This window comes from Prevotella sp. LCP21S3_D2 (assembly GCF_052118345.1).
In the GTDB taxonomy this organism is placed as follows: Bacteria; Bacteroidota; Bacteroidia; order Bacteroidales; family Bacteroidaceae; genus Prevotella.
The window spans coordinates 172,365-229,170 of the sequence record NZ_JBQKHJ010000003.1 but is presented as its reverse complement, the minus strand read 5'-3'; the positions used below and the strand labels follow the sequence as shown (position 1 = coordinate 229,170).

52 protein-coding genes and 1 pseudogene (1 of these 53 running past the window's edge) are annotated in these 56,806 nt (G+C 45.8%); 13 read left to right on the top strand and 40 right to left on the bottom strand.

Annotation, left to right across the window (positions count from 1 at the left end):
- Positions 1-141 precede the first annotated feature (141 nt).
- Positions 142-813: pseudogene (locus ACTQ16_RS04330) on the top strand (3-hydroxyacyl-CoA dehydrogenase NAD-binding domain-containing protein); the annotation flags it as partial.
- A 757-nt stretch (positions 814-1,570) separates the two neighbouring features.
- Here the strand turns inward: ACTQ16_RS04330 and ACTQ16_RS04325 are convergent.
- The 17 genes from ACTQ16_RS04325 to ACTQ16_RS04245 all read right to left on the bottom strand — a co-directional run bounded on the left by ACTQ16_RS04325 (position 1,571) and on the right by ACTQ16_RS04245 (position 15,803).
- Positions 1,571-2,401: an AAA family ATPase gene (locus tag ACTQ16_RS04325; protein ID WP_441936264.1), complete on the bottom strand. Its 831-nt coding sequence runs from the start codon at positions 2,399-2,401 to the stop codon at positions 1,571-1,573.
- Between the two features lie 74 nt (positions 2,402-2,475).
- Complete coding sequence (locus ACTQ16_RS04320; RefSeq protein ID WP_441936262.1) at positions 2,476-2,691, bottom strand: AAA family ATPase; 216 nt, start codon at positions 2,689-2,691, stop codon at positions 2,476-2,478.
- Positions 2,675-3,487, bottom strand: coding sequence for a glycosyltransferase family 2 protein (locus ACTQ16_RS04315; protein ID WP_441936260.1), 813 nt, complete (start codon positions 3,485-3,487; stop codon positions 2,675-2,677). Before ACTQ16_RS04315 ends, ACTQ16_RS04320 begins: the two co-directional genes overlap by 17 nt.
- Entirely contained in the window at positions 3,477-4,781 is a 1,305-nt protein-coding gene (locus tag ACTQ16_RS04310; RefSeq protein WP_441936258.1) for a lipopolysaccharide biosynthesis protein, read from the bottom strand. The genes ACTQ16_RS04315 and ACTQ16_RS04310 overlap by 11 nt, the downstream gene beginning before the upstream one ends.
- Positions 4,774-6,003: an O-antigen polymerase gene (locus tag ACTQ16_RS04305; protein ID WP_441936256.1), complete on the bottom strand. Its 1,230-nt coding sequence runs from the start codon at positions 6,001-6,003 to the stop codon at positions 4,774-4,776. The genes ACTQ16_RS04310 and ACTQ16_RS04305 overlap by 8 nt, the downstream gene beginning before the upstream one ends.
- Positions 6,004-6,090: 87 nt before the next feature.
- Positions 6,091-7,416: a UDP binding domain-containing protein gene (locus tag ACTQ16_RS04300; protein WP_441936254.1), complete on the bottom strand. Its 1,326-nt coding sequence runs from the start codon at positions 7,414-7,416 to the stop codon at positions 6,091-6,093.
- A gap of 578 nt (positions 7,417-7,994) precedes the next feature.
- A complete protein-coding gene (locus ACTQ16_RS04295; RefSeq protein ID WP_441936252.1) occupies positions 7,995-8,540 on the bottom strand; it encodes a hypothetical protein in 546 nt (181 codons plus the stop codon).
- A gap of 374 nt (positions 8,541-8,914) precedes the next feature.
- The gene (locus ACTQ16_RS04290) at positions 8,915-9,598 is read right to left on the bottom strand and encodes a hypothetical protein (RefSeq protein ID WP_441936250.1); all 684 of its coding nucleotides are present in this window, start codon (positions 9,596-9,598) and stop codon (positions 8,915-8,917) included.
- Entirely contained in the window at positions 9,595-10,758 is a 1,164-nt protein-coding gene (locus tag ACTQ16_RS04285; RefSeq protein WP_441936248.1) for an AAA family ATPase, read from the bottom strand. Before ACTQ16_RS04285 ends, ACTQ16_RS04290 begins: the two co-directional genes overlap by 4 nt.
- 446 nt (positions 10,759-11,204) lie before the next feature.
- Entirely contained in the window at positions 11,205-11,315 is a 111-nt protein-coding gene (locus ACTQ16_RS04280; protein WP_367383144.1) for a hypothetical protein, read from the bottom strand.
- Positions 11,316-11,321: 6 nt separating this feature from the next.
- A complete protein-coding gene (locus ACTQ16_RS04275) occupies positions 11,322-11,633 on the bottom strand; it encodes a nucleotidyltransferase family protein (protein ID WP_118189928.1) in 312 nt (103 codons plus the stop codon).
- Between the two features lie 310 nt (positions 11,634-11,943).
- Complete coding sequence (locus ACTQ16_RS04270; RefSeq protein WP_441936247.1) at positions 11,944-12,351, bottom strand: hypothetical protein; 408 nt, start codon at positions 12,349-12,351, stop codon at positions 11,944-11,946.
- Between the two features lie 12 nt (positions 12,352-12,363).
- The gene (locus tag ACTQ16_RS04265) at positions 12,364-12,810 is read right to left on the bottom strand and encodes a Panacea domain-containing protein (RefSeq protein WP_441936245.1); all 447 of its coding nucleotides are present in this window, start codon (positions 12,808-12,810) and stop codon (positions 12,364-12,366) included.
- 184 nt (positions 12,811-12,994) lie between these two features.
- On the bottom strand, positions 12,995-13,135 hold the full coding sequence (locus ACTQ16_RS04260) for a hypothetical protein (RefSeq protein ID WP_441936244.1): 141 nt from the start codon (positions 13,133-13,135) through the stop codon (positions 12,995-12,997).
- Between the two features lie 209 nt (positions 13,136-13,344).
- Positions 13,345-13,818 carry a hypothetical protein gene (locus tag ACTQ16_RS04255; protein WP_441936242.1) on the bottom strand — a complete coding sequence of 158 codons (474 nt, stop codon included), beginning with the start codon at positions 13,816-13,818 and terminating at the stop codon, positions 13,345-13,347.
- 4 nt (positions 13,819-13,822) lie between these two features.
- The gene (locus tag ACTQ16_RS04250; RefSeq protein ID WP_441936241.1) at positions 13,823-14,995 is read right to left on the bottom strand and encodes an AAA family ATPase; all 1,173 of its coding nucleotides are present in this window, start codon (positions 14,993-14,995) and stop codon (positions 13,823-13,825) included.
- Between the two features lie 544 nt (positions 14,996-15,539).
- Positions 15,540-15,803 carry a hypothetical protein gene (locus tag ACTQ16_RS04245; protein ID WP_441936240.1) on the bottom strand — a complete coding sequence of 88 codons (264 nt, stop codon included), beginning with the start codon at positions 15,801-15,803 and terminating at the stop codon, positions 15,540-15,542.
- Between the two features lie 245 nt (positions 15,804-16,048).
- On the opposite strand from ACTQ16_RS04245, the gene ACTQ16_RS04240 reads away from it, so the two are divergent.
- The 5 genes from ACTQ16_RS04240 (at position 16,049) to ACTQ16_RS04220 (ending at position 20,070) form a co-directional block, all read left to right on the top strand.
- Positions 16,049-18,349 carry a BT4734/BF3469 family protein gene (locus ACTQ16_RS04240; protein WP_441936239.1) on the top strand — a complete coding sequence of 767 codons (2,301 nt, stop codon included), beginning with the start codon at positions 16,049-16,051 and terminating at the stop codon, positions 18,347-18,349.
- A 28-nt stretch (positions 18,350-18,377) separates the two neighbouring features.
- Positions 18,378-18,662 (top strand): DUF4248 domain-containing protein, encoded by a 285-nt coding sequence (locus tag ACTQ16_RS04235; RefSeq protein WP_295348556.1) that lies wholly within the window; start codon positions 18,378-18,380, stop codon positions 18,660-18,662.
- Positions 18,663-18,823: 161 nt separating this feature from the next.
- Positions 18,824-19,339 (top strand): DNA-binding protein, encoded by a 516-nt coding sequence (locus ACTQ16_RS04230; protein ID WP_441936237.1) that lies wholly within the window; start codon positions 18,824-18,826, stop codon positions 19,337-19,339.
- Between the two features lie 82 nt (positions 19,340-19,421).
- A complete protein-coding gene (locus ACTQ16_RS04225; RefSeq protein WP_295348553.1) occupies positions 19,422-19,934 on the top strand; it encodes an N-acetylmuramoyl-L-alanine amidase in 513 nt (170 codons plus the stop codon).
- 43 nt (positions 19,935-19,977) lie between these two features.
- Entirely contained in the window at positions 19,978-20,070 is a 93-nt protein-coding gene (locus tag ACTQ16_RS04220) for a smalltalk protein (RefSeq protein ID WP_153073356.1), read from the top strand.
- Between the two features lie 37 nt (positions 20,071-20,107).
- Here the strand turns inward: ACTQ16_RS04220 and ACTQ16_RS04215 are convergent, their stop codons facing one another.
- From ACTQ16_RS04215 to ACTQ16_RS04145, 15 genes are all read right to left on the bottom strand, one after another.
- Positions 20,108-20,824: a tyrosine-protein phosphatase gene (locus ACTQ16_RS04215; protein ID WP_441936235.1), complete on the bottom strand. Its 717-nt coding sequence runs from the start codon at positions 20,822-20,824 to the stop codon at positions 20,108-20,110.
- Between the two features lie 34 nt (positions 20,825-20,858).
- Positions 20,859-23,351, bottom strand: coding sequence for a GumC family protein (locus ACTQ16_RS04210; RefSeq protein ID WP_441936234.1), 2,493 nt, complete (start codon positions 23,349-23,351; stop codon positions 20,859-20,861).
- A gap of 181 nt (positions 23,352-23,532) precedes the next feature.
- Positions 23,533-24,330 carry a polysaccharide biosynthesis/export family protein gene (locus ACTQ16_RS04205; RefSeq protein ID WP_441936232.1) on the bottom strand — a complete coding sequence of 266 codons (798 nt, stop codon included), beginning with the start codon at positions 24,328-24,330 and terminating at the stop codon, positions 23,533-23,535.
- Between the two features lie 6 nt (positions 24,331-24,336).
- Positions 24,337-24,996, bottom strand: a complete 660-nt coding sequence (locus tag ACTQ16_RS04200; RefSeq protein WP_441936231.1) for a UpxY family transcription antiterminator — start codon at positions 24,994-24,996, stop codon at positions 24,337-24,339.
- A 399-nt stretch (positions 24,997-25,395) separates the two neighbouring features.
- Positions 25,396-26,370, bottom strand: coding sequence for a F0F1 ATP synthase subunit gamma (locus ACTQ16_RS04195; RefSeq protein WP_441936229.1), 975 nt, complete (start codon positions 26,368-26,370; stop codon positions 25,396-25,398).
- A 6-nt stretch (positions 26,371-26,376) separates the two neighbouring features.
- Positions 26,377-27,963 (bottom strand): F0F1 ATP synthase subunit alpha, encoded by a 1,587-nt coding sequence (atpA, locus tag ACTQ16_RS04190; protein WP_294971670.1) that lies wholly within the window; start codon positions 27,961-27,963, stop codon positions 26,377-26,379.
- 180 nt (positions 27,964-28,143) lie between these two features.
- Positions 28,144-28,680 carry a F0F1 ATP synthase subunit delta gene (locus ACTQ16_RS04185; RefSeq protein ID WP_295348541.1) on the bottom strand — a complete coding sequence of 179 codons (537 nt, stop codon included), beginning with the start codon at positions 28,678-28,680 and terminating at the stop codon, positions 28,144-28,146.
- Between the two features lie 8 nt (positions 28,681-28,688).
- On the bottom strand, positions 28,689-29,189 hold the full coding sequence (gene atpF / locus ACTQ16_RS04180; protein WP_441936227.1) for a F0F1 ATP synthase subunit B: 501 nt from the start codon (positions 29,187-29,189) through the stop codon (positions 28,689-28,691).
- A gap of 142 nt (positions 29,190-29,331) precedes the next feature.
- Positions 29,332-29,571 (bottom strand): ATP synthase F0 subunit C, encoded by a 240-nt coding sequence (atpE, locus tag ACTQ16_RS04175; protein ID WP_006846851.1) that lies wholly within the window; start codon positions 29,569-29,571, stop codon positions 29,332-29,334.
- Between the two features lie 126 nt (positions 29,572-29,697).
- The gene (gene atpB, locus ACTQ16_RS04170) at positions 29,698-30,804 is read right to left on the bottom strand and encodes a F0F1 ATP synthase subunit A (RefSeq protein WP_294971662.1); all 1,107 of its coding nucleotides are present in this window, start codon (positions 30,802-30,804) and stop codon (positions 29,698-29,700) included.
- A 221-nt stretch (positions 30,805-31,025) separates the two neighbouring features.
- Positions 31,026-31,469 carry a hypothetical protein gene (locus ACTQ16_RS04165; RefSeq protein WP_441936225.1) on the bottom strand — a complete coding sequence of 148 codons (444 nt, stop codon included), beginning with the start codon at positions 31,467-31,469 and terminating at the stop codon, positions 31,026-31,028.
- Between the two features lie 75 nt (positions 31,470-31,544).
- Positions 31,545-31,784, bottom strand: coding sequence for an ATP synthase F1 subunit epsilon (gene atpC / locus ACTQ16_RS04160; RefSeq protein ID WP_203038663.1), 240 nt, complete (start codon positions 31,782-31,784; stop codon positions 31,545-31,547).
- An 18-nt stretch (positions 31,785-31,802) separates the two neighbouring features.
- Entirely contained in the window at positions 31,803-33,329 is a 1,527-nt protein-coding gene (gene atpD, locus ACTQ16_RS04155) for a F0F1 ATP synthase subunit beta (protein ID WP_153123500.1), read from the bottom strand.
- 378 nt (positions 33,330-33,707) lie between these two features.
- Positions 33,708-34,685, bottom strand: a complete 978-nt coding sequence (gene pfkA / locus ACTQ16_RS04150) for a 6-phosphofructokinase (protein WP_294971656.1) — start codon at positions 34,683-34,685, stop codon at positions 33,708-33,710.
- Between the two features lie 132 nt (positions 34,686-34,817).
- Positions 34,818-36,248, bottom strand: a complete 1,431-nt coding sequence (locus tag ACTQ16_RS04145) for an SLC13 family permease (protein WP_441936224.1) — start codon at positions 36,246-36,248, stop codon at positions 34,818-34,820.
- A gap of 396 nt (positions 36,249-36,644) precedes the next feature.
- On the opposite strand from ACTQ16_RS04145, the gene rpsA reads away from it, so the two are divergent.
- From rpsA to ACTQ16_RS04120, 5 genes are all read left to right on the top strand, one after another.
- Positions 36,645-38,426: a 30S ribosomal protein S1 gene (rpsA, locus tag ACTQ16_RS04140; protein ID WP_294971651.1), complete on the top strand. Its 1,782-nt coding sequence runs from the start codon at positions 36,645-36,647 to the stop codon at positions 38,424-38,426.
- A 917-nt stretch (positions 38,427-39,343) separates the two neighbouring features.
- Positions 39,344-39,871: an HU family DNA-binding protein gene (locus tag ACTQ16_RS04135; protein ID WP_441936222.1), complete on the top strand. Its 528-nt coding sequence runs from the start codon at positions 39,344-39,346 to the stop codon at positions 39,869-39,871.
- 255 nt (positions 39,872-40,126) lie between these two features.
- Positions 40,127-41,314: a PCMD domain-containing protein gene (locus ACTQ16_RS04130; protein WP_441936221.1), complete on the top strand. Its 1,188-nt coding sequence runs from the start codon at positions 40,127-40,129 to the stop codon at positions 41,312-41,314.
- 8 nt (positions 41,315-41,322) lie between these two features.
- The gene (locus ACTQ16_RS04125) at positions 41,323-42,114 is read left to right on the top strand and encodes a porin family protein (RefSeq protein WP_441936219.1); all 792 of its coding nucleotides are present in this window, start codon (positions 41,323-41,325) and stop codon (positions 42,112-42,114) included.
- A gap of 121 nt (positions 42,115-42,235) precedes the next feature.
- Positions 42,236-42,991 carry a hypothetical protein gene (locus ACTQ16_RS04120; RefSeq protein WP_441936217.1) on the top strand — a complete coding sequence of 252 codons (756 nt, stop codon included), beginning with the start codon at positions 42,236-42,238 and terminating at the stop codon, positions 42,989-42,991.
- Positions 42,992-43,294: 303 nt separating this feature from the next.
- Here the strand turns inward: ACTQ16_RS04120 and rplT are convergent, their stop codons facing one another.
- The 5 genes from rplT to thrS form a co-directional block, all read right to left on the bottom strand.
- Complete coding sequence (rplT, locus tag ACTQ16_RS04115; RefSeq protein WP_089544559.1) at positions 43,295-43,639, bottom strand: 50S ribosomal protein L20; 345 nt, start codon at positions 43,637-43,639, stop codon at positions 43,295-43,297.
- Positions 43,640-43,677: 38 nt separating this feature from the next.
- Positions 43,678-43,875: a 50S ribosomal protein L35 gene (gene rpmI, locus ACTQ16_RS04110; RefSeq protein ID WP_006846865.1), complete on the bottom strand. Its 198-nt coding sequence runs from the start codon at positions 43,873-43,875 to the stop codon at positions 43,678-43,680.
- A gap of 79 nt (positions 43,876-43,954) precedes the next feature.
- The gene (gene infC, locus ACTQ16_RS04105; RefSeq protein ID WP_295348482.1) at positions 43,955-44,635 is read right to left on the bottom strand and encodes a translation initiation factor IF-3; all 681 of its coding nucleotides are present in this window, start codon (positions 44,633-44,635) and stop codon (positions 43,955-43,957) included.
- A gap of 254 nt (positions 44,636-44,889) precedes the next feature.
- Positions 44,890-45,279 (bottom strand): GxxExxY protein, encoded by a 390-nt coding sequence (locus ACTQ16_RS04100; protein WP_153123445.1) that lies wholly within the window; start codon positions 45,277-45,279, stop codon positions 44,890-44,892.
- Positions 45,280-45,465: 186 nt separating this feature from the next.
- The gene (gene thrS, locus ACTQ16_RS04095) at positions 45,466-47,418 is read right to left on the bottom strand and encodes a threonine--tRNA ligase (protein ID WP_441936216.1); all 1,953 of its coding nucleotides are present in this window, start codon (positions 47,416-47,418) and stop codon (positions 45,466-45,468) included.
- A 302-nt stretch (positions 47,419-47,720) separates the two neighbouring features.
- Here thrS and ACTQ16_RS04090 point away from each other — a divergent pair, with 302 nt between their 5' ends.
- Positions 47,721-48,755: a type I asparaginase gene (locus tag ACTQ16_RS04090; protein ID WP_294972246.1), complete on the top strand. Its 1,035-nt coding sequence runs from the start codon at positions 47,721-47,723 to the stop codon at positions 48,753-48,755.
- Positions 48,756-49,465: 710 nt separating this feature from the next.
- Here the strand turns inward: ACTQ16_RS04090 and ACTQ16_RS04085 are convergent.
- Positions 49,466-51,043 carry a DUF4301 family protein gene (locus ACTQ16_RS04085; protein WP_441936214.1) on the bottom strand — a complete coding sequence of 526 codons (1,578 nt, stop codon included), beginning with the start codon at positions 51,041-51,043 and terminating at the stop codon, positions 49,466-49,468.
- A gap of 911 nt (positions 51,044-51,954) precedes the next feature.
- On the opposite strand from ACTQ16_RS04085, the gene ACTQ16_RS04080 reads away from it, so the two are divergent.
- Positions 51,955-54,174 carry a RelA/SpoT family protein gene (locus ACTQ16_RS04080; protein WP_441936212.1) on the top strand — a complete coding sequence of 740 codons (2,220 nt, stop codon included), beginning with the start codon at positions 51,955-51,957 and terminating at the stop codon, positions 54,172-54,174.
- 207 nt (positions 54,175-54,381) lie between these two features.
- On the opposite strand, the gene ACTQ16_RS04075 is transcribed toward ACTQ16_RS04080, so the two are convergent.
- Positions 54,382-56,406 (bottom strand): tetratricopeptide repeat protein, encoded by a 2,025-nt coding sequence (locus ACTQ16_RS04075; protein ID WP_441932419.1) that lies wholly within the window; start codon positions 56,404-56,406, stop codon positions 54,382-54,384.
- On the bottom strand, positions 56,403-56,806 hold the 3' portion of the coding sequence (gene def, locus ACTQ16_RS04070; RefSeq protein ID WP_294970430.1) for a peptide deformylase. Its footprint extends 157 nt past the window's final position; only the last 404 of its 561 coding nucleotides appear in the window; its start codon lies beyond the right edge, outside the window; it ends in the stop codon at positions 56,403-56,405. Before def ends, ACTQ16_RS04075 begins: the two co-directional genes overlap by 4 nt.

Here is a 56,806-nt window from a genome sequence, read left to right as displayed (position 1 = left end):
AGCAAGTGGGTACACCCCGAACCGAACTTTAATTAGCAAGATTTTCAAAGATCTCTCGTGCTTACAGCGTATAGCTGCTTAGCACATTATTGAATTATTAACGAACTATTGAATGAAGAACTATTTAATTTTATATAAATAATGAAAGATTTTCGTAATATAAAAATAGCAGTAGCCGGTACTGGCTACGTCGGTCTGAGTATAGCAACGCTATTGTCCCAGCACCATCATGTAACAGCAGTAGATGTAATCCCAGAGAAGGTGGAGAAACTCAACAATAAGATTTCTCCTATCCAGGACGATTACATCGAAAAGTATTTGGCTGAAAAGCCATTGAACCTCGTGGCAACCCTTGATGGCAAGTCAGCCTATAAGGATGCAGACTTCGTAGTGATTGCAGCACCAACCAACTATGACCCAGTGAAGAACTACTTCGATACAACCCATGTAGAAGAAGTCATCGACCTGGTTCTGGAGGTAAACCCAGATGCAGTGATGGTCATTAAGAGTACCATCCCTGTCGGTTATACCCGTAGCCTCTACTTGAAGTATGCCAAGAAGGGTGTGAAGAAGTTCAATCTTCTCTTCTCTCCAGAGTTCCTTCGTGAGAGCAAGGCACTCTATGATAACCTTTACCCAAGCCGCATCATCGTAGGCTATCCAAAGATTATCGAGCGCCCTGAGTTTGCAGAGGAGAACGAGGCTATCAAGTCAGTAACCGATGTCGAGATGTTGAAGGAAGCAGCCAAGACCTTCGCCGCTTTGCTTCAGGAAGGTGCCATCAAGGAGAACATCGATACCCTCTTCCTGGGATCAATGGCAATAGCCCATCTTCCCTGTTTAGCAAAGAAGCGCTTGGCAAGTGATACATTAAGTTTGAGCCAGTCAATGCTTTTCGACTTTTTTAAGCCGAATGCGTTGCGATAGGTTTGCTCAACATGCGAGCCATACCTCCCCATTTGGGTGAAATTTATCTTTCTTGGTATTACCATGAACAAAATTATCACCTCGATGAGTATTTTCTCGAAACTTTTTGTTAACTTTGCAGCCGAATCTTCAACTGCATCTTTAAAGATATCCATATATTGGTCAAGTCCTGTATTCATATAATTTTGCGTTTGTCGTGATTTGCAAAGTTACTGAAAATCAGCGACTTGACCAACTTTTTATAGTTAAGTTTTCATAAGCATTTCTTAATATAAGTTATTGATTTACAGACGATTAAATATTAATTTAACGCAGTATTGTTTCATACTACCTACTTGTTTAAAGTAGCCAGCCAATCAAAATACAAATCAGGCTCCTCTCCATTACAATATTTTGTTGAAATTTTATCAAGAACAGACTTAGCATTTTCTTCCGAAAAATGATATTTTCTCATCAGTAAATCAGAATGCATCTCATAACGATTCTCACCTATGGAAGATATTGGGAAAATGGAAGGACCAAGATCTAAGCCTAGTAATGCTCTTCAAAAAATGCCCATGATCAAGAATCGCTACTATCTCAACCACATTTTCCTCCTTTTGGGCATCATTAAGATTCAAGAACTCCCTTCCTATATGAACAATCATCTCAACAATTTATTAATTTCACGAATTAGTTCAAAAGATTCACTAAACACTCCAAGAGGCCATTCATCAAACTCACCTTTCTCATCAATATGAATTCTCTGCAAGGTAGAGCCGTCCTCTAATTCTTTTACGAAATAGATGGCAATATCGTCAGGATCAAAATCAACTTCTTTATCTACTATCATTTTTTTGAATCCCAACAACATGTTCTTACTGTGCGATTCAATAACAAAAGTGCTATGATTTTGCTTGGCAGATGTTCCTATAAGTTCAGCCACATGAGCATGAGCTGCTGGATGTAAGTGAAGTTCTGGCTGCTCCATCACATTGATAAAGTATGCCTTTGATGATAGAGCAGAGGTAATAACAGGAAGAACTTGCGCAATACCCTGTCCCACTTCTGCAATATTAACATCAGCTCCTTTTCTTTTCACCCAAAGAGTATAATTGCCTGAGTTATTAGAGCTGTTTGAGAAATCAATCCTTTGTCCCTCAAGATGACTCTCCATCCAGTTAGAAACCTCTTGGAACAAAGAAGTTTTTTTAATATAAGAGTTCAAAAGAATGTCATAAGCCCCACTTCCATCATAATATACTCTGTTTTTCGCAGAAAAGCCATGAAAACGAACATTACTAGGAGCCATAATTCTAAGAGGACCAACATAATCAAGATGAACCTCCAAATCATTCTTCGATAAATGATTCGCTGTAAAGAAAGCTTTTGCTGGAATTTCAACAGTTCCTTGACGCTCCATTTGTCCTTTCTGTTCATTTTCTGCATAAGACAGCTGGTAGCGATAGATATGTAAGCCATCAGTATCATTCATATACTCTACCTCTATAGCCAGTCCGTTTTCATAAACAAGCCCAAAACTTAAACCAGAATTAGACTTACTTTAAATTAATCTTGATATGAGCCACCATACGAAACACCATTGATATTAAGAGATGGTATCCAATTATCTTCATTTATCATAGATGTTAACAGAGGCAAAAGCTTTAATACAGAAGACTTTCCGCTGCTATTTTTCCCTATGATCAAAGTTACAGGACGTAGCTCTAACTCTTCTTGACCAGAAAATGCCTTATAATTTTGAAATTTAATTTTCTTTATCATAGTATCTGTTTTTGAACCAATAATCGTAATAAACCGCAAAAGATTGCCGCTTTAGGGGTTCAAACTTATGAATTTCTGCTATTTTCATACTTCCATCCTCTTTATGATTTATAATGATTTCTGGAATATAAAATGTCTTGATGCCATGAAGCCTAGCCAATCTTCCCAAATGCTCTTCTTCGTTAAAAAGAAACATCGTTTCCAAATAAAAAGGAAATAATTTCTTTACCGTATCTTTAGAAAAGATCACAAAAGCTCCATGTGCAGAGAAAACACATCTTCTACATTTCCAAAAGATATAATATATGCATTTCTTAAGACGTGAACTCATATAATAAAGCCACATCAGCTTCCTATGGTTTCCAAAGTAACACCATTTTTTATATTTTTCTGTCAACAAACTTGGAATAAAAGGACAAGAGGGATTCTGATTTTTTCCAGAAAGTGTCAGAATTTTAGGAGCAAAAATACCCTCTCCATATTTTTCCAATTCTGCAAAATCCAGTTTTTTAATTTCAACATCAGCATTCGAAATCACGAGATACTTGAAATCATAATGTTTCAAAGCATATTCCACTCCCCGATTATTCCCTGCGCCATAACCTTTATTGGGCACAGACAAAAAATCAGCATGATTAATTTCTGAAATTTGCTTGAACTGCTTTTCTGATTCTTCATCATAAAAGCTATTGACAACAATCACCTTTGTTCGCTCCAACTTTAACGAAGCGAAAAAATCTATCAAATCAGATGTATTCCTATATACTAGGACTACAAATATAAAATCATAAGTCATACTTCTTTTTTTTATTATAAAAATAAGTCCATGCTAGCACAGAACTACAACATTGAAATATCGCAATTAACAAATAAACATATGCATATTGAAGAAGCGTATGAAAATACATAAACCCTGCAACTAATATCACAAAACTAACAGCAAGCATTATAGTATTAAAAGGAAATACAGAAACTGCATCATTAGGATTTCTATATAATAGATAAATCGACTGAGGTAAAATTGAAAGTACGATTACTTTTCCTATATTACTTGCTACCAAATACTTATCTGCAAAAAATAAATGTATAAAAACATCTATGCCAAAATATAAAATTCCCGTAAAAAGTAAAGCTAAGACTATATAAGCCAAAGCTAACTTAGAAACAAGACGATTAGCCTCTTTTACTTGATGAGTTACCATCATTTTAGAGACAGTTGGCAACAACACTACTCCCAAGAAAGAATATATAGGTGTTACCATTGTTACCAATGAGATTCCTACGCTATAATAGGAAGTTTGCTCCAAGCCTAAAGTCGTGCCTATATAAATAGCTGGGAAAGCCGAATAAGCAAACAGAAAGAAATCACCAAACAATCGAGGGAAAGAATAGATAAACAGCTCTTTAAATCTAGTAAATAGCAAGTTTACATTTACCCGATAATGTTTAACCAATACTGAATATTTACGAAATTCCCTTATAGCCGTTCCTACAGCAAACAAAAAATTAGTCAAAGTCCAAACCACTATAATCGAAAACAATTGTTCAACCCTAAATATCAAAGGTATCAATAAAAGCAATTGAACAATTATCTGGGATATATTAAACAACTTAAACTTGCCCAAGCCTCGATAGTAGGCATAAATGTAAGAAGTAATCGCAACCGTCATAGCATAAACCAAACATAAGATATAGAATTTTACATCATCTGCTCCTATTACCAACGTAACTAATTTACGATAGAATAGTATATATACAATGCTAATAAAAAATGCAATAACAAATAAATAAAGCCAAGAGGCATATAATAGTCCTTCTAAATTTCTAACTTTTCCTTTACTTGCATAAACCGGCAAATACCGTGGCATAGCAATGCCTAATCCGCCCAAAAGCATAAAAGACAAAACAGTTGTACTCCGCCGAATAACATTGTATCGCCCAAAATCTTCTATAGACAATACGTTGCTCAAGAACTTGTTGATTATCAACAATACTAACATCAGGAGGACTTGTCCTATGAGAGTCCACAAGACATCTTGTCCCAAACCTTTTGAGAAACGGCTTTTAATACCTATAAAAATTTCACGCATTCTCTTTATCAACTTTTTGAGTGCAGAAACATAATATAAAATAAAATGCAGCAAACATGCATATATAACTCGTATATACAAAAACAGAAGTGACAAAACTCCAAAATGTCATAAACAGAAATGACACACAAATTGCAGAATTTATTCTGTAATTAGCAAGTAGAAGAAGTTTTCTATATATTCGCTGTATAAAAACACCTAAGAAGAAAAACAATATAGGACTAAGAATGATTCCAAAATCATCAATAATGACACGAAAAACGGTATAAACATTAGTTGCTGCACCACCTGTTGAGATTACCATAAAGTCCGAATAAAGACCTTGTTCACGCTTTAAGATTCCTAAGAAGTTCGTTATTCCAAGAAAGAATTTAGCTCCAAAGGTTAAAGTATCAGAAACCCATGGTTGCTTGTCAAACCACAAATCAAAAGCAGGTAAATGTCCAAAAGCATAAGCTACAAATTTATCGGTAACTATATAAAAAGTAGACAAGTCAAATCTACCTATTCGAAACATCATCGAAAGCAATAAGATTGCAAACAGAACAACAATCCCTAACACAAACTTAATGATCGTGGAAGTCTTTATTATAATTTTCTTCCCCAGAAGTATACAAGATACATAATAGCCAGAAATAAAAACAAGAATTGAAGTTATGATGCACATTTTCACTCCTTGTGTTAAACCAGCAAACAATAAAGGTAACAATGATGCACAACAGATCCACTTTCCCTTTTTAGAAGCTAATGCTGGTAAACAAAATCCGCCCAACAAAGGTGCTGTATATGAAAAAATCAAAAAGAATTGAGTAAACAAACCATTTGATGTATCTTCTGTATATCTACTTACTGATAAACTATTGTTTACTTTGAGTAAACTAGAGAAATCTAATAAGCTGGACAAACTAAATCCATGAGAAACGATAGTTTGAATTGGATTATAAAAACCTAAGACAATAAGAAGGACCAGTAAGGCTAGCAATCTCTTTTCATGAAAAGTAATATTACATTTCCGTTCTTCCACATAATCCACCATTCTCTCCGTTTGTACAGACATTGGTCCTATATTAAAACATAAAAGACAAACTAAAATAAATAATATTCCAGTATATTTAAATATCAAGAAGCTATATCCTCCTATCGACAATAGCAAAATTTGTCCAATCCAAAAGAGGGAGAAAATCTTACCAGGAGCTAAATCATGATATATGTATTTGAGCATCACGAGAAGACACAAAGAGAATGCAACACAAAGAATTAACAACATAAAAACACTTTTATTTATCTAAATTAGATTATAGAAAAACTCTTAGTCTCTTCTAAATATATCCCTGGTATATACTCTATCCTTCACATCGTCCAGACTGGCATCGTAGCGGTTGGCGATAATCGCCTGGCTCTGTGCCTTGAATGCTGCCATATCATTTACTACTTTGCTTCCGAAGAAAGTGCTGCCATCTTCCAAAGTTGGCTCATAGATGATTACCTCTGCACCCTTTGCCTTGATTCGCTTCATGATGCCCTGGATGGCTGACTGGCGGAAGTTATCGCTGTTACTCTTCATCGTCAAGCGATAAACTCCTATCACACAGTTGTGCTCCTTGCTTGCATCATAGCTATTGGCATCGGCATAACTGTAATAACCTGCCTTTCTGAGCACGGCATCTGCAATATAGTCTTTTCTTGTACGGTTACTCTCAACGATTGCCTCTATCAGATTCTCCGGAACATCGGCATAGTTTGCCAGAAGCTGCTTGGTATCCTTTGGTAGACAGTAACCACCATATCCGAAACTTGGATTGTTGTAATGGGTTCCGATACGTGGGTCAAGACCAATGCCATCAATGATTGCCTTGGTATCCAAGCCCTTGACTTCTGCGTATGTATCCAACTCATTGAAGTAACTTACTCTTAGGGCAAGATAGGTATTGGCGAAGAGCTTGACGGCTTCAGCTTCCTTCATGCCCATAAAGAGGGTATCAATATTTTCCTTAATGGCTCCTTCCTGGAGCAAAGCGGCAAATGTCTTGGCTGCTTCTTTCAACTTTTCTACATCAGTAACCTTCAAGATTGCCTCGTTCTCATCTCTAAACTCAGGGCGTTCTATCAACTTAGGATAACCTACTATAATGCGGCTTGGATAGAGATTATCATAGAGAGCCTTGCTCTCTCGGAGGAACTCCGGGGAGAAAAGAAGATTGAATTGCTTCACTCCCTTCTGGGCATACTTCTGATATAGGCTTCGAGTGTAACCTACAGGGATGGTACTCTTGATTACCATCACTGCATCGGGATTAACCTCCAGGACCAAGTCGATAACTTCTTCTACATGAGTGGTGTCGAAGAAGTTCTTCACTGGGTCGTAGTTTGTCGGTGCTGCAATGACTACAAAGTCTGCATCTTTGTAAGCTGACTTGCCGTCCAAGGTTGCTGTGAGATGCAGAGGTTTCTCTGCCAGATATTTTTCGATATACTCATCTTGTATCGGTGATATACGATGATTCAGTTTATCTACTTTCTCGGGAATTACATCTACTGCTGTTACCTCATGGTGTTGGGATAAAAGCGTAGCAATACTAAGTCCTACGTAACCGGTTCCGGCTACGGCAATTTTTAATTGATTAAAATTACGCATTGTTTTAAGTTCTTGAATAATAAGCATCCTGAGCCTCTTTCGGTGGGTCAGTTTCCGAAAGAGAACTGCAGGATGCGTTATGGGTGATTATGTAGCGCCCACACTACTAAGCTACTTCTCGTTATATATATTTTTTTGTTATTTCTAACTATATAATTGGTTCGTATCGGAAATGAAGGACATAGAGTCCCTGCCAGATAAGAATCGCTTTAAGGGTATTCTTATCTGAATATTGATTGAGTAAAAATAGTCTGAATTTGATATTATAAGAGATATTTCGAATCCCTCCGTCTCCCTTTAGCCAAAGGGAGCTCCACCTTTCTCACCAAGCCTCTCTTTCCTCAGGAACGAGAGGATGTAGCTGGCGACGCTATAGCTCTGCCAGAGTTTTGGTCAGCCAGCGGAGCCTGTGCCCTAAAGGGCTGGCTGAGATTTTTTACGCAATAAAATTGCGATTGTTTGGTCGCCTAGCGGAAGACTTTATGGCTATACCTTTCTTTATTGCATTTGCTGATTGCTACCGAAACTTATGGATTCCATCACAAAGCACTTATAATTCTTTCTGAAAATAATCTATATCAGGAGATATGTGCCTCCTCTAATAAATTCAAAACATCCTGTTCATTAAGATGGTCGTAATTGTATTTGGATAAATGACCATCACGCTTGATAAAAGCTGCAATTTGATGAGGGGCTACCGTAATACCAGCCAGGTTCTTTCCCTCAGTATAATCTAAATATAAATAGCCTCGGGCATCAGGGAACAATACCCAATTTACCAACTCCTTATCTGAGGAAAGCATTATGACTCTACGAAGGAAATCTTGTATTCCAGAATCGATAGAAACACTGTTTTCTCCATCCCAGCCCTCTTTCAGCAAAGCTAATTCTTCCAAACGCTTGAGCAGCTTACCCTTGATTGGGGTCGCTGATTGATTGGTGAGATTAGACAGAAATACCAAACAGTTATATAATGCACTCTGGTCATTCGTGGTATATACTGCATCCATTACATGATGGCGCAATGTCTGTATATCCGTATTTGGAGAAATACAGACTCCCACAGGATCCGCTACCAAACTTGGCGCTGCCTCTGGAACTTGATACGATTTTGATTTACTCATAGCTTTACCATCAAATTAAAACATGGTGCAAATATAAGGGAAATATATGATATAGCCAAGATATTTCCGGTTTTTAACACATCGATGTCCCATAGAATTCACAGATTCACACAGATTTCTTTGCGGCCTGGGCGGCCTGGAATTTGAAAGGGTCACGCAGATTTCGCAGATGACGCAGATTTTTTTTGACCTATTCGGTCAGATTCACACAGATTATTTGCGAACGTATGCGGTTCCCCTTATAGGGGACAGAAACCTAAAGGGCTGGCTGAGAGTGCTTACGCAACAGAGTTGCGATTGTTTGACGCCTAATCGGCGAGTGTTTGACGGCTAGCGCATTGAAGGGTTCTCATACGAGAGATTCTGTTCATTCGTCACCACTTATATACAGAAGGATATTTTACTTGGACAAAGCTGAAATTATGCCCAATAACGGAAATCTCCTTGGCTAATGTTCGACTATTCGCAGAGGGAGTCCTCATAAACGCCAACATATTTCTAGCGGCATCTCCACGCAGAGGAGTTACGTCAGGAGCATCATAATCTCTCCAACCAAACAGGCAGATTTTCTTAGGAAAAGTCAATATGTAATGAGCCATCAATGGATCTAACAATAATCGTTCCAAGGATTTCCTCATCTGTGAAGAAGCCTTGGCTCGCTTGCCCAAAGGATACTTGCCATCATTGGGATTGACATACTTCTCTTCGGAGCAAGTCAAATCACAAAAGGCAATTTTGTTATGCTCGTCCGTTGCATCGACTAATAAGTAATCGCACCTATCCCTCATCGCAGCTGCAGTATTATCAAATTGATTGACATACTTCTCAAAATCCACAATGACTACAGGACTGGCAGATGTATCCAGTCTCAAATTAACCCTGTCACATTGAGCACGACGTGGACGGTGTCCTTGACAATCATCACAAGCCTTGGAGTCTGACAATTCGACAAGCCCTCTATGGATAGTCATATCAACAACCACCCCATGGGTATCCAAGTCATACTCCTGAGGATAATGCACTTGCAGCAATCGGTCTATCAACAATTCGTCTCTCATCTGCTCAACTCGTTAAACTCATTGTATATGGCAGACATCATCTCTGTCAAGTCGTATGTATCAACCAGAGCTTTTCCTTCCTCATCCGTTGCCATGAGAGTTTGAGCATTTCCATCGTATATTCTATATACTGCCAAATTCTCAGGCTCAACTCTCGCACGCTCCTCAGCCGTTTGACGAATCAAAACGTTCAAGTAGTTCAAGATATAAGGACTATGTGTAGCCATTATAATTCCCATCTTACGGTCATTGGAAGAAGCTGCATTAACTGTCTTCACCAAATCATCTATTAAGCGGCATTGAGCATCAGGGAAAAGACTAAGTTCAGGCTCCTCTAAATGAATATGCACATACTTTGGCAAATCTGCCAGTTCGATAACCGGAGAAAACTTTGTCAACAATTCGTTGTCATAAAGGTAGTCAAGCACAGACCGACGGAAAGCCTCCTTAAAGGAATAATCCTTGGCAAAATGCTGCACGATGACGGAAAGAGGAGTGGATGTTTGGATACCAGATGAAGCCTGGGTAAGCTCTATTGGAGCATAGGCATCGTTAACAGGCATAACAGTTAATTTAACAGGACGCCCCTTAGGATGCTTCACGGAAAGTTTCAGTCCCAAATAAGAGAGATCATATTCCTTGTCATCCTTCACCGCCTGGGCAAAGTCATTCATAGTCTCATGAAAATAAAATCCCAAAGACGCATTCTTATTCGTCAAGGCATTAGCCGTCCATGAAGGGATGACATTTCTGTTCTCCGAGACAAAAGACTCTTTCCAAAAGGTCAAATCTTCTTCACTTATCTTTGGCAAAAGCGTACGCTTAATCTTGGAATTGTCATACTCTATGCTATACACATTACCAGAATCTGCATGCACCTCATATCGTATATATGAATTACTCTGAAAGAAAGCCACAAGATTAGTTGTCTTTAGCAAAGACTCGAAGCGTATTATGAAAGGAGAGTTTGTAATTTTCGAATGTTTTAAAAAAGATCGAATATTAGCTAGCTTATATAGATAGCGCATCAGGACAAGTACCTTCATCAGTGTACTTTTTCCGATGGCAGACTCACCTATAAGAACTGTAAGAGGCAGAATCTCCAACTGTTCAATATGGCGAAGCGGTCCAACATTGTGTATGGTAATATATTCCTTCATATACTTTTTCTGATTGTATTCACTAAAAAAACATTTTTATGGCTGCAAAAATACACTTTTTTATTGAAACGACCAAGCAAAAGAAGAAAAAAGACCGAACAGGTCTAAAGAATCCGTGAAATTCGTTACGAAAATCATTTCTCTCGCCCATCGGCGCCACCTTATTAATAATCGCTTTGAGGGGATTCTTACCTGGATATTGATTGAGTAAAACTAATTTGAATTTGATATTATAAGAGATTTTTCGAATCCCTCCGTCTCCCTTTAGCCAAAGGGAGCTCCACCTTTCTCACCAAGCCTCTCTTTCCTCAGGAACGAGAGGATGTAGCTGGCGACGCTATAGCTCTGCCAGAGTTTTGGTCAGCCAGCGGAGCCTGTGCCCTAAAGGGCTGGCTGAGAGTGCTTACGCAACAGAGTTGCGATTGTCTGTCGCCTTGCGGAAGACTTTATTCTGGTTGTTCTTGCAGATATTTCTCTATCCAAGGCTTTAACTCTGGAATATCACATTCTATTGTATCCCAAAGACTTTCCGGATCTACAGTATAATAGCCATGAATAATACTTTAACTCTTTCTCTCATAAATCAAGAACTTGTCGTTATTTACTGAGTCTAACGCAAAAGGTAAGAGGCGACTGGCTTCTACCATATCTACCTTACGATGAAGTAAATCTTCTAAATTGAGCATCATGGCAGCAATCTTCATCAATGAAACTCTGGAGTTCTGGCGATCATACTCTACAAGAATATCGACATCACTATCCATACTCTCTTCGCCTCTTGAGCATGAACCAAAGAGCCAAGCCTTCTTGATGGGTTGGCTTCCAAAGAATTGCTGAATCTTTGGAATCATATTTTCAACATTCTTACTAATCATAATCGAGTACCTTTTTATTGTTTACATGCTGCAAATATAAGGGAAATATCTGAAATAGCCAAGATATTTCCGGTTTTTAACACATCGATGTCCCACAGATTTCAGAGATGAAGTAGCTGGCGACGCTATAGCTCTGCCAGAGTTTTGGTCAGCCAGCGGAGCCTGTGCCCACAAGGGGCTGGCTGAGAGTGCTTACGCAACAGAGTTGCGATTGTTTTACGCAATAAAATTGCGATTGTTTGTCGCCTAGCGGAAGACTTTATGGCTATACCTTAGACATTTATTGACCATGACTTAAATGAATAGGGTTTTAATGGCTATGACGATATACATCGCCAAACTGATATTCCACAAAAATGACTTGAAAGACATTCTCCTCTCTATAACCTAGGAACACATGATTGTCACCTGTTGCCCTAAAGACCAAGAGGCTTACCATTCCTTCGGGAACGTGGCTTTGTGCCGCACGAGTCATATCACAGACATTCATCTTTTCCAAGCCATAAGAATGACGGGCAGAGACATTAGCCGTATTCCAATCAATGGAACTAAGTTTTTTCAATCTGTCAAGAAAAGAAATGAAAAATCCCGAGTCATTGTGACTATCAACATAGCTATATGGGCGCAACTCTGAAAAACCAAAGACTATTCTGTCCTTGGTCTTACCAATTTCCGTAATCGAAGGCTGTCCCTTCTTAAAAGAGAATCTCTTACCCATAGCCGACAAGCATTACTGAATCTGGGTCTTGAAATAAGCCATCATACTCTCTTGGGTGATAACCGTACCCCTGTCATGTGGCACTGCATCGAGCCAAGGACGCTCTGAATGGGTGCGATTCATCAAGCCTATGGCAGAAAACTCACGATAGGCATCATATACCTCGTTGAAAAGTTCTTCTTCATCCTCTGACAAGGAGACTGGCTCCTTAACCTCTGGCAAGGCAGAGGAACCATAGGCAGAATACTCGTCATACACAGCAGGCACAACAGGACCATACATCCATGCCTCAACGTCCTCGGCAAACAATGGTGTGCCAAAGAATGCGAGATGGAATCCCTGCTGATAATAGAGTAGCTTCTGCAACTTGAGATTGGTCAAACGCTCACCACCATTAGGCTCATCATTCTGAGCCTTGAATATCAGTTTTTTTGCTATATCTAATGCTTTGTATGCCATAATCTATTCCATTTACATTTATATCTTATGCAAAAATAAGACTATTTCTTGTATCTCTGTTTCTTTTATACTTATTTTTATATATATTTAAACTTTCTTCGACTCCCCTGTCTCCCTCTTGCAAAGAGATTTGTTCTAAAATCATCCTTCAATTGCTGCTTTGCCAATGTTGACCAGGTGATTTTCATTTCCATCCTAATTCCTCCTTCACGACATTCAAAATCTCTGAATGAGGAATCGTTTTCTGAGACAAAGACTCCTTATAGGCGAAATCGGCAGCGACCTTCATTGCTGTTTCGTCTAAGTTATCGATAAATGATTGCATCTTATTGTATATGAATAATATTAAGCTATACTTTTAACAGAAGGTACACCATAGCGTTTTTTATACTCTTCATAGAGTACATCTACGTTCTTTCCTGTAAGAATTTCTTCTTTATTCTTTATTCCTAACATAACTTGAATGTATTTATAGACATTGCAAAGATAATATAAATGACGCAGATTTTTTAGGACTGCGTTACTAGCAAAGGGCTATTTCAGAACGAAAGGAGAGGACGTAATCTGCAGCTTATGCTTTGCCAAACTCCTATACTGCGGTGAAGTCTTTGATATGCATACCTTGCCGGATGGAATCCAATAATGCAAATGATCGCGCCTGATTTCAGCAAGTTGACATCCTTTATCCTTGAGCCAACTTTCAAGCCATTCTACTTTCTTCAACATCTCCTTGACATTGCTCGTATTCGCAGGATGAACTTCCACAAACCAGGCTTTTTGCTCATACCCTATCGCATAATCCCACCTTGAAACATTCGGATAAAGACCCTTTGTACAATCGTCAATATCCACACTTCCCAAAAGATTCTGCTGCTTGCTTACTGATACCTTCAAAGAATTACCCTTTAATGCCTGCAAGCCTTTACAATAACCATCCTTCAAATCTACAGTATTATCCACCGCAGACTTAAAGACATTCGTGTCTGATTTTACATTCTTTTTCTTCATCTTCTCACATTTCCGGTTCCTGATAATACTTTCCTACTACTTCCGAAGCCTTGCCTGAGAATGCCGACAGGCCTCCCCATTCCGCAATCAACGGATTATCATTTTCAACATCCAGAGATGAAATGTCGGTAGAGGTTACTCCACCACCATCTGATGAGAAGAAATATGTCTTCAACTCCTTTTCCTGTAAACCTTTCATTACCTGAACGGCTGTAGATTTCTTATCTATGTCGAATAATTCACTAAGAGCCTTTTTAAAACGTTCCGCTGGCAAATTCTTGAGAGACTCAAATACCCAGGCAAACTCCAACAACGTAGGAGAATGAGTAGAAACTATTACCTTATATCCCGCCTGCATCAATTCTATGATTTCCCAAATAACGGTCTGGATGGCACGGGGATGCAATCCCATTTCCGGCTCCTCAATGATTACCCACTTGTAATCTTCCTTATTGATTACAGATGTTGGAGGTCCTGAGAGACAATACATTGCCAGCAGAAGAGGCATGAACTCCTTCTGCCCTGCACTCCATGTCATAAATGGAAGACTGACATTATTAATGTTCAGCTTCATCTTTCTTTGACCTGAACTTTGATCGATAACGACTTTTGCGCCATGAAAAACGGATTCGTCTATAGAATCCTTTACCACACCCTTCAGACGATTACGCATCGGGAATATCACATCAGGATTACCTAAACCACTCTGTATGAACACACGCAGTGTTTCACTGAAGTTTTTCAAGACAAACGGAGCAGAACCATCAAACTCCATAAAATTCTTCGGGCGACCATCTGATATTCCTAAAATTCGTTGAGCAGGAACATAAAAGACGGATTCCTTGGTATTCTGCCTGTTCTTCGATGGCTTCAATAAATCCGTGATTGCAAATTTCTTATCTGAAACTTCTATTTTTGTATCTCCACTGAACAACGTATGCAAACCCTCTCCAAAATAATAATCCAAGAGAGGTTCCACATCTGTCTTTGACAAAATATAATTATACTTTCGTAATGTCTCGATAATGCTATTCTTATCCATGACTAACTTGAACAGCTCCAGAAACAAGCTTTTTCCACTTGCTTGAGGACCTATCAAGATATTCAAGTCACCTAGACTTACATCTACTGACTTGATGGGACCGAAATTCTCTACCTTCAATTTTGTCATTGCCATTCTGTTATTTTATTCAATTATCCGGCAAAAATACAAATTATTTTTGAGAAATCAAAAAAATTAAGAGACTTTTACGTTATTAGCTTTCTCTTGTCCCACAGATTTCTGTGCGGCCGAGGATAAGAGGACCACGCAGATCTCGCAGATTACGCAGATTTTTTACGTTTCCTCCGGTTCCCCTTATAGGGGTATATGTTTGGGTGGGTGTGAAGGGGGTGCATAAGAACTTTTGTATATACATCGTGCGCAAAAGATAAAGAGAAAGGGTATCAGATAGTTATGCCTTCTTTTTAACACTCTTTTCACGCTAAAGTTCATATACCCCCTTCACACTTCACACTTTGTTTGCTAATCTATTCAAGTTTCGCAAGTGAGGGAATTGATTGAAGTTAAAGAAGTTATCACTCCCTACGGTCGTTCGGGAAGTTAAGGGACAATAGTCTTCTAGCGTAAAACGTAGGACATTCGTCCCTTAACTTCCTTCTAACTTCCCTAACTTCACTTAACTTCCCCATATGCGAAAGTTCAGTAATCTAAAAATCGATCATTTCGGCGACAATGGTTCCAGCAACCCGTCAATCAGACGAAGCAGCTCGTCTCTGTGAGCCTCGTCAACCAACGACTCCATCCAACGTATCGCGCCCCAGTAGTCGTCGATGGAAACATCACGGTCCATCGCCTCCAGACTCTTGGTGTACGCATCAGACAGCTGGAACTCCTTGCGGATGGCTGACTTGGTGGAAGCCCAATGCTTCTCCTCCTCGGTAAGACCACCCTCAAAACGGTCTTCCTTCAGTTCTTCACGCATAGCCCAGAACACGTTGTGGACTAAAAGATTAAAACACTTGTGGACAGAAATCATGCCCGTCTGTAGTCGTAGGAATCCTTGATTCCCATGACTTCACTTTTGATTTTTTTGAAAAACATTTTAAATAATTTTATGTTATGTTCCAAAATCGGAACTTTTTGATTTCAATGCCAAATTTTATGCTTAGCTTTGCAGCGGAATCAATATGATTCAATTTTAAACAACTTCATATAATTTGCTTAAAAATGGCAACAACAGAACAAAAACAAGAAATGGTATTACCATCTTTCTTCTATGCTATCGCCTGCAGCGAAAGCAGACAACTCGTCAGTCTTGATGAACTGCAGCGAATCATCACCCTCGACGCCATGACCCAGGCTCGTACCGAAGACTACCGCAAGAACATGCGCATCAGCAGCGAGCTCGCTCATCAAACCAAGGTGATGATGCCAGGCATCACTACCTCCGTGCTCATGGACGGACGGGGCAAGGAACTGCGCAACGTGGTGAAGACCACCCAGATGATTGCCGTGGACCTCGACAAGATTCCTGCAGAAAAGATGAAGGAGGTCGTACAGAAGGCGGACGCCGACCCTCACACCATGATGAGGTTCATCACCGTGAGCCAACGGGGCCTGCGCATCATCTCCAGATACCTGCCCATAGATGACGACGAGGTGACCGCACTGGAACTTTTCGATGTGATCATACGCAAGGCGATGAGCTATTACAGTAAGTTGCTAGGCGTGCCTGCCGACGAGCAATGCGCAGACATCACCCGGATGTGCGGACTCGCACACGACCCTACCGCCTACTTCCATTGGGACGCAGAGCCTTTCGGCCTGGACACCCACGACCTGAAGGCGCTCTACACCAAGAAGGCCAACGAGGCGAAATATGCCAAACGTGCCAGCAAGCGCAAGCGAAACAGCCAGAAGATGGTGGCACTGAGCAAGGGGATTCCCTCGATGGACGAGGCAGCGCAGCACATACTGAACCTACTCGACACGTGGGGCTACAAGTTTGAGAGCGGTGCCCACAACGAGTATGTGCACCACTTCGGCAAGGTGTGCGTGCGCTATGGCATAGACAAGGAAGAGGCAATGGCCTACGCCAAGAGCAACTTCAGCTCCGACTATCCCGATGCTGACAGCGTGATGAAATCATGCTACAAGCACACCGAGAAACTAGGCACCTGGCACTTCTACCGCAAAGGCGAGGGCTTCTCGGGTAAGCCGACCGTCAAGGTAATCAAGCAGTGGCTCTCGATGAGATACGAGTTCCACCACAATGAGGTGACGGGATTTCACGAGGTGCTGAGCCGCGATATAATCAAAGGCAAATACCATAAGTGGACCCGCATCGACGACAACATAGAGAACACCATCTGGACCCAGATGGACGAGATGGGACTCGAAGTGAGCGCCATCAAGCTGCACGCCATCATCAACAGCGACTTCAGCGAGCCTTGGGATCCCTTCGACGAATATCTCAGGAGTCTGCCCAAATGGGACGGAAAGACCGACTACATCGACGAGCTTGCCAACCGGGTAACCATCAACTATTGCCCTGGCTACCACCACTCGCAGGAAGAGTTCAGATACTTCTTCAAGAAATGGCTCGTATCGATGGTGGTGGCATGGGTATCACCGAGAGTGGTGAGCCAGACCATCCTGATATTCATCGGGAGGGGTGGCATCAACAAAACCACATTCTTCTATTATATCCTGCCACCATGCCTGCGCCAGTACTTCATCAACGAGTCAACCGTCAACTATACCGACAAGGACTTCATGGAGGCTTTCTCAAGCAAGGCACTCATATGCCTCGACGAGCTGGAGTCTACCTTCGGCAAGGGGCTGAGCGCCCTCAAGAGCAACGTCACCAAGCTGGTGTTCTCCATCCGCCGCCCCTACGACAAGTATCGTTCGGAACTGCTGCACCGTGGTGCCCTCTGTGGCACCAGCAACAGCATACAGATCATCACCGACGAGGAGAACCGCCGCTACTCACCATGGTTCGTAGACAATATCGAGAGCCCTAGGGAGACACCCATCGACTACCAGCACGTCTATGCCCAGGCTGTAGCTCTGGGACAAGAGGTAACCAATCGGGTGAAGAACCAGGAAGAGGGATGGGTATACTGGCTCACCACCGCCGACATCAACGTGATGAGGGAGCACAACAGCATGTTCATGGTTTCCAACTTCATGGAAGACCAGATACTGCGCTTCTACAAGGTGCCGAAATCAGACACCGACCCTCAATATATAAAGTTCCGCTTTTCATCGGAAATCATGGAGCGCATAGGCGGAAGTCCCGCCCTGAGCCGCAACATGAGTCACCAGAACCTGAGCGCCGTGATGCAGCGACTGGGATTCAAGAAAGTACACCGCGCCAAAGGCAACGGATGGCTCGTGATAGAGAAGAATCCGGGAGAAATCAACACCGAGGCGATCTGCAGTCCAAACGAATGCGCAGAAACGTACCTGAAACCGTACAGAGCCGTAGCTACGGATAGCCAGAATGGTTCTGACCAACAGTAAACAGCGTTCTGGCAAGTGCTAACCAGCATTGCCAGCAACGCTAAGTATCATCAAGAGAAACGCTAAGTATCATTACCGCGGTTCTCATAAAAGTCAATTCTATATGAAGATCAAGATATACAAGAAATACGAGCTTGCCAAGCTCTACTTTCCGGAGCAGTCGAAACACGTGGCACTAAACCACCTGATGCGGATGGTGAACCACTGTCCGCCCCTGCTTGAGGCCCTGCAAAGAGAGGGCTACGAACGGTTGGCGAAGACCTTCACCATGCGCCAGACGCTGCTCATCTATGAGTATCTGGGCGAGCCATAATACTGAGTTTTCCAGTTTTATGCCCCATCGTATCCCTATCTCACCCCTATCGTACAGAAGCCTCTTCTGAAAGTCGTATCTTTGCAACCGTAAACAAGAACCAAGCACTGCGCAGCGCTTTAATACATGAAACACGAACCATAAAACAATTTATTAGCCTTATGATTGAGTACGATTTGAAGAAGAACAACAACAAGAAGAACGTGAAGGCTTATGGCAAGTACTACGCCAAGCCTCACGTAAGTGAAACTGTAGATCTCGATGAGCTCGCCGACCACATGCATGGTCACAACTCTCCATTCTCAGCCGGGACCATCAAGGGCATCCTCATCGATGCCGTGACCCACATCAAGGAGCTCCTGCTCATGGGCAAGAATGTAAAACTCGACAACCTCGCCATCTTCTACATCAGCATCAAGAACAAGATGGGTGCAGAGAATGCCGACGACTTCACCGTATCTAAGAACATCGAAGGAGTGAGAATGAAAGCCCGCGCCACGGGCGACTTCCGCTACGTGAATCTCAACCTCGACGCCAACTTGAAGAAGTATGGTGCTAAGAAAAAGAAGTCTTCCACCACCGACTCCGGAACGACTACGCCATCGGAAAGTACAGACAAGGGCGACTCTGGCTCCACCACTAACCCAGGCAGCGATTCGGGAGAAGTAGGACTGTAGTAACTGGGATTGCATATCCCCGTTATCTCTTAACTGGGATTGCAAATCCCCTTAACTAGTTTTTTAAAACAATTGACCGAAAATGACACAAGATCGATTTCCGATGACGATTGGCGGCGAGGAGGTGCTCAATGAGCATCTCCTGCTCGCCTACACAGAGAACGGCGAGATGATGGACTCACCTCTGAGCGTCCGTTTTCTCGTAATTCATTGCTCGGCAACACGTGCCGACCGTAACTACACCGACAAGCAACTGATGCGCGACCACAAGAAGCGTGGATTCCGCACCGTGGGCTACCACTTCTATGTACACAAGGACGGAAGCATCACGCAATTCAGAAAGCTGCTGGAGGTGGGCTCACATGCCCGCCCCTACAACCGCTGCTCCATCGGCATCTGCTACGAGGGTGGGCTGGACGACGAGGGCCGTCCTGCCGACACCCTGACCCGCGCCCAGTATGACGCGATGTGGAATCTGCTGCGCAAGCTCAAGATCACGTTTCCACAGGCGCAGATTGTAGGGCACCGCGACTTGCCGGGAACGACTCCTAAGGAGTGTCCTTGCTTCGATGCAGCGAAAAAATTTCCACTTTAATGTGGAATGCTTAATGTTAAATGTTGAATGTTAAATTTGAACTATGAAGAAAGAAACCATCAAGAAGGTGATCAATTTCATCATCACCGTACTTACTGCCGTAGCTAGCGCATTCTGCGTACAGAGCTGCCAGTAAATTCCCAGTAATCAAACCTAAACCTTAAGTTCTAATTCTACCAGTATCGCCAGTAGATGCTGAGACGATGCATGTCGCTGCCCACGAAGTCGTACATATCGTGCTTCATGAGCCACTTGCATCGCTTCTGCACCTTCTTGCCATACTGCCCATCTATCGAGAACGCATTTCGCTGGAACTTGATGCCCATCAACTTGAGCTTCTCGTAGTCGCGCTTCTCCATATAGAGGTAGCGCTCAGGATGGGCAAGCACGGGCGTGTAGCCCTTGTTCTTGATGCGCTCCAGGAGGGCATGAAAATTCATCGGGGCAGAGAAGATGCTCGTCTCCACCAACAGGAGCTTGCCATCCTCGCCCAGCGGCAACAGGTCGTTTGCCTTCAGGCGCTTTTCGAAGAGCGCATCTAGCATATTTTCGGCTGCGAGATGCAGCCGGAGCATTTTTCTGTCAGCAGGGTGTCGCTCGGCAAAGTCCTGCTGATATTGTTTCTGGAAGTCGGCAAATACTTGGCGCAAATGGGTGGTCTCGTTGGGTACGTCTTCCATAATATGAGGCGTAAGCCAGACATCCCTCATGCCTGAGCCTTCGTAAAAGCACAACATTTCCAACGACTTCTTTACCTCTTGAAATCCGTCGTCCACGCCGGGCAGGATGTGGCAGTGCCAGTCGATGCCGCCGGGGAGTCTCTCTGATGGTGCTTTCCTGCTTGCCGTCGGATTGCAAATCCAACGGAACGCCTCACGGAATATATTCATATTTTTCTATTCTTTTATCCAATTTCCTACTTTCCTATTTTTGCCCCCCATTCTTGTCGGAGCCGTAGTGGTAGCCGTAGCCATAGCCATAGTGGTAGCCATAGCGATAGTAGTGGCCGTAGCGGCCGCCCTGAGCCTTGGTTCCGTTCAGAATGAGCGACATATTCTTGAATTTCTTGTCCTTGTAGAGCTGTTCGATGTCGCCCAGCAAACTGCGCTGCATCAAGCCCGAGCGTACCACGAAGATGGTGCGGTCGGCAAGTTTCTCTATAATCTGGGTATCTGCCACGATTTCCACTGGTGGACAGTCGATGAACACATAATCGTACTCAGCCCTCACCTGCCTGATGATCTTCTCCAGACGGTCGGTGAAGAGGAGCTCCGTAGGGTTAGGCGGCATGGTACCGATAGGCAGCACGTCGAAGCCCTCCACCAGTCCATACTCCTCGCCATGACAGATGATGCCCTTCAGGTCATCGGTCCTGCCGTTGAGATAGTCGCTGAGTCCCTCGCCAGGGCTGCCCACGAGCATGGATGTGGAACCATGGCGGAGGTCACCATCGATGACGAGCACCTTCTTCTCCTTGATGGCGAGCGACATGGCGATGTTGCCTGCCAGGTGACTCTTGCCCGAGCCTATGTTGAAAGACGTAAGGATGATGACGTTCTGCTCGGGATGGGTGCCTATCATGAACTCCAGGTTAGTGCGCAGCACGCGGAACGCCTCGTTCACGATGTCGCGCTTGCCTGCCTTCACCACAATCTGTCGCGTCTCCTTCGGCTTCTTCCAGAACTGGATGCGCTGCAGAAGAGTTGGTCTGTTCTTGCGACTGATGCTGTATGGTATCTCACCGAGGAATGGTATGGTGATGTTCTTGAGGTCGTTTCTGCCCCTCACCGTCGTGTTCATGTTCTCACGGATAAATATGACTACCACAGGTATCAGGACTCCGAGAACGAAAGCCACGAGGATGATGTTGCGGCGCACAGGCTGCACGGGCTTGGTGTCGCCCGTAGGAGGGGTGATGATGCGCGTGTTGTAGGCGGTGAAAGCCTTGGAAAGCTCGTTTTCCTCTCTCTTCTGCAAGAGGAAGAGGTAGAGCGCCTCCTTCACCTTCTGCTGGCGACCCACTGTTTGCAGGTACTTTGCCTGGCTAGGGTTGCTGGCTATCTGGCTGGTGGTCTGCGCCTCGTTTGCCTGCAGGTTGCCAAGCTGCGAGTTGAGTGTCACCACGAAGTTGTCGATACTGGTTACGATGCTATGGCGCATGGAGGCGAGGTTCTGGTCATAGTCAGCCACCAAGGGGTTCTGCTCGCTGGAGTTAGCCACCAGGTTGTTGCGCTCCAGCTGCTGCTTGTTGTATTCGGTAATCTGCTGCTCGATGCCCGGGCTGTCGATGCCGATATTGGCTGGCAGGAGCTGGTTCTTGCCCACCTTGCCCGTCAGGAAGTCGCGCAGGTAGCGTGCCATGGAGAGGCGTGAGTTCAGCTCGAGTATCTGCTTGTCTACATCGCCGCTCTTCTGCATGTATTGCTGTGCGGCGGTCTCTACGTCGGGCAGCAGATTGCGGCTCTTGAACGAGGAGATGTCCTTGTCTACGTCGCCCAGTTCCCGCTCGATGACGCCCAGGCGATCGGTGATGAAATGGGAGGTGGAGACGGTCATCTGGTTCTTGTCCTCCATCCAGTTCTTGCGGTATACGGAGATGATGGTGTTCAGCACGTCCTCGGCGCGCTGGGTGAGCTGGTCCTTATAGGTCAGGTCGATGACTGTTGCCTTCTCCTCGCTGATGCTTGCCGAGAGCGACGCCTTGATATGGTCGGTCATGGCATAGAGGTTGGTGCGGGTTACATGCAGTTTCCTGCTCTCATGTCCATTGATGAAGGCTGAATAGCCCGGTGCCAGGTCTACGCATACATGGCCCATCGCCGTGCGGACGGTCTGGCCCAGCTTGCCCTGTACCTCCTCGTCCGATTCCACTTGGTTTCCAGCCTTGTCGGTGCCACTCACATGCACGATGGAAAACAGGTTGCCATGCTTTACTTCTACATCCAAATTGGCGCTCTGCATATCGTTCAAGCTATAGAAATGAACGGTTACAGGCAGCGTTCTGCCATAGAGAGCCACAGGATGGAAGGTACCGTCTTCACTGTAGTTTACGTCGAGTTTGAGCTGCTTGCCAGCCTCCAGCAAGACGGCTGGCGACTGGATGGCAATCAACTCGTTGTTGACGTTCGACTTGCCTCCCGAGAGTCCCATGTCGGAGAACATACTGGCCACATCGCTGTTGATGCTCTGGCTCTTGCCGTCTTCCTTGATGAGGATGGATGCCGTGCGCTGATAGACACCCGGCGTGGAGAGGAGGTAATAAGTGGCTATGCCCAGGGTGACGACGAGCGAGATGACAAACCATCGCCAGCGCACAAGGCACAGATACATTAAGTCTTGCAGACGAATGAAGTCATCTGCCTGCTGGGGGCGACGAACCTGAGCATTCTGCATCGTCGCTTGATTATTCTGAATCATTGAATTTGAAAGTTGTTTTTTTTCGCATGTAGGGAAGTTAAGGGAAGTTAGAGGGAAGTTAAGGGACAAATGTCCTAAGTTTAAGCTAGGAGACTATTGTCTCTTAACTTCCCGAACGACCGTAGGGAGTGATAACTTCTTTAACTCCTTTAACTTCCTGATATGCGAAAGTTCAGTTACATTATTTCTTGATAAGTACCGCCACGCTGGTGGCAAGTGAGGCAAGGCTAATCCAGAAGCCCGTGCTCCTGACATTGTTGCCATTGACCGTACTCTGGCGAGCCTTGGTCTCGTTGGGGCTGATGTAAACCACGTCGTTCTGCTGCAGGTAATATACCGGACTGTTGAACACGCTGTTTCCCGAGCAGAGATTGATCTTGTATATCTTCTGGTGGCCGTTTTCCTGGCGCAGCACCATCACGTCTTCACGGGTGCCATAGATGGTCAGGTCGCCTGCCTTGCTGAGGGCATCGAGAATGGTTACTTTCTCGTCCTCGATTTCATACTGTCCAGGGCGTGCCACCTCACCAATCACCGAATAGTGGAGATTTGTCAGGCTGACAGTCACCACGGGATCCTTCACCAAGTTGCGATCCACCAGAAGTTTCTTGATTCCCTCGGCTATCTGCTCTCGGGTACGGCCTGCCACATGCAGGGTGCCCAGCACAGGGAAGTCGATGTTGCCCTTGCTGTCTACCGTATAATAATAGGCATCCTTGGCGATGGTCGACGTAGAGTAGCTGGTGGCGGTTCCCGTAAGGCTGAAGAGCTGTGTGATCTGTGGATCCTTGCTCTTCACGCCGATGTAGAGTTTATCTGTTGGCTTGGCGGTGATCACCGCACTTTTCAGATTGACCTGCGTATCAGGATTTTGGTTAAAATCCTGGAAATAAGCTATTTGTTGTGGGGTTCCACAAGCAGACAGGACAAGAAGTCCCGTACAAAAAGCTCCAGAAAGCAATGAATTACGATATTTCATATGATTTTATATTTTTTCTAGAAAACATCTTGGTATATAGGTGGTGGCGACGGCACAGACCCCGTCTATCGACACGATGAGGCGATGGTCGCCATTGATGCGCTTGATTTCACCCTCCAGACCTTTGAACCTGCCGTCGATGACCCTGACACGTTCTCCTTTCTTCCAGTTGAAGGCTCCGTCCTCGAAATATTCCAGCCCCTTCTGGTCGCCCGACGATACCATCATGAACATCTGCATCTGTCGCTTGGGAATGGCGATGGGCTGTGGGTCGAAGTCCACCAGCTGGCGATATAGCCTTGCCTTGCCACGCAGTTCCCGCTCCAGGCATAGTGCCTGTAGCTTGTTGCTGCGCATGAAGAAAAGTGAGGGTATGAGTGGGCGCTCCACCACAATCTTCTTGCCTTGGCTGTTTACTTGTCTCTCTTTTACGAAGGGGGCGTAATATTCCATCACATCGCCCATCATATCTTCGGGGAATGTGTTTATCATCTGGTCAGGATCCTTAAGCACGTTGTTGAAAAGGTTGAACTGATCTCGGCAAAGCGCCACTTTGTTCATGTACACGCGCATGGCATACCATGATGCCTCTGTCTTGGCTGGTTCGCCAAGAGTCCCGGCTTGTATGCTTAGAGAATGATAGATATCTTTTATTGAATTGTCCATTCTTTCATTTTAAGTATTCTTATACAGACACATTTTCTCTTCCCCCTTGTGTCGAAACGAGTCGTCACAAGCAGCAAGGAGATTGAGACAGTATACTTCCCGTAAAGCTTCTGTCGTTCGGAGCAACCCTGATCCAGGCGATGCTGTACCCGCAATCCCATTTGGGTAACTAAGCCTCATATTTTCTGGTTTAGTTCTCAAACGCGCCGCAAAGTTAACAAAAAAAAAAAAAAAAATGAAAGAATGTTAGCGCAACTTTAGATAAAATTAGTTTTTTTAAGTATTTTCCTAATATTTGTTAATTTTACTGTTTTGTTTGCATACAAAACATAAAATCGGGGTAAATCTCTTTCAATAAGTGATTTACCCCGATTAAACATTATACAGATGGAAGGAAACTTAGTTGTTTACGCTACCTCCCACAATATCAAGCAATTCATTGGTAATGGCCTGTTGACGACTCTTGTTGTACTGCAAGTTGAGTTCGCGCAAGAGTTCATCGGCATTATCCGTAGCGGTCTGCATGGCCACCATGCGGGCAGCATGCTCACTCGCCTGACTGTCCAGCAAGGCTGTGAAGAGCATGAGATGCAGCTGCTTAGGAATCAATACACCGAGAACGGTCTCCAAGTCTGGCTCCACGATGAAGTCATCGTTCAGAGGTTTAGCCTCTGAAGTCTTTCTTTCATTCTCCTCAGCCTGTTTCTTGCGAATATACTCCTGCGCCTTAGCTGTAACCACATTAGAGGTGAGATCTCTGTCGTTATCCCCTCCTATTGCCTCTGTGCTGAGGTCGATAGGCAGGAAGGTCTTGCGGGTCAGAATCTGCGAGCCGGCACTCTTGAAGTGGTGATAGATCATCTCCACCTTGTCGAGTTCGCCAGCCGCATACTGCTTGGCAAGATTACTGGCGATGTCAGCACATGCGCTTGAATTAGGATGATCGGCAAGATCCATGAAGTTGCCGCCAATCTTGAGTCCCAGCTTCTGTGTTTTCTCAGCCACCTTTCTTCCGATAGGATAAACCGTGATGTCGTCAATGCCCTGAGCCTTATACTCGTCGACCGCATGCATCATCATCTTGATGACGTTGGAATTGAATCCACCGCACAAGCTGCTGTTGGAACTGTAAACCACGAGAGCCACTCGCCTGGTTTCCTTGTGCTCCACCTGCAACTCATGGTCCACATTCGGAGTACTCACCAGGAAGCTCTTGAGGATATGTTCCAGCATATTCTCGTAAGGCAGCATGTTCTGTATAGCCACCTGTGCATGATGCAGTTTGCTCGAAGCCACCATCTTCATGGCACTCGTAATCTTACGTGTACTGTTGACGCTGGCGATGCGAGTCTTAATCTCTTTTAACGACGGCATAGGCTATTACGCTTTATATTGTCCTGCAACATTAGCCATGGTCTCCTCGACTGCCTTAATGGCCTCGTCGGTGAGCTTACCATCGCCTAAAGTCTGAATCACATCGGCGTGCTGGCTGCGCATAGCGTCGAGGAACAGATCCTGGCACTCGCGAACCTTGTCCATTGGCACGTCGTGCATCAATCCGTGCACACCGCAATAGAGGATAGCTACCTGCTCGCCTACCGGCATTGGGCGGTACTGAGGCTGAACCAGCAACTGGTCGTTCTTACGGCCACGGTCCAGTGTCATTGCTGTTACGGCATCCATATCGCTAGAGAACTTGGAGAAGGCCTCCAGCTCACGATACTGAGCCATATCAATCTTCAGTGTACCAGCCACCTTCTTCATACTCTTGATCTGGGCAGAACCACCTACACGGGATACGGAGATACCAACGTTGATAGCTGGACGGAAGCCCTGGTTGAAGAGGTTGGTCTCAAGGAAGATCTGACCGTCGGTGATGGAGATCACGTTGGTTGGGATGTATGCTGATACGTCACCAGCCTGTGTCTCGATGATAGGGAGGGCTGTCAAGGAACCGCCACCCTTAACGTGACCCTTCATGCACTCAGGAAGGTCGTTCATCTGCTCGGCTACCTCCTGCTGGTCGTTGATACGAGCTGCACGCTCCAACAGACGAGAGTGGAGATAGAAGACATCTCCAGGGTAAGCCTCACGTCCGGATGGACGGCGGAGGATCAGGGATACCTCGCGGTAAGCCACAGCCTGCTTACTCAAGTCATCGTATACAACGAGAGCTGAATAACCACGGTCGCGGAAGTACTCACCGATAGCTGCACCGGCAAATGGTGCGTAATACTGCATGGCTGCAGGATCGGCAGCGGTAGCACTTACGATGATGGTATATGGCAGGGCGCCATGCTCCTTAAGGTTCTGTACCAATGCTGCAACGGTAGAAGCTTTCTGACCGATGGCTACATAGATACAATATACTGGCTTGCCTGCCTCGTAGAAACTCTTCTGGTTGATGATGGTATCCACTGCGATGGCAGTCTTACCGGTCTGGCGGTCGCCGATGATCAGCTCACGCTGTCCACGACCGATAGGAATCATAGAGTCTACAGCCTTCAAACCTGTCTGAAGTGGTTCCTTCACTGGCTGGCGATAGATAACACCAGGGGCCTTGCGGTCCAATGGCATTTCGAAGGCATCAGTAAGGTCGATGTCACCCAGACCATCAATAGCCTGACCCAGAGGGTTTACGACACGTCCGAGGAAGTTGTCGTTCACGCGGATGGAAGCGATACGGTGTGTACGCTTCACGCTCTGTCCCTCCTTGATGCCAGCAGTAGGACCTAAGAGGACACAACCTACATTGTCTTCCTCCAAGTTCATGACAATCGCCATAGTGCCGTTCTCGAACTCAAGAAGTTCGTTAGCCTCTGCGTTGCGGAGTCCGTAGATACGTGCCACACCATCGCTGACGGTGAGAACAGTACCGACCTCATCAAACTTTTCAGAGCTATTCACCTCCTGCAGTTGCTGCTGAAGAACTTCAGACACTTCACTTGGTTTAATTTTATCTGACATTGTTTATTTATTTTAATTGTTAAATGAGGAGTTAAGGAGTTGAAAGAAGTTAAAGGAGTTAAGACAATAGCTTATCTTATATCCAGTTTCTCTCATTATTAAGAAGTCCTCCTGTTTTATCAGGATAAAGGTGTTGTCTTAACTCCTTTAACTTCTTAAATTCTTAACTACTCAAAAAAATTACTTTTTGAGCTGTGTCAGAATGTTGTTGAGCTTAGTCTTTACGCTCGCATCCATTCTGTAAGTATCATACTCAAGGATGAAACCACCGATGATATCCGGGTTCACCTCAGTCTTGAACTCCACAGTACCTTGCGTTCTCTGCTCCACCATCTTGCGCATCTTATCCTCAGTAGAGGCGTCAACGGCAGTGGCGGTGATCAGCTTACCGCGGATGATGTTCTTCTGTTTCCTGTAAAGAGTGATATACGAAGCAGCCATGAATTGCAGGGTGCTCTCCCTATCCTCCTTCAGAACGAGTGCGATGAACTTCTTGCTCAGCTCGGATGGGTTCTTGCCCAGGGCTGTGGTGAGAAGCGCCAGCTTCTTGTCTTTAGAGAGCATAGGGTTGTCTATCGTAAATCTCAGTTCAGGCACGTCGATGTAGCTCTTGTAGAGCGTCTGCATCTCCTGGTAGACCTGATCTTCGAGCTTCATGCTGAGTGCGCTCTTGATGAGGGCACGGGCATAACGCACCGATATTACACCTATATCCATAAGCTTTACTATTTGTTGTCAGAAGAAACCTCGTCCAGCAGCCGATTTATCATATCCATCTGTGCCTTGTCGTCAGAGAGCTTAGCCTTGAGCACCTTCTCAGCAATCAGAACAGAGAGTTCAGCCACCTGACCACGGATTTCGCGAATGGCGTTCTGCTTCTCCGATTCAATCTGTGCCTTGGCGTCAGAGAGGAGTCTTGCTCCCTCTTCGCGAGCCTTATTCTGTGCTTTCTCTACGATGGCGTCGCGTGTTTCGGCAGCCTCTCTGAGGATGGCAGCCTGCTTCTCGCGAGCTTCCTGCAAGATGGATTCACCTTCTTTTTGGATATTGGCAAGCTTCTCGTTGGCCTCGTGAGCTTTCTTCAGGCTCTCGTCGATGAAGGCCTTGCGCTCGGTCACCATCTTGACGATGGCTCCGAAACCAGCCTTTCTCAAGATGACGAAGACAATCAGAAAAACGACTGTCATCCAAAAGAGCAAACCGCTATCAGGAATCAATAAATCCATATATACTGGTTAAAGTTTTACTTAAACGTTTTTATTTTAACTAACTCTAGAAAAGTCTCTATCCTACCCCGGCTTCAGAATCCGGCAGAAACTCTGGAGGATATCCTTGATCCGGGGCTGATGATAGTGACATATGAGATGATTACATAACGATTGCCAAGATGGCGATGATGACAGCGAAGAACGCAACACCCTCAACCAACGCAGCTGCAATAATCATAGAAGAACGGAGGTCGCCCATCTTCTCTGGCTGGCGTGCCATAGCATCCATAGCCTGGCCACCAATGCGACCGATACCAATACCTGCGCCAATAGCGGCCAAACCTGCACCTACTGCGGCACCCAACTTTGCAATCTCTGCTGCTAATAAAAGTGATAACATAATCTTATAATTTAAGTTGTTAATATTTTCTTTATTTATTGTTTAATTGAAATTTTGCCTCTACATCAAATCATGAAGTCCAATGTTCAAACTTCTCATAAAGTTCAAACTTCAAAGTTCAATGTATTAAGCAACCTCTGGCTCAGCCTCATGAGACTTTACATGAGCCAGCGAGATGAATACTGCACTCAGCATGGTGAATACCAATGCCTGAATGTAGCTTACCAATACTTCGAGGAGCATCATGAAGACACTCATCGCAATACTTACTGCTGTCATACCCGTACCTGCCACATAGTTGGCGATAGCATTCTCACTGATGTTGAACATGATGAAAATGATAGCCGCAAACGAAAGTGCGATGGCGTGACCCGCCATCATGTTGGCGAAGAGTCGGATAATCAAAGCCAACGGTTTCGTGAAGATACCGAAAAGCTCGATGAATGGCATCAATGGCACTGGAACCTTCAGCCAGGTTGGTACTTCTGGCCAGAAGATGTCCTTCCAGTATTCCTTCGTACCGGTGAAGTTGGTGATCAGGAAGGTCGTCACACCGAAGAATGCGGTGCAGGCGATATTACCTGTCAGGTTACCACCACCTGGAGGGAATGGTACGATACCCATGATGTTGGCCACGAAGATGAAGAAGAAGCAAGTAAGCAGCCATGGTGCATACTTAGGGGCTTCCTTACCCAGTGTAGCCTTGATCACATCGTCATATACCGACATGACGAACATGTGCATCAGTCCTGTAAATCCCTTTGGTGCAGGGTCATCCACCTTGTGCTTCCTGCACCAGCTGGCTGGTATCAGGATGCAGAGCAACAGGATGATAGCGTCGATGAAGAGCACGCAAACGGTCTTCGTGATGGAGATGTCGAGAGGACGAACCTCCTGACCTCCCACCTTCTCTACTATCTTGTTGGGATTCGTCTGTGCATCACCGTTCTTGATGACGAGGTTGAATGGTCCCGGACGGTCTCCGTTGGCATCCTTCTCTTCCGAGAATTGGCTGCTGCAGAAGACGTGCCAGCCCGTTGAGCTCTTCACGATGATAGGCAGATGAATCACTACGGGATGATCTCCCACCTTAGTGATATGCCATTCATAAGAATCCTTGATATGACCCCACAATATCTCTTTCACGTCGATGTCTTCCTTGGCCGATACCTGCACAGGTGCCAGCGTGAAGAGCAGCATCGCCATCAAGAGGAATTGCTTGAGATGTTTCATATTCTTTAATTCTTACTTTTGTTTATTAATTATTCGCAAGTGAGGGAATTGATTGAAGTCAAAGAAGTTATCACTCCCTACGGTCGTTCTGGACGTTAAGGGACAATAGTCTTCTAGCGTAAAACGTAGGACATGTGTCCCTTAACTTCCTTCTAACTTCCCTAACTTCACTTAACTTCCCCATATGCGAAAGTTCAGTTAATTATTTGTTTCAGAACCGCTTATGAAAGACGGTTCTTTTTCTCTACCCGAGCGAAGTAGATGCAGTCGAACACGAGAAGCACTACATAGAACAGGGCGAAGATGGCAGTGAATCCCAGGATGTTCTGCCTGTCGCATACCAGCACGTAGATGAGGAACACCAGTGTACCGGCCATCAGCTTCAAGACCAATGCCGCCAGGTAGAACTTGGCGAGATTGGCGGGAGATGATTTAGCCACAGCCTTCCAGGCTTCACCATAAGCAGTACTTGCAACGAGCGAGAATATCGCACTCACTACCAGCGGGTTAACAACCTGGGCTATCATATCATCGCATTGAGCAGACAATCTGCAGGCAAAGAGCACGGCAAGAGCCACTGCTGCTGTAAGCCACAAAGAAATCTGCTTATACCTGATACTCGCCTGTCTGATAGTCTGCAAGCGCAACTTTTCTTCTTTTTCCATTGTTCTAAGTATAATGTATAATTGACAATGTACAATGTATAATTATTAATTGTTAATTATCAATTATTAATTAATCTAAACTTCTACGCAAAGGCTTACTTCGTTTTTCTTACATTCCACGAATCCGCCCTTGATGTTCATTGCCTGCTTGCCTTCCTTGGTGGTATACTCTACCTTGCCCACTTCGAGCGAAGAGATGATAGGTGCGTGGTCTTTGAGAATCTCGAACGAGCCGAGGGTTCCCGGAACCAGTACGCTCTCCACCTCACCCTGGAAGACTACTTTCTCAGGAGATACTATCTTTAGCTGTAACATAAGCCGTGGATTTAAAGATTACGCCTGTGCTGCTGCAAGCAACTGCTTAGCCTTCTCCTTCGCATCCTCGATAGTACCTACGTTGAGGAATGCCTGCTCTGGCAGGTCGTCTACCTCACCGTCAAGGATGGCGTTGAAGCCCTTGATAGTCTCTTCGATAGGAACCATCACACCCTTCAGACCGGTAAACTGCTCGGCTACGGTGAATGGCTGACTCAGGAAACGCTGTACACGACGTGCACGGTTCACGGTCAACTTATCCTCATCCGAAAGTTCATCCATACCGAGGATGGCGATGATATCCTGCAACTCGTTGTAACGCTGCAGCAACTGCTTTACTCGCTGTGCACAATCGTAGTGAGCCTTGCCCACAATCAGCGGGTCGAGGATACGAGAGGTAGAACCCAGTGGGTCTACAGCAGGATAGATACCGAGAGAGGCAATCTTACGGGAAAGCTCTGTGGTAGCATCCAGGTGGGTAAAGGTGGTAGCTGGAGCAGGGTCGGTCAAGTCGTCGGCAGGAACGTATACAGCCTGCACGGAAGTGATGGAACCGTTCTTGGTAGAAGTGATTCGCTCCTGCATGGCACCCATCTCAGAAGCCAGTGTTGGCTGATAACCTACGGCTGATGGCATACGACCGAGCAACGCAGAAACCTCAGAACCTGCCTGGGTGAAACGGAAGATGTTGTCGATGAAGAACATGATATCTGCTGCCTCACCGTCCTTGCCTCCGTGATCACGGAACTCCTCGGCAACGGTCAGTCCTGAAAGCGCAACTGAAGCACGTGCCCCAGGTGGCTCGTTCATCTGTCCGTATACCAGGGTAGCCTGACTCTTTGCCAGCTCCTCTGGGTCTACGAGAGAAAGATCCCACTTACCTTCGTCCATTGCCTTTCTGAACTTTTCACCATACTTGATAACGCCAGACTCGAGCATGTCTCGAATCAAGTCGTTACCCTCACGGGTACGCTCACCTACACCTGCGAATACAGAGTATCCGTTGTGTCCCTTGGCAATGTTGTTGATCAACTCCATGATGAGCACCGTCTTACCTACACCGGCTCCACCGAAAAGACCAATCTTACCACCCTTCATGTAAGGCTCGAGCAGGTCGATGACCTTGATACCGGTAGCAAGCATCTCCTTGTGGGTTGACAGTTCGTCAAACTTAGGAGCTTCGCGGTGGATAGGATAAGCGCCCTTCATGTCCAATTCTTTCATACCATCAATAGGCTGTCCGATGACATTCATCATACGGCCCTTGATCTGCTCACCTGCCGGCATGACGATAGGATTGCCTGTAGAGACAACCTCCAAGCCACGCTGCAAGCCGTCGGTGTTGTCCATAGCAACGCAGCGCACTGTGTCCTCACCGATGTGCTGCTGCACCTCGATGACCAGTTCGCGTCCGTCTGGGCGTTTCACCTTCAGAGCTTCGTAGATCTTAGGAAGCACCTTCTCAGGATTCTCGCCCTTGGTATCGAAGTAAACGTCGATAACCGGACCGATGATCTGCGAGATGCGTCCGTTAATTTGTGACATAAGCTTATTAATTTAAAGGTTATTTTTTATATTATTTTTCTATTGTTCTATTCGCTCGAAATCAGGAATAGGAGTTGTATCAGCTTCTTTCTTGACCAAGTAGATAGTGGGGAGATTCGCCTAGTGGCTTCGCCCCTGTTTTGCCCGGGAACTGACGAACCTCGCCCATGGCTCCGCTCTCTCAATTCCCGGCGGCAAAAGTAACAATAATTTATGAAAACCGCAAATCTTTTTATGGTTTTATACGGTTTTTATACCTTATTAAACCACATTTGTACCGTTTAAGACAATTTTCAAATTAGGAATCCTTCTTTCGGATACCCAACCGCCTTTTCGCGATACTCAACCCGTCTCTTTTAGATACTCAACTCGTCTCTTTTAGATACTCAACTCGTCGAGAACCTTGATGAGCTTGCGGTCGAACGGCTTGTCTGAACGGATGGCCTCTGAAAGCGGTACGTATACCACCTCGTTGTTGCGCACGCCTATCATCACGTTGCGCTGACCCTGCATGATTGCCTCGATGGCACCGCAACCGGTACGGCTGGCAAGGATGCGGTCACGGGCTGATGGACGACCGCCACGCTGCAGGTGACCCAGGATAGATACACGTACGTCGAACTCAGGGAACTCCTTGCGTACACGGTCTGCATAATAGAGCGCACCACACTTAGGACTCTCTGACACGATGACGATACAGCTCTTCTTTGACTTGCGGATACCACGCTCCATGAACTGTGCCAACTGGTCTACGTCGGTAGAATCCTCTGGGATGATGGCAGCCTCTGCACCGCTGGCGATGGCTGAGTTCTGAGCCAGGAAGCCGGCATCTCGTCCCATCACTTCGATGAAGAAGATACGCTCGTGGCTCTGTGCTGTATCACGGATACGGTCCACGCACTCTACGATGGTGTTCATGGTAGTATCATATCCGATGGTATTGTCAGTGCCGTAGAGGTCGTTGTCGATGGTACCAGGCAATCCGATACAGCAGATATCAAACTCACTCGCGAAATTCATCGCTCCGGTAAGCGAACCGTTACCTCCGATGACAACGAGTGCATCTATTTCCTCTTTCTGGATATTCTCAAAAGCCTTCTGGCGTCCTTCCTCGGTCATGAACTCCTTGGAACGGGCTGTCTTCAGTATCGTACCTCCGGTACCGATGATACCGCTCACGTTCTCTGTAGTGAATGGTACGATTTCATCATTGATGAGACCGTCATAGCCACGGTAAATACCCTTCACGTTGAATCCGTTGTAGATGGCCGCACGGGTCACAGCACGGATTGCTGCGTTCATACCTGGAGCATCACCTCCAGAAGTCAAAATTCCTATAGTCTTAATCTTTGCCATAACTATATTACCTTATTATATATATGATAAATTTATTAATAGTTTATTTTTTCTGTTTTTCTCTTAGATCCAATTGTCCTTTTCATCTTCGGGATGCGTGTTTCCATCCCCTTTTTCTTCTTCAGATATGGTTTAAATCATCAGGTACATGGTTCCGCCCATCAGGGTATGGGAGAGCCAGAGGATAGCGAGACCTGCCACGCCACCCACGAGAGCCTTCCAGCCGATGTTGCGGAAGAACCAGCCCATGTGCATGTGTTCCATCTTCATCAGGGCAAGGCCGCTGATGGTTCCGATGCCCAATACGTTGCCGCCTGCCATCACGCAGTAGGCTACTACCTGCCAGTAGAGTCCGTTGGTGCTGTAGTTTGAATCCAGGACCATGGATGGGTCGCCCAGTCCCACTACGTCGTGCAGTGAGAAGAAGTTCATGGCGGTGGCAAAGTTGTCGAGCACGGTACTCAGTACGCCTGCAGCAATGCCGTGCAGCCATACGTTAGGGCTCTCCTCTCCCCAGCCCAGCAGGTTCATCAGGTCGTCGAAGGCGCCTGATTCCTTCACTACGCCAACAGCCATTATTATTCCCATCACGAAGAGAATCATCTGTATCACGCCATATTGCAGCACTCTAGGGGTGCGACGTTCCACCATCGCATCCATGTTCATGAGCTTGCGGTTGAAGATTTCGTTCACAATCCACAGGATGCTGAGCACGCACAATGCGCCCAGGAACGGACTGAGCTTGGTGATGTTATGGAATGTAGGGATAAACCAGAGTCCGCCGATACCCACGAAGAGCATCAGCTGTCTCTGCCATGCGTTGAGTCTTGTATCATCGCCTCTATAAGGCATCACGATCCATTCGCTGTCTACCCTCTCCGGCAGCATGCGCATCATCATCGCCGTCGGGATGAGCCAGGCAGCGAGACAAGGGAGAAGCAGGGAGAAAGAGAAGACGGTGGCTGTGACGGCTCCGGAATTCCAGAGCACCAGTCCTTCAGGATTACCTATCACGGTGAGTGCTCCGCCACAGTTGGCAGCCAGGAGGATGGCACTGCCATAAATCATTCTCTGACGGCGGCTAGGTATGATGGCGTGCATCATAGTAAGCATCATCACGGTAGTGGTCAGGTTATCGAGGTTGATTGAAATCAGGAAAGTAACGATGGCGAGCGTCCATAGCATCTTCTTGCTGCTGCGGGTGCGCAACAGCTGTCTTACGAAGTCGAAGCAGCCATTGTTGTTGAGAATCTCCACGATGGTCATCGTAGCCAGCAGGAACAGCACGATTTCAGCTGCCCTGCCCACCCAAGGGAGGAAGATGTTGCGGGAGATGTAGTACTTGACAGTAGTGCTTGTGGAATCGGCATCTCCGAGATGGAGGAACCGGGAATAGTCAGCCATATGCTCGCTGGTAACGAAGTCCATACCAAAGCACACAAATAGCACCCATCCCACCGTTCCGGCAAAGATAGCCACGGCAGCACGGTTCACCTTGGTCACGTTCTCAGTTGCAATGAGCACGTAGGCAAGCACTAATATGGTAAGGATGACCAGCGTCATATTCTCTACTGTTAAATCAATATTTTCATAATTACTAATTCAATGGCAAAGGTAACAAATTATTTGATATCACAAGCATTTCGAGTTTTTTTTTTAATGTATTTAACGCAAATTTCATGCAAATGAAACAAAAAGCCGACTGTGTGCGCACAAAATGAAAGTAATCATTAATAGATGTATACATTATTTATTGTTAACGGTTCCATAAGGAAGAAAGCTGGCGAAAAGCATCCGGCAGAGAGGGAAAGAGAGCCTTTTTAGTTAAATATCATTAACAGAAGAAAGAAAAGTGGAGATAAACGCTTGTAAATCAAAGAAAATGAGTAATTTTGCAGCCGTTTTATATAATTCACATAAAGTCAAACTTTATTAAATTTAAATTTTTAATTAATTTTTATGTCAAATTTCAAGAACGTACAGCCACTCGACGACTTCAATTGGGAAGAGTTTGAGCAGGGTACAAACGCAGGCGTCAGCAAAGAGGACCTCGAGAAGGCCTATGACGAAACATTGAACAAGGTAACTGAGCACCAGGTAGTAGAGGGTACAGTAATCTCTGTTGATAAGAAAGAGGTTATCGTAAACATCGGCTACAAGAGCGACGGTATCATCCCAGCTTCTGAGTTCCGTTACAACCCAGACCTCAAGGTAGGCGACAAGGTAGAGGTTTACGTAGAGAACCAGGAGGACGTAAAGGGTCAGTTGGTACTCTCTCACAAGAAGGCTCGCCTCAGCAAGTCTTGGGAGCGTGTTAACGCTGCTCTCGAGAACGAGGAGATCATCCAGGGTTACATCAAGTGCCGCACTAAGGGCGGTATGATCGTTGACGTCTTCGGTATCGAGGCTTTCTTGCCAGGAAGCCAGATCGACGTTCATCCTATACGCGACTACGACGTATTCGTAGGCAAGACAATGGAGTTCAAGGTTGTAAAGATCAACCAGGAGTTCCGCAACGTTGTTGTTTCTCACAAGGCGCTCATCGAGCAGGAGTTGGAGCAGCAGCGTAAAGAGATCATCGGCAAGCTCGAAAAGGGTCAGATCCTCGAAGGTACCGTTAAGAACATCACTACTTACGGTGTATTCGTTGACCTTGGTGGCGTAGACGGTTTGATCCACATCACAGACCTCTCTTGGGGCCGCGTAAGCGATCCACACGAGGTTGTTTCTCTCGACCAGAAGATCAATGTTGTTATCCTCGACTTCGATGAGGAGAAGAAGCGTATCGCTCTCGGTTTGAAGCAGCTCACTCCACATCCATGGGATGCTCTTGATCCAAACCTCAAGGTTGGTGATCACGTGAAGGGTAAGGTAGTGGTTATGGCTGACTACGGTGCATTCGTTGAGATTGCTCCAGGTGTAGAGGGCTTGATCCACGTTTCTGAGATGTCTTGGAGCCAGCACCTCCGTTCTGCTAACGACTTCATGAAGGTTGGCGACGACGTAGAGGCTGTTATCCTGACTCTCGACCGTGCTGAGCGCAAGATGAGCCTTGGTATCAAGCAGCTCAAGGAAGACCCATGGGAAACTATCGATACTAAGTTCCCTGTAGGCAGCAAGCACGTTGCTAAGGTTCGCAACTTCACTAACTTCGGTATCTTCGTAGAGCTCGAGGAAGGTGTTGATGGTTTGATCCACATCTCTGACCTCTCTTGGACAAAGAAGATCAAGCACCCATCAGAGTTCACAGCAGTTGGTGCAACTCTCGATGTAGTAGTTCTCGAAATCGATAAGGAGAACCGTCGCTTGAGCCTTGGTCACAAGCAGTTGGAGAAGAACCCATGGGATGAGTATGAGACAATCTACACTCCAGGTTCTGTTCACACTGGTAAGATCATCGATATGATGGATAAGGGTGCTGTAGTTGCTCTCAACGAGGGTGGCGAAGGCTTCGCTACTCCAAAGCACCTCACAAAGGCTGACGGCTCAATGGCTAAGAAGGGCGAGGAGCTCGACTTCAAGGTAATCGAGTTCGTTAAGGAGACCAAGCGCATCATCCTCTCTCACTCTCGTACATTCGAGGAGGGTAAGGACGAGCCTGTATCTAAGCCAGCACGCAAGCACAGCAACGGTGGCCGCAAGAGCGATGCTCCTACAATCAACAACGTAGCAGCTAGCACATCACTCGGTGACATCGATGCACTTGCTAAGCTCAAGGCTCAGATGGAAGGCAAGGCATAATTAAGTCTGAGACATAATAAAGGAAAAAATAAGGGTTTGTTTATTGTTAGCATTCCCTGTAGTTTAAAAAGTCATCTTATCCCGGCTCTTCGTGAGAAGTGCCGGGATTTTTTTGTCAAAGGCGATTACGCACGGAAAAATCATCGGAACATCCTTGCTGTTTTTTAAAGTCACGCAAATTTCGCAGATGGCGCAGATTTTTCTATGCTGTCATCCAGAAAGTTCCGATGATTTCCGTCCCGGCGGATTTGAAATCCGCCGTAAAAAAAGGTTCGACCATTGAAAACGGGGGATTTGTAATCCCACTATAACAAATGAGCCAGAACCAATTACCGGGGATTGCAAATCCCCAGGCACAAAGAGGTTAGGACATTTTTTAACGACGGATTTCCCGTCCCGGCGGATTTGTAATCCCCCTATAACAAATGAGCCAAACCGATTACTGGGGATTGCAAATCCCCAGGCACAAAGAGGTTTGGACATTTTTTGACGACGGATTGCAAATCCGTCGAAACGTAAAATAATTCCGTCCCGGCGGATTTAAAATCCGCCGTAAAAAAAGGTTCGACCTATGAAACCGGGGGATTTGTAATCCCCCAATAACAAATGAGCCAAACCGATTACCGGGGATTGCAAATCCCCAGAACACAAAGAGGTTAGGACATTTTTTAACGACGGATTGCAAATCCGTCGAAACGCCTAACGGGAGGTTACGATGGGTGGTGGATTATGAACTGTCTTCCGATAGGCGTCCCGGCGGATTTGAAATCCGCCGTAAAAAAGGTTCGACCTATGAAAACGGGGATTTGTAATCCCACTATAACAAATGAGCCAAACCGATTACCGGGGATTACAAATCCCCACGCACAAAGAGGTTAGGACAGTTTTTAACGACGGATTGCAAATCCGTCGAAACTATGAGCGTAAAGTACAGAAAAGTAGTTAACAACCGCAAGAACTCCAAGACCAAAGGTAAGGTCTATGGACGAGCAGTAGTAGACGGTGTTATTGACACCAAGGAGATTGCTGGCAAGATCAGCAAGCGATGCACCCTGACCGAGCCAGACATCATTGCTGTAATCAATGCCCTGGAAACCGAGATCGGCTACGGTCTCGCCGACGGCAAGCGAGTAGTGCTCGACGGATTCGGCTCCTTCAAGGTAGGACTCACCACTACCCCAGCCGACAGCGCCAAGAAGTTCACCAGTGCCAACATCAAGGGCATGCACGTCATCTTCCTGCCTGCCACCGAGATGGAACAGGGCAAGCGCGTGAAGAACATGCTCCGCAACGTGAAGGCTGAGGAGATGACCGAGTACACGGGTCTCGACAACAGCAAGGGCACCGACCCTGGCAAGACTGACCCAGGCAGCACCGATCCGGGCAACACCGACTCTGGCAACACTGACTCTGGCAACACCGACTCAGGAGACGTAGGATTGTAAAAAGAATCCTACACCCAGAGAAGCTTGAAGGATTCCAGCGGGAATCATTCTAAAGCCCTGAAGAGGGAAAGCATTGATTACAAGATGCTTTTCCCGCCTTCAGGGCACTTCTTTTATCCAAAAAACGAACAGAAATATTCAAATTCTCTGTTAACTAGTTAAATAAAACGAAAAATATTTGGCATTTACACGTTTTCATCGTATCTTTGCCATCGGATTTATATATCGATTATAGACAGTAAAAGTTTTAACAAAATGAAAGTAAAGGTTTTATCTCAATTTATAATTGCATCTCTCACTGCTGCCAGCACCCTCTCGCTGACATCTTGCTTCAAGGATGAGCCCCTCAATGCCGAATGCGACATCGAACAGGCTTATATCCAGCCCGGACCACTGCTGAAACTGTGGTTTGCCAATGCGGCAGATACCCTCGTCAACGTGCAGAGCGACCAGGACAAGATAGAGTTCACCATGCGTCCGTTTGCCATCCTCAGCAGGCAGGCTCCGGAGTTCCGACTCACCCCAGGCGCCACCATCCAGCCCGAAAGCGGAAGCGTGCACGACTTCTCAAAAGGTCCTGTAACATACGTAGTTACATCAGAAGACAAGCAATGGACCCGCACCTATCAGGTGAGCATCAAGAAGGGACAGACCGCCATGAGCAACGAATTTGAATTCGAATTCGAAAATGCCTACCTCAACAAGGGATACTACAACTGGAAGGAAAACTGGAACGGCGAAGAACTCGACATCTGGGCAACCGGAAACCCGGGATTCAAGATAAGCAACAGTTCGGCTAAACCGGAGGAATATCCTACCACGATGATAGAAGAAGGCTATCAGGGCAAGGGCGTGAAGCTCACCACACAGCGCACCAGCAAGCTTGCCGACATGGTGAAGAAGCCTATCGCTGCCGGCAATCTCTTTATCGGACAGTTTGACGCCACCGATGCCCTGCGCGATGCGATGAAAGCTACCAAGTTCGGCCGTCCGTTCAGTTTCAGCAGCAAACCCCTCAAGCTGGAAGGCTGGTACAAGTATCAGGCTGGAGAGAAATTCACCGACAAGGAAATGAAGGAGCTGGACCGCAAGGACTACGGAACCATCTACGCCGTGCTCTACGAGAACATCGACGAGAAGGGAAACCAGGTAGTACTCTACGGAGATAACGTACAGAGCAGCAAGCAGATTGTGGCTCTCGCCCTGGTAGGCGAAACCCATGACGACAACGGCAAGGTGGCAATCGGAAACACGCCGGAATGGCATCACTTCAGCGTAGATTTCGACTATCAATCCTACGGCAAGACCATCGATCCACTGAAGCTGAAAAACGGCGGCTACAGTCTTGCCATCGTCTGCTCATCAAGTTCTGACGGCGCCAACTTCCTGGGAGCCGTGGGCAGCACCCTATGGGTGGATAGTTTCAAACTGATTTGCAAATAAAAAGAAAAATGAAAAAGATAACAGTAATGGCACTCCTGCTGGCATGCGGCACTGCTTCATGGGCAGGAGACAAGAATAGCGCCTGGAACCAGTATCTCCACGGCTATCAATATCAGGCACGCGTGGCTTACAACCTGGGCGGCACTGCCCCTATCGGTATGCCTGCCACCATCCGCACCCTTCACAGCTACACCCTTCGCCCTAACTTCAGTCTGGGCGTGGATGCCTATCACCCACTCTCCGGAAACTGGGGTTTCGTGGGAGGAATCCGCTTCGAAAACAAGGGCATGAAGACCGATGCGGGCGTTAAGAACTACTATATGAAGATAGTTCGTGGCGGCGAGGAGCTGCAGGGCATCTTTACGGGCGATGTCGTGACCAAGGTGGACATGAGTCTCATCACCGTTCCGATTCAGGCAACATACGATGTATGTGATAATCTCCGCTTCAAGCTGGGTCCATACGTAAGCTATGTTACCTCGAAAAAGTTTGAGGGCTGGGCATGCGATGGTTATCTCCGCCGTCAGGAGGAAGGTCATCCGAAGGGCGACCCGACGGGACAGAAGGTAATGCTGGGTCATGACGAAGGCGAACGTGGCGACTACGACTTCAGCGACGATATGCGCAACTGGCACGTGGGCGTAGATTTCGGAATAGACTGGAAGCTGAGCGACCGCTGGGGCATCTGCGCCGACCTGAGCTGGGGCCTGAACGGCATCTTCAAGAAGGATTTCGAGACCATCGAGCAGACGATGTACCCTATCTACGGCAGCATCGGCATCTCGTATCAGCTGAAGTAACAGATAATATTCTGCTGAAGCTATCTATATAATAATGTACGCGTACATAATTAAGTATAGCCAAAGAGAGATAAAAAGATAAAAACAACAATTATTCATTAACAAAAAAAAAAAGAAGACAATGAAAAAGTTTATTTATTTGATGGCCATGGTTTGCACCCTTGGCTTCTTCACTGCTTGTAGCAGCGATGATGACAACAATGAAAATGATTCCAACCGCAACGAGAAGATTGAAGGCACCTGGAAGGTACAGGATGCCGGGTTTGATGCAAATGGCAATTCTACAGGTTCAGTAGTATTAAACTGGGAAGGTTCTGATGATGCAGTTATCACTATCCCAGGCTTGCTTGATGAGCCATATCCAGTAAAGAATGCCATCTCAATGGTTCCAATGCTGCTCAACACCCAACTCAGAAGCGTTTTGCAGGATGTAACCTTCAATGAGAAGGGTCAGATCTCTGCAACCTACAAGGAAGAGACTGATGACAAGGACTGGAAGGTTGCTAACGACTACGCTACATACCAGGTGGTTAACGAGAATATGATTGCCTTGTTCCTGAACACAGCCAAGATTACAGAAGACATCGACGATGCTCAGGAGAAGGCAATGGTTGCCAGCATGCTGGATCAGTTTAAGACCGGTATTCCTGTACACGTATCTTATCCAGCAGCCAACAAGGTATATTTCTATGTTGATAAGGATTTCGTAGCTCCAATCATCGCCATGCTTTATGCTCAGGTTAACAAGATTCCTACTATAGGCATGGACAAGGATGATTTGGCAGGATTCCAGATTTTGAAGACTGTTGTAAACCAGCTTCCTACCATCATGGAAAAGACCACCAAGTTCGAGGCAGGTCTTGAGTTGATGAAGTAAAGTAGAAAGCTTATAATGCACTAATCCCCAGCTATCTTTTTGATGGATAGCTGGGGATTTTTATTCGTGCATAATCAACGCCCCACACACGCCCAGAAAGAGCGTGTGGAGCCACCTTTGCCATCTTCTGGAACAGCTGCTTTCAGGGCGTGAGAAGACTTTTCGTCCAATTTTCCGGGCACAAAAAAAAGATTGCATCAGCGGAAATACTTCCAACCAATGCAATCTTCAGTTTTCTCTAATCTAGAGGCTAAACACTCTCCCTACGGGAAAAACCCGGAAGAAAAGAGCCTAGCGTCGGATTTACTTCACCTTTGCAACGATAGCCTTGAAAGCCTCAGGGTTGTTTACAGCGAGGTCAGCGAGAACCTTACGGTTGATCTCGATACCCGCCTTGTGAAGAGCACCCATCAACTGGCTGTAGCTCATACCATCGAGGCGAGCAGCAGCGTTGATACGCTGGATCCACAATGCGCGGAATGTGCGCTTCTTGTTACGACGATCGCGATAAGCGTAGGTAAGACCCTTCTCCCAAGTGTTCTTAGCTACTGTCCATACATTCTTGCGAGCTCCATAGTAACCCTTAGTGAGCTTCAAGATTTTTGTTCTTTTTGCTTTAGATGCAACGTGATTTACTGATCTTGGCATAATTTTTTTCTTTAAAAGTTCGACTAAAAAGTTAATAATTAACGGAGGCAGAGCAAGTCGCGAACCTGCTTCAAGTTTGAACGGTCTACGAGAGTCTCACCAAGGAGATTTCTCTTCTGCTTCTTTGTCTTCTTAGTCAAGATGTGACTGTGAAAAGCGTGATGACGCTTAATCTTACCTGTACCGGTGAAACGGAATCTCTTCTTTGCGCCGGAATTAGTCTTTACTTTTGGCATTTTTACTTTTAATTTAAATTGTTATTTATTATAGCGATGGCAACGCATATACCAGGGCGTTACGCATCTTTTTTTCTAATTACTCAGCCTCTTCTGCGATCTTCTTGAGGGCTTCACCGCCCTTGGCATTGAGCAAGCCATTCTTCTCGGCATTGGCCTCGCGCTCTGCATCAGCAGCAGCCTTAGCTTCAGCCTCTCGCTTCTCACGGTCCATCTTCTGCTGGCTCTTCTTGGCAGTACCAGCCTTCTTAGGACTCATGTAGAGGAACATCTTCTTTCCCTCGAGCTTAGGCATCTGCTCTACCTTTCCGTATTCCTCCAAATCATTGGCGAAACGGAGGAGGAGAACCTCACCCTGCTCCTTGAAGAGAATAGAACGACCACGGAAGAACACGTAAGCGCGAACCTTGTTGCCCTCGCTGAGGAACTCGATAGCGTGCTTGAGCTTGAACTGATAGTCGTGCTCATCGGTCTGAGGTCCGAATCGGATTTCCTTGGTCTCCACCTTCACCTGCTTCTGCTTCATTTCCTTAGCATGCTTCTTCTGCTGGTAAAGGAACTTTGAATAGTCAACAATACGGCAAACTGGTGGCTGTGCATTAGGAGAGATTTCAACAAGATCAAGATCCTGCTGCTGTGCTAACTCTAACGCTTTACGTGTTGGCATCACTTCGGCTCCGCCCTCACTTACTATTCTCACTTCACGTACGCGTATCTGTTCGTTTACGCGGTACTGATTTTTCATTTTGTCATTTTTCATTAACTATTCGATATATTCTTTTTTGTCTTTTTGATTAAACGGCTGCAAAGTTACGATTTTTTCATGAAACCACCAAGGATTTCACGCAGATTTTTCAGTTTTAGCCTCATATTTTATTAAAAATCACGCAGTTTTCGTCTTTTGTCCCACAGATTTCACAGATTTACACAGATTTAATTCTTTGCTTCAATAATCTGTGTTAATCTGTGAAATCTGTGGGACTAAAAGAAAACAATCTGCGGGACTAAAGAAGATCAATCAACGGAAGTATATCCATTGACTTTACGGAAGATAGAACTTCGTATATCAGTGGTGGTAAAATTGACCAATATTCCAAGATGCTTCTTCGCCACACGCAAATACGTAAGCAATTGCTTATGAAAGACATCTTTCATTTCTGCCACAGACTTCAGTTCGATTATGACTTTATCTTCAACAAGAATATCCAGACGGAAATCAACAGGCAAAACCTTACCGTCATACATGACATCCAACTTAACCTGACTCTCAACCCTAAGTCCATCTTTACGCAACTGATAGCACAGAGCTGCTTCATAAACCGACTCTAGCAAACCTGGTCCCAATTCATTATAAACCTTATAAATGGCTCCAATGACCTTATAAGATATCTCATTTTCTGTCATAACCAAACGATTTTAAAATCCTCCATAAAAAAATCTCCCACAGACGTCACAGTTGTTACAGATATTCAACAGAACACACAAAAATCTGTGTAAATCTGTGAAATCTGTGGGACAGAACCCTCAAGACAAAAAATCTGTGTAAATCTGTGAAATCTGTGGGAGATTCGAATATATCAATCTGTGGGATTACTCCTCAGCTGCCTTCAGCTGCTCTGCCACCTCAGCATTGATGCGCTGAGCAAACTCTTCCATACTCATGGTAGCCTGCTCGCCACCACCCTGCTTACGCATAGAAACGAGTCCCTCGGCACTCTCCTTCTCACCAACGATGACCATGTAAGGCACACGCTTCAACTCGTTGTCGCGAATCTTGCGGCCAATCTTCTCGTTACGGTCATCAACCAAGGCACGAACACCCTGCTTGTCGAAGTACTGACGTACCTTCTGTGCATAGTCGTTGAACTTCTCTGAGATAGGGAGAATAGCAACCTGGTCTGGAGCCAACCACAATGGGAAGTGACCGGCTGTGTGCTCGATGAGAACGGCTGTGAAACGCTCCAATGAACCGAATGGTGCACGGTGGATCATCACAGGAGTCTTCTTTGAGTTATCCTCGGCTGTATATTCCAACTTGAAGCGCTCAGGCAAGTTGTAATCCACCTGGATGGTACCCAACTGCCAGCGACGGCCGATGGCATCCTTTACCATGAAGTCGAGCTTAGGACCATAGAAGGCAGCCTCGCCAACCTCCTCACGTGTCTCAAGACCCTTCTCCTTGCAAGCCTCGCGGATAGCGTTCTCGCTCTCTGCCCAAATCTCCTCAGAACCGATATACTTCTCGGTATCCTTAGGATCATGGAGAGAAATCTGTGCCTCGTAGTTCTCGAAACCGAAAATCTTGAATACCTTCAGAATCACGTCGATTACATTCTCGAACTCAGACTTCACCTGATCTGAACGAACGAAGATGTGAGCATCATCCTGAGTAAAGGTACGAACACGAGTCAAACCATGGAGCTCACCGCTCTTCTCATAACGGAATACAGTACCGAACTCTGCAATACGCAAAGGAAGATCCTTGTAAGAACGAGGCTTACGAGCGTAGATCTCGCAGTGGTGAGGACAGTTCATTGGCTTGAGCATATACTCCTCATCCTCCTCAGGTGTCTGGATAGGCTGGAATGCATCCTTGCCATAGTGAGCATAGTGACCAGATGTTACATAGAGACTCTTACCACCGATACCTGGACAGATAACCTCCTGATAGTTATAAGGCTTCAGGAGCGAACGGAGCAACTCCTGCAGGCGCAAACGAAGCTGTGTACCCTTTGGCAACCAGATAGGAAGACCCTTACCTACACGCTCAGAGAACATGAAGAGTTCCATCTCCTTACCAATCTTACGGTGGTCGCGCTTCTTAGCCTCTTCGAGAACAACGAGATACTCATCGAGCATCTTCTTCTTAGGGAAACTGATACCGTAGATACGGGTCATCTGCTCGCGCTTGGCATCACCGCGCCAGAATGCACCAGCCACACTTGTAATCTTCACTGCCTTGATAAGACCAGTGTTCATCAAGTGAGGACCACGGCAAAGGTCTGTGAAATTGCCCTGCGTATATGTGGTGATGGTACCATCCTCCAAGTCCTGCTCAATGTGCTCGCATTTGTAGGTCTGACCGTCAGCCTTAAACTCAGCGAGAGCATCAGCCTTAGCCACCTCCTTGCGAACCACAGGCTCGTTCTTCTTGGCAAGTTCCATCATCTTAGCCTCAATCTTGGCGAAATCATTCTCTGAGATCACCTGACCCTCGGCTGGCATCACATCGTAGAAGAAACCACTCTCTACGGCTGGACCGAAACCGAACTGAATGCCTGGATAAAGCTCCTGGAGAGCCTCAGCCAACAAGTGTGCAGATGTATGCCAGAATGTGTGCTTACCCTGCTCATCCTCAAACTTGTAGAGTTCTACATTAGCATCCTCATTGATAGGACGGTTCAACTCTACTGTCTCACCATTTACACCGCAAGATACAACGTTGCGAGCGAGAGCCGGTGAGATACTCTCGGCGATTTGTAAGCCAGTTACGCCCTGTTCATACTCACGAACAGATCCGTCTGGGAATGTGATTTTTACCATAACAACTTAGTATTTTTATTAAATCGCTTGCAAAAGTACTATTTCTTTTTGTAATGAGCGAATATTTTCGTATAAAAAATGTATTTTATTTCAAAAGATGCAGGATTATCGGCATTTTCCCCTTATACCTTATATTATATACAGACATTTACATATCCTCCGCCAACAGTCTGGTTTCCTTACGAATCATAACATAATGTAAAAATGGTAGATATTTTTCGGGAATTTTCTTTGATATATCGAAAGTTTTCACTATATTTGCAACCGATTTAGTGACAAAATGTAAATATCAATCAAGAAAAATGGCAACACCAAAGATTCTCATTATCTATACAGGAGGTACCATCGGCATGGGAAAAGACCCTGTAACAGGCGTTCTGGAGCCACTCGACTTCAACCACCTCGTTTCATCCATGCCCGAATTCCAACTCATCCAGGCTGAAATCGACGTCAGGAAATTCGAACCGCCTATCGATTCCAGCGACATGGATCCGATGAGATGGGCGGAAATCGTAAGCATCATATCCAACAGCTATAACGACTACGACGGATTCGTCATCCTCCACGGTACCGATACCATGGCGTATACCTCTTCAGCGCTCAGTTTCATGCTCGAGAATCTTACCAAACCGGTGATTCTGACCGGTAGCCAGTTGCCCACCGGTGAACTGCGCACAGACGGCAAGGAGAACCTGATGACTGCCATCGAGATAGCATCGGCAAAGGACGAGAACGGCCATCCGATGGTGCCTGAGGTATGCATCTTCTTCAACGGAAAGCTGCTGCGCGGCAACCGTGCCATCAAGATCAATGCCGAAGGTTTCCACGCCTTCGAATCGTTCAACCACCCTCACCTCTGCGATGTGGGCATCAACTTCCAGTATCATCAGCACCACATTCTGACTCCAGACTACAGCAAGCCGATGGTTCCCCATCTGAAGCTAGACCCGAACGTAATCGTCTTCAGTCTCTTCCCTGGCATCCAGGACAATATCGTGCGCCACGTGATGGAATCGCCAGACCTCAGAGGTATCGTGATGCGTACCTTCGGTTCGGGCAATGCTCCTCATGCCCCTTGGATCATGCGACTGCTGGACGAGGCAGCCCACAGAGGCGTGAACATCGTGAACATCAGCCAGTGCCTGACGGGTAGCGTGGAGATGGAACGATACGGTGCCGGATTTCAGCTGAAGTCAGCCCACGTGATCAGCGGCCACGACTCAACCGTAGAGGCGATGGTTACGAAACTGATGTATCTGCAGGGCAGATACGAGGACAACCTGAAGGTAAGGGAGATGCTGCAGAAGTCGCTTGCCGGCGAAATCACGCTGCTATAAGACAGCTAAGATGCTGTTGTCTAGATATATGCAGAAAATATGCAGAATAGACTTAAAAAAGATTAAATTAGAGTAAATTAGTCGACACATCCTTGCTTTGCATTGATATTTTATATACCTTTGCAGTGTGAAAAGATGAAAGTCTAAGTGACCTATATTGAAAAAGTAGCGAAATGTTATACGCATTGAGCTAAATAGATAAAATAATTTAATCAACAAAACCTATTCATTATGCAGATCAACAAAGCGAAAAAGTATGGTGAGTTTGTAGAGATTACAGCTCCAGTAGAAAGAACAACTTCAGAAGAGTATCCAACTATCTTAGGTGGCGAGATTTGGTATAACTAGTATTCTTTCCCAAAGAAATGAAAAGAAAGCTCGAAGTTTTATTAAAGTCTATCCCTTGCAGAACTCGTTCTCTCGCAGATAGATGAAAAACCGCTGAGATTTCTAGGCAATTTAAACTCAAAAAAGATGAAGGCTCAATCCCAATCAATTCGGGGTTGAGCCTTTATTTTCCCACAGAGATATTATTCTAAAGGCCCACATATTGAATATTTTTAGTCCCACTGGTAAAATATAAAGTCTCACAGGTAAAATATAAAGTCCCACAGATTTCACTGATTTACACAGATTTTTTCTCGAACTGCAGAAATTAAATCTGTGTAAATCTGTGAAATCTGTGGGACTAACAATATTCAATCCGTGGGTTAATGCTTGCCGCAGCAGCCACCCTCTTCGTGATGATGTTCGTGCTTGATGCCACCCTCTACAGCCTGATGCTGGTCGCGGAGCAGATCGTTGACGGTCTTCACTGGGTTGAATGTGTCCAGAGGAACCTCTACGAATACAGTATTCCAGTCGCTCATCGCACCATTCCAGAGACCAGGCAACTCCAAGGCCTTCAGGTCCTTACCATTCTTGCTCTTGCTGGAGATGAAACCGGTAGATGGATCTACGTACTTAGGAAGATCGAAGGCATTGCCCTGGTAATCCTTGGTAGCGCAGACGAGATCTACCGGGTTGAAATGAGTACCCTCGGTAAACATCTTCATATACTCCTCGTTGTTCTTGTCGATCTGTGAGCTCTCCAGAATCTGAAGACTTACAGTACCATCCTGGTTGTAGGTAAGGAATGGACCACCACCAGGCTCGCCTACGTTCTTAACGACACCGCAGACACGCATTGGGCGGTTCAACTTCTTGCGCAGATAGATAATCAGCTCAGCATCCTCCAACTCCTTGATATCAGACTTACGGCAGCAGAGATCACGCTGAACGAAGCGGATGATCTCCTCCAGCTTCTCGTGATTGTACTGACCAGAATCCAATACCTTCAAGTAATCGAAAGTCTGCTTCTGCAGAGTAACCAATACACCAGCAATCACCTGCTTCCAGGTAACAGTCTCGCCCTTCAGACGATCAGGAACCACGTTGTCAATATTCTTAATGAATACTACATCAGCATCAATCTCATTGAGATTCTCGATGAGTGCGCCATGACCGCCCGGACGGAACAGCAATGATCCATCCTCGTTGCGGAATGGAGTATTATCAGGATTAGCAGCGATGGTATCGGTGCTAGGCTTCTGCTCAGAGAAAGAGATATTATACTTGATGCCGTAGCGCTGTGCATACTTGTCAGCCTTCTCAGCTACCATCTGCTTGAAGAGTTCAAGGTGGTCGTGAGAAACGGTGAAATGAACGTTTGCCTCGCCGTTGCTGCTAGCATAGAGTGCCGCCTCAACCAGGTGCTCCTCCATCGGAGTGCGAACCTCGTCCTCATACTCGTGGAACTGAAGCAATCCCTTAGGCAACTGTCCGTAGTTCAATCCCTCTGGTTTGAGGAGATTAGCTACGATAGCCTTATAATCACCCTTCTTGATAAGGCACATAATGCCTTTCTCGTTGTTGACGTGGCACTTGTCGCAGAGCGCCTTGCGGAAAGCAAACTTCTTGATATTCTCGAAGAATTGTTTTTCAAAGTCAGTAGAAGGAACATCGTATGGAGCATCAAGGAAAGCGAACATGTTCTTGAACATACGACTAGCAGCACCTGATGCAGGCACGAACTTCACAATCTTGTGCCCCTCAGCCTTATAGTCGTTCCAAGCCTTCTCGAAGTCTTCCACTTCCTGGGCTGTAGGAGCCATGATTCCCTTACCGATGGCAGCCGCACCCTCGAGCTTGAGGAATGGGAAGCCATTCTTGATTTGTTCCAACTGGTGTTCAATCTGCTGCTCGGAGATGCCGCGAGCAGCGATTTGGTTTAGATCTTGCTGATTCATAATACCATATTTATGTTAAATTTACACTATATGCGCTACAAAGATAATAGTTTTTTCTGATAATCAGAAATATTTCCACATTTTTTTGTACCTTTGCAATGAAAATTTAACGAAGTACGCGGTTTTTAACGCCGAAACGCCATTGTTTGTCAAATTTAAAATAGAATATTGCGACATGGTTAGTAAATTAGCAAAAGAGCACGACAGAAGAACGTTGCTATCAACGTATCTGTACGGAGTATCAAACTTATTCATTAGTGGAACCGGAATTGGAGGTTTTTCCCCCTTGGTTACCGGCGAAACTATTGGCATTTACAATATCCTCTTCTTAGTACTGGGCATTGCCTCAACACTCTTCCTTGCCTATAGTGCTAACAGAGTGATGAAGTATAACGATAAAAAATAATAATTATGGAGTTAATAACAATATTTATGGGGCTGAGTGCCGTAATTAGCGCCAGCTTCGCCATCTGGCTTAACACAAAATCAGGTCAGAAGTGGATAGACAGTTTATAACATATAATATAAGTATTATGGAAGGATTTGCTTTAGTAATGTGTATAGGAGCTGTTATTGGTATGAGCTTAGCCATTTGGAGCTACACCAAATCTGGCAGAAAATGGATAGACAATTTATAATCCAAAACTATCGTAATGATGGATGGATTAATGTTTATTTTTTCGCTGGGGCTAATTATCAGCAGCAGTTTTGCCATCTGGCTCAACACAAAATCAGGTCAGAAATGGATAGATGAGCTATAGTTATATATTATGGAACTATATACTATATTTATGGGGCTAGGAGCCTTGATAGGAACCTGCTTCGCCATCTGGCTTAATACCAAGTCTGGTCAGAAATGGATAGACGAGTTATAAAACTCAATAATATATAATCAACGGGAGGGAACGACAATGAATGAAACAACTTTTAAATTTACATCCGAAGAAAAAGAACAGACACTCCAGATCCTGGAGCGCTTGAGAACCACTGTGGGCGATACGTTCAAGCCGGGCGATGAGAAGCATCTGCGTGAAGACATACAGCATGCCTTCATCAACCACCAGATCAAGCGCAACGTCTTCGGAATGAATCCAATACTCGCTGCTCTGCAGACAGCAGAAATAGCAGTAAACGAGATAGGTCTGAAACGAGACGGCATCATCGCCATCCTGATGCAGACCAGCGTCATCGACGGCTATCAGACCATCGAAGACATCCAGAAGAAATACGGCGACAGCGTGGCGCATATCATCAGCGGCCTGCTCCGCATCCACGATCTCTACAAGCGCAACCCGATCATCGAGAGCGAGAACTTCCGCAACCTGCTCATCTCCTTCTCAGAAGACATGAGAGTGATCCTCATCATGATTGCCGACCGCGTGAACGTGATGCGACAGATTCGTGATACCGACCAGGAGGAGGCGAAGCACGAGGTGAGCGAGGAAGCCAGCTACCTCTATGCCCCACTCGCCCACAAGTTGGGTCTCTACAAGCTGAAGAGTGAGTTGGAAGACCTGAGTCTGAAGTATCTGGAGCACGATGCCTACTATATGATCAAGGAGAAACTGAACGCCACCAAGGCATCGCGCGATGCCTATATCGCCCGCTTCATCCAGCCTATCCAGGAGAAACTCGATGCTGCCGGATTGAAATATCACATGAAGGGAAGAACCAAGAGTATCCACTCCATCTGGCAGAAGATGAAGAAGCAGAAGTGCGCCTTCGAGGGTGTATACGACCTCTTCGCCATCCGAATCATCATCGACGCACCAAGAGAGAAGGAATATATGCAGTGCTGGCAGACATTCGCCCTGATTACAGATATGTATCAGCCGAACCCAAAGCGTATGCGCGACTGGCTCAGCGTGCCTAAGAGCAACGGATATGAGAGTCTGCACACCACCGTACTGGGACCGGAGAAGAAATGGGTAGAAGTCCAGATAAGAACCGAAAGAATGGACGATATCGCCGAGCACGGACTGGCTGCACACTGGCGCTACAAGGGCATCAAGCAGGGAGAAGGCGGCATAGACGAATGGTTAGCCAACATCCGTGCCGCACTGGAAAGCAACGACGACCTGCAGCTGATGGACCAGTTTACCACCGACCTGAAGGAAGACGAGGTATACGTATTCACCCCTAAGGGCGACCTGCTGAACTTCCCTAAGGGTGCCACGGTACTCGACTTTGCCTACTACATCCACTCTCGCATCGGCAACACCTGTGTGGGCGGAAAGATCAACGGCAGGGCGGTAACCTTCCGACAGGAACTGCACTCGGGCGACCAGGTGGAAATCCTGACCCAGAGCAACCAGAAACCACGCAGGGAATGGCTCAACATCGTGCAGACTTCCAAGGCAAAAGCAAAGATCCGACTCGCCCTGAAGGAAACACAGAAGAAGGACGGACTCTATGCCAAGGAACTCCTGGAGAGAAGATTCAAGAACCGCAAGATGGAGATTGACGAGAGCACCATGGCACGCATCATCAAGAAGATGGGATACAAGGAGAACTCCGATTTCTACAAGGATGTAGCGGAAGAGAAACTCGACGTAAACACCGTCATCGACAAATATGTAGAGGAACGAGATCACGACCTCAACCCTACCAATGTCACCAAACCAGCCGAAAGTGCAGAGAACTTCGCCTTCGAGAATCCAACCGAGGAACTCCTGAAGCAGAGCGATGACGTGCTGGTTATCGACGAGCATCTGAAGGGTATCGACTTTGAGCTGGCTCACTGCTGCCATCCTATCTACGGAGACCCAATCTTCGGCTTCGTCACCATCAGCAAGGGTATCAAGGTTCACCGCATAGACTGCCCTAACGCCAAGGAACTCCGTCGTCGCTTCGGCTATCGCATCGTCAAGGCAAAATGGAGCGGCAAGGGAACATCAAAGTATGCCATCACCCTGAGAATCATCGGAAACGACGATATAGGCATCGTGAGCAACATCACGAACATCATCTCCAAAGAGGACAAACTCGTGATGAGAGGCATCAACATCTCATCCAAGGACGGCCTGTTCTCGGGCAACGTGACGGTGATGATAGATGATGCAACAAAGACAGATGCACTCATCAAGAAGCTGGCTGCCGTAAAAGGCGTAAAGCAGGTAATGAGAATATAATCCCGCAAATGGATATATTTTCAAGTCCCGCAGATTTCACAGATTTACACAGATATCAGGAATCAAGAGATATTTATCTATTAAAGAAAAGGTTCAATTCCATTGGTTTGGAATTGAACCTTTTCTTTATAATAGACAGACACAGAAAAAAATCTGTGTAAATCTGTGAAATCTGCGGGACTTGAAAATATCCCATCTGCGCGATTGTTATTTTGCCTTATTGATTCGCTTAATCACAGAATAAGCATCATACAAGCCCAGTTCTCCAGCCTTCGACAAGTCCTGGATACCAGCCTGCTTGTTTCCACTTTTGATACGAGCCAGGCCACGGTTGTAATATGCCTCAGCCAGACGCGAATCTATCCTGATGGCAATGCTGTAATCATCGATGGCCTTAGACAACTCGTTTCTGCCAGCATGCACATTACCCCTATTATAATAGATGTAGGCATTATTGCTGCTCAGACGGATAGCATCGCTGAAATCAGCCTCGGCAGAATGGATATTCGTAATACCCTTGCCCTCAGCACGGTTAAACTCATCCATCTCAGCCTGACAGACAGCACGTTGCCAGTAAGCCAACGAACTCTTTTCATCCAGAGAGATATAATAGGTGAAATCGCTGATGGCTGCCTCGAAATCACGGAGAACACTGTGAGCGATGGCCCTGCGCATCAGCAGACTCTTCTTCTGCTCGATATCCTTAGCCACACTCAGCTCAGCCGACAGCTTATCAATCAAAGAGAAGATCATCAACGAGCTGTTCTCATCCAGCTGCTCCTTGGTACATACGATATAAACCTTATTGGTAGAAGCCTTAGACTGAGCAGCATTCTGCTTGCCGGAAGCACCGCCACTCTGCTTAGCCTGAGCCAGGTGCATATTAAGCTGTTCCACTTCCTTGTCAAACGCCTGAACACCGTTCAGATTCTGCACATTAGGGAAGTAAGAGAGCTGATACATAGGCAGATAGGAAGTCTCCACCTGACGATTCTGGATGCGTCCACGATACTCGCTTTTGTAATTGTGCTCATACTTAGGTTCATCTTCAACCACGATAGAAGCAAACTTATCCGGATCTACCTCAGAACGCTTGCGCACCTCCTTCCTGGTCTTCGCGCTCCATCTAGGCTGAATGCCCAGGTGCTTGTTCATCTGCGCCTTGAAGATACGGAATTCATCCATCTCGGCCTTTGCAGTCATACCCAACCTTCGGTAACAGCTGGCACGATAGGAAAGACCCGTCCAGAAGTTAGGAAACTGGTCGATGACCGTAGAATAATCACGGATAGCCGCCTTCAGATTACCCGTCTTGTCATGCAGAAGCGCACGGTTGAAAATAGCCATGAAGTTTTTTGGTTCCATCTTGATGACGAAGTCGAAGTCGAGGATGGCACGGTTGTCATCACCCAACTGCACACGCATCAGACCTCGGTTGTAATGAGCCAGGAAGTTGTTAGGATCCAAATCGAGCGCATTATCGTAATCGCTCATAGCTCCACGTAAATTGTTGATGTTGATACGAGCCAGGGCACGGTTGATATAACTGTTCACATTGTTAGGCTTGAAATGCAGCGACTTGGTCAAAGCCTCATCCGCTACCTTCCACTCCTTTCTAGCAAGCGCCATATAGGCACGTGTTGTCCAGGCATCACCGTCATAAGGATTGATTTCCAGGCTCTTGTCTATCCATTTCTCTGCCTGTAGGGTATCCTTCTGCTTCAGATACACCTCAGCCTTGAGGGTATAGGCATTCGCAAAATCCTTCCATTTGGCAATCACCGAATCCAATTCCGACTGCGCCACATCATAATTCTTGCTCTCCATCTGGCAGAGTGCCCTGTTGAACCAGTAATTACGGTTACGAGGTTCTATGTGGATGGCAGAATTGTAATCACTGATGGCATCCAGGAAACGGTTCTGACGGATACGGCAGATGGCACGCAAGTCGTAGATATCGTTGATGTAAGGATTCAGATTCAACGCCTCAGAAGCATCACTCTCAGCACCTACATAATCATCGAGATTAAACTTGGCCACACTGCGGTAATACCAAGGCTCATAGAGATAAGGCTTGGCACCGATAGCAAGATTAAAATACTTAATGGAAAGAACGAAGTCCTCATAATAGAGAGCACTTCTGCCCGCCGTAATCAGGCGGTCAACTCTATATTGCGCTGATGCCGACAAAGCCGTTAGCACCAGCACAAAAGTGAAAATAAACTTTTTCATCGACGAATCTTAGTACGATAGCTGCAGCGGAACTTGCCCTTGATGATATTCTTGAGCTTGCCAGCTATCATGTTCTTACGAAGAGGAGAAACACGATCCACGAACATGGTGCCCTCCAGATGGTCGAACTCATGCTGCATCACGCGAGCCAGATATCCTTCAACCCACTCATCGTGCTCCTGGAAATTCTCATCCTGATACTTCACGTGGATGCGGGTAGGACGAACCACCTTCTCATTGATGCCAGGAATGGAAAGACATCCTTCATCAGAAGATTCCTTCTCAGCCTCCTCATCATACTCCAAGATATGAGGATTAATAAAAACATGACGGAATCCCTTATACTCAGGAAGATCTTCGCTCAATACATCGAGGTCGATGACCACCAGACGGATAGCCA

Excerpts from the sequence above, each read along its gene's own strand:
- infC (WP_295348482.1), bottom strand. The coding sequence starts at position 44,635 with ATGAAAAATGACAAAATGAAAAATCAGTACCGCGTAAACGAACAGATA.
- ACTQ16_RS04225 (WP_295348553.1), top strand. The coding sequence starts at position 19,422 with ATGACACAAGATCGATTTCCGATGACGATTGGCGGCGAGGAGGTGCTC.
- thrS (WP_441936216.1), bottom strand. The coding sequence starts at position 47,418 with ATGGTAAAAATCACATTCCCAGACGGATCTGTTCGTGAGTATGAACAG.
- atpD (WP_153123500.1), bottom strand. The coding sequence starts at position 33,329 with ATGTCACAAATTAACGGACGCATCTCGCAGATCATCGGTCCGGTTATC.
- atpE (WP_006846851.1), bottom strand. The coding sequence starts at position 29,571 with ATGTTATCACTTTTATTAGCAGCAGAGATTGCAAAGTTGGGTGCCGCA.
- ACTQ16_RS04300 (WP_441936254.1), bottom strand. The coding sequence starts at position 7,416 with ATGCGTAATTTTAATCAATTAAAAATTGCCGTAGCCGGAACCGGTTAC.
- ACTQ16_RS04285 (WP_441936248.1), bottom strand. The coding sequence starts at position 10,758 with ATGAAGGAATATATTACCATACACAATGTTGGACCGCTTCGCCATATT.
- ACTQ16_RS04255 (WP_441936242.1), bottom strand. The coding sequence starts at position 13,818 with ATGAAGAAAAAGAATGTAAAATCAGACACGAATGTCTTTAAGTCTGCG.
- atpB (WP_294971662.1), bottom strand. The coding sequence starts at position 30,804 with ATGAAACATCTCAAGCAATTCCTCTTGATGGCGATGCTGCTCTTCACG.
- ACTQ16_RS04310 (WP_441936258.1), bottom strand. The coding sequence starts at position 4,781 with ATGCGTGAAATTTTTATAGGTATTAAAAGCCGTTTCTCAAAAGGTTTG.
- ACTQ16_RS04165 (WP_441936225.1), bottom strand. The coding sequence starts at position 31,469 with ATGGAAAAAGAAGAAAAGTTGCGCTTGCAGACTATCAGACAGGCGAGT.
- ACTQ16_RS04135 (WP_441936222.1), top strand. The coding sequence starts at position 39,344 with ATGAGCGTAAAGTACAGAAAAGTAGTTAACAACCGCAAGAACTCCAAG.
- ACTQ16_RS04265 (WP_441936245.1), bottom strand. The coding sequence starts at position 12,810 with ATGGCATACAAAGCATTAGATATAGCAAAAAAACTGATATTCAAGGCT.
- ACTQ16_RS04100 (WP_153123445.1), bottom strand. The coding sequence starts at position 45,279 with ATGACAGAAAATGAGATATCTTATAAGGTCATTGGAGCCATTTATAAG.
- ACTQ16_RS04240 (WP_441936239.1), top strand. The coding sequence starts at position 16,049 with ATGGCAACAACAGAACAAAAACAAGAAATGGTATTACCATCTTTCTTC.
- rpsA (WP_294971651.1), top strand. The coding sequence starts at position 36,645 with ATGTCAAATTTCAAGAACGTACAGCCACTCGACGACTTCAATTGGGAA.
- pfkA (WP_294971656.1), bottom strand. The coding sequence starts at position 34,685 with ATGGCAAAGATTAAGACTATAGGAATTTTGACTTCTGGAGGTGATGCT.
- ACTQ16_RS04270 (WP_441936247.1), bottom strand. The coding sequence starts at position 12,351 with ATGGGTAAGAGATTCTCTTTTAAGAAGGGACAGCCTTCGATTACGGAA.
- rpmI (WP_006846865.1), bottom strand. The coding sequence starts at position 43,875 with ATGCCAAAAGTAAAGACTAATTCCGGCGCAAAGAAGAGATTCCGTTTC.
- ACTQ16_RS04250 (WP_441936241.1), bottom strand. The coding sequence starts at position 14,995 with ATGGCAATGACAAAATTGAAGGTAGAGAATTTCGGTCCCATCAAGTCA.
- ACTQ16_RS04130 (WP_441936221.1), top strand. The coding sequence starts at position 40,127 with ATGAAAGTAAAGGTTTTATCTCAATTTATAATTGCATCTCTCACTGCT.
- atpF (WP_441936227.1), bottom strand. The coding sequence starts at position 29,189 with ATGGATTTATTGATTCCTGATAGCGGTTTGCTCTTTTGGATGACAGTC.
- ACTQ16_RS04075 (WP_441932419.1), bottom strand. The coding sequence starts at position 56,406 with ATGAAAAAGTTTATTTTCACTTTTGTGCTGGTGCTAACGGCTTTGTCG.
- atpA (WP_294971670.1), bottom strand. The coding sequence starts at position 27,963 with ATGTCAGATAAAATTAAACCAAGTGAAGTGTCTGAAGTTCTTCAGCAG.
- ACTQ16_RS04145 (WP_441936224.1), bottom strand. The coding sequence starts at position 36,248 with ATGACGCTGGTCATCCTTACCATATTAGTGCTTGCCTACGTGCTCATT.
- ACTQ16_RS04080 (WP_441936212.1), top strand. The coding sequence starts at position 51,955 with ATGAATGAAACAACTTTTAAATTTACATCCGAAGAAAAAGAACAGACA.
- ACTQ16_RS04260 (WP_441936244.1), bottom strand. The coding sequence starts at position 13,135 with ATGCAATCATTTATCGATAACTTAGACGAAACAGCAATGAAGGTCGCT.
- ACTQ16_RS04245 (WP_441936240.1), bottom strand. The coding sequence starts at position 15,803 with ATGCGTGAAGAACTGAAGGAAGACCGTTTTGAGGGTGGTCTTACCGAG.
- ACTQ16_RS04215 (WP_441936235.1), bottom strand. The coding sequence starts at position 20,824 with ATGAATATATTCCGTGAGGCGTTCCGTTGGATTTGCAATCCGACGGCA.
- ACTQ16_RS04275 (WP_118189928.1), bottom strand. The coding sequence starts at position 11,633 with ATGATTAGTAAGAATGTTGAAAATATGATTCCAAAGATTCAGCAATTC.
- ACTQ16_RS04120 (WP_441936217.1), top strand. The coding sequence starts at position 42,236 with ATGAAAAAGTTTATTTATTTGATGGCCATGGTTTGCACCCTTGGCTTC.
- rplT (WP_089544559.1), bottom strand. The coding sequence starts at position 43,639 with ATGCCAAGATCAGTAAATCACGTTGCATCTAAAGCAAAAAGAACAAAA.
- ACTQ16_RS04230 (WP_441936237.1), top strand. The coding sequence starts at position 18,824 with ATGATTGAGTACGATTTGAAGAAGAACAACAACAAGAAGAACGTGAAG.
- ACTQ16_RS04205 (WP_441936232.1), bottom strand. The coding sequence starts at position 24,330 with ATGAAATATCGTAATTCATTGCTTTCTGGAGCTTTTTGTACGGGACTT.
- ACTQ16_RS04200 (WP_441936231.1), bottom strand. The coding sequence starts at position 24,996 with ATGGACAATTCAATAAAAGATATCTATCATTCTCTAAGCATACAAGCC.
- ACTQ16_RS04090 (WP_294972246.1), top strand. The coding sequence starts at position 47,721 with ATGGCAACACCAAAGATTCTCATTATCTATACAGGAGGTACCATCGGC.
- ACTQ16_RS04290 (WP_441936250.1), bottom strand. The coding sequence starts at position 9,598 with ATGAGAGACGAATTGTTGATAGACCGATTGCTGCAAGTGCATTATCCT.
- ACTQ16_RS04085 (WP_441936214.1), bottom strand. The coding sequence starts at position 51,043 with ATGAATCAGCAAGATCTAAACCAAATCGCTGCTCGCGGCATCTCCGAG.
- ACTQ16_RS04325 (WP_441936264.1), bottom strand. The coding sequence starts at position 2,401 with ATGAATGATACTGATGGCTTACATATCTATCGCTACCAGCTGTCTTAT.
- atpC (WP_203038663.1), bottom strand. The coding sequence starts at position 31,784 with ATGTTACAGCTAAAGATAGTATCTCCTGAGAAAGTAGTCTTCCAGGGT.
- ACTQ16_RS04315 (WP_441936260.1), bottom strand. The coding sequence starts at position 3,487 with ATGACTTATGATTTTATATTTGTAGTCCTAGTATATAGGAATACATCT.
- ACTQ16_RS04195 (WP_441936229.1), bottom strand. The coding sequence starts at position 26,370 with ATGCCGTCGTTAAAAGAGATTAAGACTCGCATCGCCAGCGTCAACAGT.
- ACTQ16_RS04305 (WP_441936256.1), bottom strand. The coding sequence starts at position 6,003 with ATGCTCAAATACATATATCATGATTTAGCTCCTGGTAAGATTTTCTCC.
- ACTQ16_RS04125 (WP_441936219.1), top strand. The coding sequence starts at position 41,323 with ATGAAAAAGATAACAGTAATGGCACTCCTGCTGGCATGCGGCACTGCT.
- ACTQ16_RS04220 (WP_153073356.1), top strand. The coding sequence starts at position 19,978 with ATGAAGAAAGAAACCATCAAGAAGGTGATCAATTTCATCATCACCGTA.
- ACTQ16_RS04185 (WP_295348541.1), bottom strand. The coding sequence starts at position 28,680 with ATGGATATAGGTGTAATATCGGTGCGTTATGCCCGTGCCCTCATCAAG.
- ACTQ16_RS04320 (WP_441936262.1), bottom strand. The coding sequence starts at position 2,691 with ATGATAAAGAAAATTAAATTTCAAAATTATAAGGCATTTTCTGGTCAA.
- ACTQ16_RS04210 (WP_441936234.1), bottom strand. The coding sequence starts at position 23,351 with ATGATTCAGAATAATCAAGCGACGATGCAGAATGCTCAGGTTCGTCGC.
- ACTQ16_RS04295 (WP_441936252.1), bottom strand. The coding sequence starts at position 8,540 with ATGAGTAAATCAAAATCGTATCAAGTTCCAGAGGCAGCGCCAAGTTTG.